This window comes from Acidovorax sp. SRB_14 (assembly GCF_012932145.1).
Lineage (GTDB): Bacteria > Pseudomonadota > Gammaproteobacteria > Burkholderiales > Burkholderiaceae_C > Simplicispira.
In genome coordinates this window covers 1-48,914 of sequence record NZ_MWOK01000022.1, presented here as the reverse complement: position 1 = coordinate 48,914, position 48,914 = coordinate 1, and the positions used below count along the sequence as shown (strand labels likewise).

Below are 48,914 nucleotides of genomic sequence, written 5' to 3'. Positions count from 1 at the left end.
CTTTCTTTCGGCGACGCGAAAGAAAGTTACTGCGCCGCCGGGCGCACATCCCGGCCAGCAGCCCCCAGCAAAAAGCGCAGCGATAGAGTCAAAGCGAACTTAAACAAGATAGCAACCAGCGCTTACCCAGCAAGCACTTGAGGCCAAAAAGCCAAAAACCGTCTAATGCCGCCGCACCGGTCTTCACACCACCGCAGACACCGGCTCCAGCCCAAAGCGCGCACCCAGCGCCTGCTCCAGCCCGAACTCGGCCAGGATGGCACGCAGGCGCTCGGCCGCGCTGCGCTTTTTCTGGCCGGTGTAGCGCGCAATAATCAGCTCGTTCTTCATGCTGTGCTCCCAGCCCACCAGCTCGGTCACCGTCACCTGGTAGCCGCTGGCCTCCAGGTGCAGGCAGCGCAGCACATTGGTGATCTGGCTGCCCAGCTCGCGCGTGTGCAGTGGGTGGCGCCAGAGCTCGGCCAGCGGCGTGCGCGCCAGCTGCAGCGCCTTGCCTTGGCGCAGGCAAGCGGCCACCTCGGCCTGGCAGCAGGGCACGATGACCATGGCGCGCGCCTGCTTTTGCAAGCCGAAGGCGATGGCGTCGTCGGTCGCGGTGTCGCAGGCGTGCAGCGCGGTCACGATGTCGATGCGCTCGGGCAGCTCGGCGGCGCCGGTCGATGCGGCCACCGACAGGTTCAGGAACGACATGCGTCCAAACCCCAGCCGCTGCGCCAACGCGCGCGATTTGTCGACCAGCTCGGCGCGCGTCTCGATGCCGTAGATATGGCCGCGCCCCAGCGCCTTGAAGTACAGGTCGTAGAGGATGAAGCCCAGGTAGGACTTGCCCGCGCCATGGTCGGCCAGCGTGGGCGCGTGGCCATCCTGTGACAGCTCCTGCAGCAGCGGCTCGATGAACTGGAACAGGTGGTAGACCTGCTTGAGCTTGCGCCGCGAATCCTGGTTCAGGCGGCCCTCGCGCGTGAGGATGTGCAGCTCCCGGAGCAGCTCCAGCGACTGGCCGGGGCGCAGTTCGGACAGGTCCGGCGCCGCTCCTTTGGCGGCGGCCTTGTGGGCGGGCTTCATGCGCCGTCCTTCGCCGGCGCATGCGCCACCGGGCAGCGCGCGCCCACGTCCAGGGCCTGCCAACCCTCCATACCGAGCTTTTCCAGCACTTCGATGTTGCGCTCGAAAATGGCTTCCGCCTCGGGGAAGGCCTCGACCGCGCGGTCGATGCTGTCTTCGCGCAGCAGGTGCAGCGTGGGGTACGGCGCGCGGTTGGTGCAGTTGGTCACGTCGTCCGGCTCGGTGCCGGCGAACTGGAACTGCGGATGGAACGAGGCGACCTGCAGGATGCCGCCCAGGTCCATGGCGTCGATCAGTTCATCGACGACTTCGAGGAAGTCGTTGAAGTCGAGAAAATCACCGAGGCAGGCGGGCGCCATTAGCAGCGTGGTGTCGCGCTGGTCGGGCGCAATCTCGGCCAAGGCCTCCAGTTCGCGCTGCAAATCTTGCAGCAGCCCGCGCCCGTCGGTGGCGGCGCTCACCACGTAATGGATCTGCTCCTTGGTGTGCACGCCCTTGGCGAACGGGCACAGGTTGAGCGCGATCACCGCACGCTCCAGCCAGCGCACCGTGTCTTGCACCACGGTGTCGGAATCAAAGGATGCGGCCGGCAACGGGGCGGCGGAAGGCGTGGACATGCAATGGGTCTGAAGAGGAAAAGGGCCCGATTTTACCGGCCGCGCTCCCCAGGCCCGCCTTGCAGCGCGATGCCCTCAGCCCAGCAGGCGCTGTCCGGTCAGGCGCTCGTGCTCGCGCGCGGCATAGCGGTCGGTCATGCCGGCGATGAAGTCGGCCACGGTGCGCGCGCAGCCGTCGGGCCCCGCCGCCGCCGCACGCGCGGCAAAGCGGGGCTTCATCTGCTTCGGCTGCGCCAGATAGAGCGCAAACAGCTCGCGCACGACCTGGCGCGCCTTGTCCGTCATCGCCACCACCTGCGGGTGGCGGTACAGGTTCTGGAACAGAAAGCGCTTGAGCTCCTGCGACTGCCCCCGCATGCCGGCGCTGAAGCCCACCAGGGCCGGCGCGGCGCGCACGGCGTCGACATCGCCCGGCCGGGCCTGCGCCAGCGCGGCCTGGGTGGCATCGATCACGTCGTAGACCTGGGCGCTCAGCATGCGCCGGATGGATTCGTAGAGCAGGCGCCTCTGGCCCGCCGCAGCCCCCAGGTCCGGGTACTGCGCCTCGGCCTCGGCGCGGTAGCGGTCGAACAGCGGCACCTCGCGCAGCTGCGCGAGCGTGATCAGGCCCGAGCGCACGCCGTCGTCGATGTCGTGGGCGTTGTAGGCGATCTCGTCGGCCAGGTTGCACAGCTGCGCTTCGAGGCTGGGCTGCTGGCGCCGCAAGAAGCGCTGCCCCACGCCGCCGGGCTCGGCCGCCTCCAGCTGCTCGGCGTGCCGGCGCGAGCAGTGCTTGAGGATGCCCTCGCGCGTCTCGAACGTGAGGTTCAGGCCATCGAACTGCGGGTAGCGCTCTTCCAGCGCATCGACCACGCGCAGGCTTTGCAGGTTGTGCTCGAAGCCGCCCTGCCCGGCCATGCAGGCGTTCAAGGCGTCCTGCCCGGCATGGCCAAACGGCGTGTGGCCGAGGTCGTGTGCCAGCGCAATGGCCTCGACCAGGTCTTCGTTGATGCGCAGCGAGCGCGCCACCGAGCGCCCCAGCTGCGCCACTTCCAGCGAATGCGTGAGCCGCGTGCGGAACATGTCGCCCTCGTGGTTCAAGAACACCTGGGTCTTGTAGACCAGGCGCCGGAAGGCCGACGAGTGCACGATGCGGTCGCGGTCGCGCTGGTAATCGGTGCGCGTGGGCGCAGCGGGCTCGGGGTGGCGGCGCCCGCGCGTCAGCGCCGGGTCGCAGGCATAACGCGCCAAAGCAGGGTTTTCGATCAAATCGGCCTCTAGCGCTTTACCAGCAAGCGCTGGCAGCTATCAATTTATAAATGGTCAAGCGGCGCAGCAGGCGTCGATCACCGCGCGCACCAGCGCGTCGGGCGCGGCGCGCACGGCAGCGCGCCCCGGCCCGTCGATCAGCACAAAGCGGATTTCGCCGGCTTCGGACTTCTTGTCCACGCGCATCAGCTCCAGGTAGCGGCCGGCGTTATCGGCAGCATCGAGCACCGCCCCGCGCAGCGGCAGGCCGGCACGCTGCACCAGCGCCTTCAGGCGCGCGGCAAAGGCCTCGTCCACCAGGCCGAGGTGGTGCGAGAGCTCGGCCGCCATCACCATGCCCGCACCCACGCCCTCGCCGTGCAGCCAAGCGCCATAGCCCATGCCGGCCTCGATGGCATGGCCGAAGGTGTGGCCAAAGTTCAGGATGGCGCGCAGCCCGGCCTCGCGCTCGTCCTGCCCCACCACCTGCGCCTTGATCTCGCAGCTGCGCCGCACCGCATGCGCCAGCGCCGTGCGCTCGCGCGCCAGCAGGGCGTCCATATTGTCTTCGAGCCAGCCCATGAAGTCCATGTCGGCAATCGGCCCGTACTTGATGATTTCGGCCAGGCCCGCGCTCAGCTCGCGCGCCGGCAGGGTGTCGAGCGTGGCCAGGTCGCAGACCACCAGCAGGGGCTGGTAAAACGCGCCAATCATGTTTTTTCCCAGCGGGTGGTTGATGGCCGTCTTACCACCCACCGACGAGTCGACCTGCGCCAGCAGCGTGGTCGGCACCTGCACAAAGGGCACGCCGCGCATGTAGCTCGCGGCGGCAAAGCCCGTCATGTCGCCGACCACGCCGCCGCCCAGCGCAAACAGCACGGTCTTGCGGTCGCAGCCATGCTGCAGCAGGGCGTCGAAGATCAGGTTCAGGGTCTGCCAGGTTTTGTGCTCCTCGCCGTCGGGCAGCACCACCAGGTGCACCTGCGCGTACTTCGGCGCCAGCGCCGCGCGCAACGCATCGGCGTAGAGCGGCGCCACCGTCGTGTTGGTGACGATAAGGGCGGCGGCGGCCTGGGGCAGCGCAGCATAGGTCGCAGGCGCGCCCAGCAGGCCAGCGCCCACCACGATGGGGTAGCTGCGCTCGCCCAGGTCAATGGCAATGGTTTGCACATCCGCAGCGGACGGTGCAACCGCCGACAAGGCCGGCGAAGAAATCGGCACGGATGCGGCGCCAGCGCGCTGCAGTTCGGAATGCGGGGAAGTGAGGGCAGTGGACATGGTGAGCCAAGTTTAGGGCAGGTGCGGCGCGGGCCCGGCTGCGCGCTCTGCGCGCCAGAGCTTGTCAAACATCTTTTGCGACGAAAGCGGTCGGCCGTCCCAGCGGACCCAGATCACTGGCGGGGTGCTGCGCCGCCTGGCACCGGCCCGCCCACCCGCCGCGGAACCGCATCCGCAAGCTCCAGCTGCATCACGACCATGTTCACCAGCGTCGCCACCGAGGGGCGGCCGGTTTCAATCACGAAATGCGCGGTTTCGCGGTACAGCGGGTCGCGCTGCGCGTACAGGTCGCGCAGCCGCTGGAGCGGATCGTCCACCTGCAGCAGCGGACGCGCCGTGTCATGACGCAGGCGCCGGTAAATGTCCTCGGGCAAGGCATGCAGATAAACCACCTGCCCGCGCTCGCGCAAATGCGCGCGGGTGGCTGCGCGCAACACCGCGCCGCCACCCGTCGACAAAACCGCCGGCATGGTGCCGGCGGTCAGTTCATCGATCGTGGCCTCTTCGATGTCGCGAAAGGCTTCTTCACCCTCGCGCTCAAAAAACTCCCGGATCGGGCACCCGATGCGGTGCTCGATCACGTGGTCGGAGTCGATGCACGCCACCCCCAACCGCCGGGCGAGGTGCCGCCCGATGGTGGATTTGCCGGAACCGGGGAGGCCGATGAGGACAATCACAGGTCAAACGGGTGTGCAAGCCGGGTATGTCAACGTCTTGCGCAACGTCTGCACCATTTTGTCGGCAGTGAAAACGACGTCGACGCTAGTGCTACCAGGGCTAGCAGCGTCTTTCAGATCGAATTGAACCTGAATCGTTGTACGACCCGTCGCACGGTCAGCGGTTGGGCTGCCACTGATCACAGACGCCGTCACTATGCTGCTGCTGGGCTTCACTTCGACCATTGTTCCCGCAGGAGCAGGGAAACCGCTGGGTCCACCCGCAGTGCTCGCGGTGCCAACCAAGAGATCGACAGTAGCTTTGCACTTGGCATCCCCAGCAGGCACCGTGATACTTGATACGGGGGTATTAGTGCTGTAAAGATCCAGCTGCGAGACACTCGTCGATGTAAACACAATAGAGTCGCTGATCAGTTCACCGCTGCCAACTTGAGTAGAAAATGTCACGATCACGGGGTGCCCATTCTGCGGTCTGGGATTTTGCACTTGATATTCCACCGTGCAAATTCCATTCACTGTCGTACAGCCACCGCGCCCCGACGTACCGACTCGTCCAAAATCAGTTACTGCAATGACAGGAACACCGTCAGAAACAGGATTGCCACTGGCATCCACGATGGCGACACGAATATTGGAGCTATCACCGGAAATATCGTTATTCAAATTATACTTTGAAGCTGAAAGATCGAAACCACGCTGCATTGCAACCCCTGTGGTCACAGTCAGCTGGTCAGACTGCGTCGTAACAGGCCGACCATTAACACCGGCCTTGATAATTACCGCAGTAGGAGTTGATTTTGAAGAAACTGAAGTTGCGACAATTCCATCATTATTGCTTTTGGCACTGACGATATTCAATGCAACCGAATTACTCGGGACGACAGAAAAATCAACAACCACATCTTTGACAGGATTACCATTTTTGTCGACTGCTCTGAAACGCAAAATAGCCGATTCGGAACGACCGTTACCGCCCGATCCAGCAATCACAATGGATTTATCAGATGGATCAACGCTGACGAAATTCAGCGATGTAGCCGCCACCTGCGGATCGACACCAGCGACCGGCACACTCGTGATAGCAAGATTTTGGCTAGCTGTCACTGTCGCGACTGTCCCGTCACTTTTCTGAACATCAGCATTGGCATTGACTGTCGTAGCACCAAAAGAATTGATAGACAGGGCCTCAATATCAACTTCGGCCTCACCTAAAGAGTTCGTAAGGGCAGTTTTGGATTCCGGGCTAAAGCTCAAAAGCCCGCCCCCACTTTCAGAAAATAAAATGATCGTGTTTGCTAGAGGGGCACCTGATGCATCCTTAAGTGTCACTTTCGCACGCGCAGTTTTTTCTGATGCACTGATCGTATAGACCTGGGCACTATTTCCAGAACTCCCCGCATAGATTTGCAACTGCATCTTTGCAGACGGAGCGGTGCCGCCTCCGCCTGCCCCCGGATTTCCCACCAATCCCGGACTACCACCGCCACCGCCACACGCCATCAGGGCCGATGCCGCTGTCAATATCAGAGCTTTGAAAATTGCACGCATTCTCTGTCCTATTTATTTAATTCAACGCACTGGCCCACGATCTGTAATGACCTTGGGCGTGATAAAAACCAGCATCTCTCTCTTCGAAGATTCCTTCGTATTGTTCTTGAAGAGATGCCCCAGCACAGGGACATCGCCCAGAAACGGAATCTTGTTTTCCTGATTTGTTTCTTCCATTTCGAAAATCCCGCCAATCACTACCGTTCCACCGTTTTCAATCAGGATTTGCGTCTTGATGTGCTTTGTATCGATCGCGACACCTTGCGTCGTGGTTTCGCCTCGGCTGTCCTTGTTGATGTCCAAGTCGAGAATGATGCTGCCTTCCGGCGTGATCTGTGGCGTCACCTCGAGCTTGAGAACGGCTTTTTTAAACGCAATGGTCGTAGCCCCGTTGGGGGCGGTGACCGAATAGGGATACTCCGTTCCCTGCTCGATCAAGGCCTTGGTCTGGTCGGCAGTGATAACCCGTGGGCTCGATACGATCTTGCCCTTGCCGTCGGCTTCCATGGCCGACAGTTCCAGCGTCAGGAACCGGTTGGCTGCCGAGTTGAAGATGGACAGCGCAAAACTGCCCACCCCCTGCACCCCGGACAGCCGCGCAGGCAGGTTCACGAAACTGCCCAAGGTGTCCACCTGCCCGCCCGCTCCACTGGTGGCCACGGCGTTGCTATAGCTGGTGCCAAAACCAATGCGGTTGCCACCCCCGATGCCGTAGCCGCCATCGCCACCGCGGTTGGCACGCAAATCGGTTCCGCCCAGGCGCACGCCCAGCGACCGCCCGAAGGTGTCGCGCGCTTCCACGATGCGGGCTTCGATCAGCACCTGGCGCACCGCCACGTCCAGCGAGGCCAGCAGCTTGCGCACCTCTTCGAGCTTGGCTGGCGTGTCCGTCACGAACAGCTGGTTGGTGCGCGGCTCGGCAATGGCGCTGCCTCTTTCTGACAGGAAGCGCGTGGTGGCGCCACCGGTGCTTCCCTGGCTGGAGTTGGTGAGTTGGGCCACCATGTCGACGGCCTTGGCGTAGTTCATCTGGTAGGCCTGCGTGCGCAGCGGCTCCAGTTTCTCGATTGCCTGCGCGGCTTCAAAATCCTTGCGCGTGCGTGCGTCGATTTCGTCCTTGGGCGCAATCCAGAGCACGGTGCCCGCCTTGCGCATCCCCAGGCCCTTGGCATCCATGATGATCTGCAGTGCCTGGTCCCAGGGAACGTCCTTCAAGCGCAGGGTCAGCGATCCGGTCACCGTGTCCGACGTGACGATGTTGAAGTTGGTGAAGTCGGCGATCACCTGCAGCAAGGACCGCACCTCGATGTTCTGGAAGTTCAGCGAGAGCTTCTCACCGCTGTAGCCCGGGCCCTGCGTGAGCTTGGTCAGGTCCACCTTTTTCTGGCGCACTTCCACGACAAACTGGTTGTCGCTTTGGTAGGCGCTGTGCTCCCACTCACCCACGGGCTCGATCAGCATGCGCACCCGGTCGCCCTGCTGGCTGGTGGTGATGAGCTGGATGGGCGTGCCAAAGTCGGTGACATCGAGGCGCCGGCGCAGCCCTTCGGACAGGGAGGAGCGCAGAAAATCCACGGTAATGCCCTTGCCCTGCTGGCGCAGGTCCACGCCGACCTGGTTGCTGGCCAGGCCAACCACTACACGCCCCGACCCGTCAGGCCCGCGCCGGAAATCCACGTCCTTGATGGGCAGGATATCGCTGCTGCCGGGTTCGGCGAACACGGTGTTCTGGGCCGGCTGGCCGGACGCTGCGGCGGCGACAGGCTCCAGGGAGATGAGCAGCACCTTGCCCTGGATTTCTGCCCGGTAGGCCGTGGCTTGCTTCAGGTTGAGCACCACCCGCGAGCGGTCACCCGCCTGCACCACGTTGACAGACCTCAGGTTCCCCTGGTTCACCTCCACCAGCGAGCGCCCCATGGCATTCGACGTGCCCGGGAAGTCCAGGGCGATGCGGGCCGGCGACTGCGTGGCAAAGCCCGATGGAACCACCGACAGGGGGGTGCTCAACTCAATGCGCACGACTTCCGCACCGCCTTGCAGGGCGCCCGTCACAGCCTCGATGGCACTCTGTGCCAAAACCATGCCCGAGCCCAAAGCAGCAAGGGCCACCACAGCGGCCCGCCCCAGCGCCTTCATGATTGCGACGTTGTTTGGTTTCATTTTTTCGCCCCCTCTTGCAGCTCTAGCGATGCCGTGCGCTCAATCCAGTCGCCAGTGGCGTCCTGGACGATTTCGCGCATTTGAATGGCGGTTTCGGTAATTTTTGTGATGCGCCCATAGTTCTGCCCGAGGTAAGACCCCGCCTGAACCTGGTACAGCAGGTTGTCCACCTTCAACAGCGCGGTGGGCTTGCCAGACTTCTCCAGACTGCCCACCATGGACATGGTGTCGAGCGGAAACGCCTCCAGTGGCTCTTTGCGCCGTGCCATTTCAGGTGCGATCAGGGCGGCGTTGGACGCGACCTGTGCCGAGTCGCGTCGCAGCGCCTGGGTCAGCTTGAGCGGATTGAACGGCTCCATGCTGCCTTCGGCCGTGTATGCCTGGGGTTGGAACTGTTTGGGTTCGGTGATCGGCGTGACGCGGGGCTTTGTCTGCGCACGCTCGTCGGCCATCCACTGGCGCAACTCGTCTTCTCCCGAGGGCCCGCAGCCGGCGAGCGGCAAAAAACTCAGCGCGATCAGCACTGCTGTGGTGCGGTTCATTTTTTGCCCTCCGTCGCCTTGCGCTGCGCCTGCACCTCTTCAGGGTCCAGGTAGCGGAATGTGCGCGCCGTGGCATCCAGGGTCAGATTGCTGCTGTCCTTGGTCGCGGGAGCGATGGACAGGTTGTTCAAGGTGACGATGCGGGAAAGGTGGGCGATATCAGACGCAAATGCGCCCATATCGTGGTACTTGCCCGTGACCCGCACCGCGATGGGCAGCTCGGCATAGTAGTCGCGCACCACGATCTGTCCCGGGCGGAACAGGTCGAACTGCAGGCTGCGGCCCAGGCCGGCCTGGTTGATGTCGGACAACAGGGCGGCCATTTCGGCCTTGCTCGGCAGTTGTTTCTCTAGCTGAATGACGTATTGCTGGATCTGCTCACGCTGCTTCTTGAGGGCATCCAGACTCACGGCTTTCACCAGCTTCTTTTGGTAGTCCTGCCGGAGCGTGACCTCTCGGGAGCGTTCGGCTTGCAGTTCTTCTTCGTAGTCGGTCAGCTTGGCAAACCACAAAACCACCGCAACGCCGATGGCGATGCCCGCGCACAGCAAATAACGCGGCAATGCAGGCCAGAGTGACGGGTCTTTGGGATCCAGATGGCTGAATTGGCGTTGCAAGTTGCGCTGCAGCTCGGCCAAATCGACGTTGGGGCTTTTTTTCTTCGCCATAGGTCACTTCCCCCCCGCAGGGGTGCCTGCCTTCGTGCCGCTCGCGGCATCCATGGCTTTTTGCACCTCGCTGGAACGCATCAGCTGGAATCGCAGATTGAACGTGGAAACGCGGCGCTGATCGCGCGCGGAAAGCGCCAGATTGCTCGCCACAATTTCGACGAGTTCGGGCTTGGACAGCCACGGGGTGTTGCTGGAGAGGTTGCGCAGCATTTCCGACACACGCTCATTGGACTGCGCCACGCCTTGCATCGTCACCGACTGGTCCGTCTGTTTGAGGCTGGTGACGTACACGCCGTCGGGCAACTGCTGGACCAGTTCGTTGAGCAGGTGCACGGGAAGATTGCGGTCCGACTGCAGGTCCTCCACCGCCTTTTGCCGCGCGCGCAACGATGCGATTTCTTCTTCGATCGTTGCGATTTCCTTGATTTGGTTTTCCAGCACCTTGATTTCGGTCTGCAAGAAATTATTTTTGTCTTGCTGGTCGGCAATCATGGTCTGAAACCACCAGTAGATGGCCGCAGCCAGGGCCAGCCCCAGCAGAAACGACAGGAACATGGTGACCTGAAACGCCTCGCGCCGGCGCTTGCGGGCCGCCTCCCGGTGGGGAAGCAGGTTGATCAAAATCACTGCAGGAACCTCCGCATCGCCAGGCCGCAGGAGGTCAGGTAAGAAGGGGCCTCGCGCACCATTTTTTTCATGCGCACGGAGCTTCCCACCTCCATGCCCTCGAAAGGATTGACCACATTGCAGGCAAAGCCGGTGTGCTGCACCACGGCCTCATTCAAGCCCGACAGCGGTGCCGAGCCGCCCGCGAGCAGAATGTGGTCGACCCGGTTATAGGGCGTGCTGGTGAAGAAAAATTGCAATGCCCGCCCCACCTCCTGGGCCATGCTGTCCACGAAGGGACGCAACACGGCCGAGGCATAGTCTTCCGGAAGATCGCCGCTGCGCTTCTTGCTTTCTGCCTCTTCGACCGAGAACCCATACTGCCGAACGATGAGTTGCGTGAGCTGTGCGCCGCCAAAGGCCTGGTCCCTGTCGTACAGCACCTCGTCGTTGCGGATGATCTGCATGCTGGTTGCCAATGCCCCCACTTCGAAAAGCGCCACCATGGCATCCACGCCCGCATTGGGAAGCGCCTCGATCAAGCGGCTGGCTGCCAGGCGCGAAGCGTGGGACTCGATGTCCACGATCGCGGCCTTGAGGCCGGCGGCCTCAGCCAACCCCTGGCGGTCCTGCACCTTCTCGCGGCGCGAGGCGGCGATCAGCACGTCGATATCCCCAGGCGCGTTCTTGCTGGGCCCGATGACGCAAAAATCCAGGCTCACCTCGTCGAGGGAAAAGGGAATGTATTGGTTGGCCTCGGACTCCACCTGGACTTCAAGCTCTTGGTCCGTCATGCCGGCAGGCAGGGTGATCTTTTTGGTAATGACCGCAGACGGAGGCAACGCCAATGCCACATTTCGGGTGCGGGTGCCACTTTTTTTGACGACGCGGCGCAGGGCTTCAGCAACTTCATCGAACTTTTCGATGTTACCGTCTGTAATCCATCCTCGTTCCAACGGCTCGATGGCACAGCGCTCCAAGACCAGGCCTCCTGCCTTGTCTTGGCCTAGCTCCACCAGCTTGACGCTGGAGGAACTGATGTCGATACCCAGCAACGGCGCGGATTGGCGACTGAACAGAGATCCTGCAGAGATCAAGATAGCCCCCTCTTATTGTCACAACGACACAACAAAACTTAACATTTCTCATGAATGCTATCAGTAAGCTTGGCCTGCGACCAAGACTTTCGCCGGCCCTGCAACGGCTGACCGTTGTCAAAAGCAGACGTTCCAGAGCCTTTCGTTGAAAGCCTGATTTCCCTCCTGCCCGCTTCGTACTCTGGAGCGCTGCAGCACGATCCCTTTTCCCATCCAGAAAATGCAGTGGCGATTTTTATAATGGCCACTTATTTCAATTCGGAGCGATATGCCGCCCCCAGCCCCGTCCAAACCGTCCAGCCCGGGTTCTTCCCGTGCCGCCTCTCCCCGCCCTGCTTGGTTGCGGTGGCTCCTGCGCCTTCTGCTGTGGGGCATAGGTCTGGCTGTTGCAGGGGCTGTCGCCGTGGTGTTGGTGATCGCTGTGGCCCTGTCCATGGCCTACCCGAACCTGCCCGATGTCTCGGAATTGGCAGACTACCGGCCCAAGCTGCCGATGCGTGTGTATTCGGCAGAAGGGGCTTTGCTGGGCGAGTTTGGAGAGGAGCGGCGCACCCTCACCCCCATCCAGGAGATCCCCCAAGTGATGAAGGATGCGGTTTTGGCGATCGAGGACACGCGCTTCTTCCAGCACGGCGGAGTGGATTACAAGGGCATGGTGCGCGCCGTGTTAGCCAATCTGGGGCGCGTGAAAAGCCAGGGGGCATCCACCATCACCATGCAGGTCGCGCGCAATGTTTACCTTTCGTCAGAAAAAACATTTACGCGAAAAATTTACGAAATATTACTCACATTCAAGCTGGAGCACCTGCTGTCCAAAAATCAGATTCTGGAAATTTATATGAATCAGATTTACCTGGGCAACCGTGCCTACGGCTTTGCCGCGGCTTCCGAAGCCTACTTTGGCAAGCCCCTGAAGGCCGTCTCGGTGGCGGAAGCGGCCATGTTGGCGGGATTGCCCAAAGCGCCTTCGGCCTACAACCCGATCAGCAACCCCAAGCGCGCCCGCATCCGCCAGCTCTACATCATCGACCGCATGGAGGAAAACCACTTCATCACACCCCAGCAGGCGCAAGAGGCGCGCAAAGAGGAGCTCACGGTTCGCAATGGAAGCAACAACACGCGCGTGCATGCCGAATACGTGGCGGAAATGGCGCGCCAGCTGATCTTTGCGCAGTACGGAAGCGAGGCCTACACCCGTGGCCTCAATGTGTACACCACCCTGAACGCTGCCGATCAGGACGCGGCCTACCAGTCACTGCGGCGCGGCATCATGGATTACGAGCGCCGCCAGCACTACCGCGGACCGGAAAAATTCGTCAGCCTGCCCACCGCTGCGCAGGAACTGGAAGAAGCCATCGACGACGCGCTGGCCGACCACCCCGACAACGGCGACCTCATGTCTGCCATGGTGCTGGAGGCCAGCCCCCGCAAGATCATCGCCGTGCGCCAGAACGGCGACAGCGTGGAGATCACCGGCGAAGGGCTCAAGCCCGCCCAGTCGGGGCTCAGCGACAAGGCACCGCCCAACATCAAGCTGCGCCGCGGCGCCATCATCCGCGTCGCCAAAACAGCAAAGAACACGTGGGAAATCACGCAACTGCCCGAAGTCGAAGGCGCCCTGGTGGCCATCGACCCACGCAGCGGCGCGATCAAGGCTTTGGTGGGCGGTTTCGACTTTGACAAGAACAAGTTCAACCATGCCACCCAGGCGTGGCGCCAGCCAGGCTCAAGCTTCAAGCCCTTCATTTACTCCGCAGCCCTGGAAAAAGGCTTCACGCCCGCCACCGTGGTCAACGACGCACCGCTGTTCTTTGGCGCTGGCGTGACCGGCGGACAACCCTGGGAGCCCAAGAACTACGACGGCAGGTACGACGGCCCCATGACCATGCGCACGGGTCTGGCCAAATCCAAGAACATGGTTTCCATCCGCATCCTGCAGGCCGTCGGGCCCAAGAATGCGCAGGAATGGGTATCGCGCTTCGGCTTCGATGCCGACAAGCACCCGCCTTATCTGACCATGGCGTTGGGTGCGGGTTCGGTCACCCCGATGCAGATGGCGGTGGGCTTCTCGGTATTCGCCAACGGCGGCTACCGTGTGAACCCCTGGCTGATCGCACGCGTCACGGACCACAAGGGCCGCGTGCTTTCTGAAACCCAGCCTCCGGCCTTGGCCCAAAGCCAGCGCGCCATCGAGCCACGCAATGCATTCATCATGGACAGCCTGCTGCAGGAAGTCACACGCTCGGGCACTGCGGCGCGGGCCCAGGCCACGCTCAAACGCCCCGACCTGTACGGCAAGACGGGCACCACCAACGACTCGGTGGACGCCTGGTTTGCCGGCTTCCAGCCCACCATCGCGGCCGTGACCTGGATTGGCTACGACACGCCGCGCAACCTGGGCAGCCGGGAAACCGGCGGTGGCCTGAGCCTGCCGGTGTGGATCAGCTTCATGGACCGCGCGCTCAAGGGCGTGCCGGTGATGGAGTCCACGGTTCCGCCCGGTGTGGTCAATGTGGGCGGGGAATGGTTCTATGAGGAATTCAGCCGCAACGCCGGAGTTCCCAGCCTGGGGCTTGAAGACCATAGCGCGTCTGCGGGAACCGCAAGCCTTCCCTCGCAGGAAGCGCCTGCGCCCGAGGAGCGCAAGCGCATCCTCGACCTGTTCCGCAACTGACTGGCCGCGGGCTCAGGCGCAGAAGCGCAGCGCCAGCCCCGACTGTTCTGACGCATCGCGGCTCAGGCTGTTGAAAAACTCGCCCGCCCCCTTGGTGTCCTGCCACCGCTGGCCGTCGAAGCGATAGTGGTAGCCCCCGGACTTGGCCGCCATCCAGATTTCATGCAAGGGCTTCTGCTGGTTGATGATGATCTGGGTGCGGTTGGGGAAGGTGAGCGTGATCATGCCGCCCATGCGCTGGCTGTCCACGTCGGCGTCTGTCTCGTCGTTGATGCGGTCGCAGCATTGCTCAACGGCCAGCAGAAGCTGCTCGGCGCGGTCCAGGAATTCAAGGTCGGTCATTACAATTTAGGCATGTTGAAAGCGTTCCAAATTCTAGCGAGGAGCTTTGCCCTTGCCTCCAGCGTGGCACTCCTGGGCGCCTGCGGACAGCGGGGCCCGCTGTTTCTGCCGACCGAGCCCGCGGCCAGCCAGCGCGCAACGCTGCCCGAAACCCTGAAGCCCAACTCCTTGCGCACGCCCGCCCTCGCCGTCCCTCTTCCTTCCGCTCCCGCTCCTGCCACTCCATGACCCACCCTGCACTGCCCGGCCACCCCCACATCGCCTACCGGGGCGACGCCCTGTTCATCGAAGACGTTCGCGTCGACGACCTGGCCCAGGCCCACGGCACGCCCCTGTTTGTCTATTCCCAAGCCTCCATGCAGGCCGCGCTGGCGGCCTACCAGCGCGGCTTTGCCGGGCGCAAGCTGCAGGTCTGCTACGCTATGAAGGCCAATTCGTCGCTGGCGGTCCTGCAGTTCTTCGCGCGGCAGGGCTGCGGCTTTGACATCGTCTCGGGCGGCGAGCTCGAGCGTGTGGTCGCTGCCGGCGGCGACGTGCGCAAGGTGATCTTTTCCGGCGTGGGCAAGACGCGCGCCGAAATGCTGCAGGCGCTGCAGGCCGGCATCCTGTGCTTCAATGTCGAGAGCGAGGCCGAGCTCGAAGTGCTCAGCGAGGTGGCCACCGCATCGGGCCACACAGCGCCCGTCAGCATCCGCGTCAACCCCAACGTCGATCCCAAGACCCACCCCTACATCTCGACGGGCCTGAAAGGCAACAAGTTCGGCGTCGCGCACGAGCGCACGCTGGCGGTCTACCAAAGGGCGGCGGCCCTGCCCGGCCTCCAGGTGGTGGGCATCGACTTCCACATCGGCTCGCAGATCACCGAGGCCACGCCCTACCTTGATGCAACCGACCGCCTGCTCGACCTGGTGCAGGAGATCGAGGCCGCTGGCATTCCCATCCACCACATCGATTTTGGCGGGGGCCTGGGCATCAACTACAACGGCGACACCCCGCCCACCGCCGACGCGCTGTGGATGCAGCTGCTGGCCAAGATCGATGCGCGCGGCTATGGCGACCGCCAGTTCATGATCGAGCCCGGGCGCTCGCTGGTCGGCAACGCCGGCCTGTGCGTGGCCGAAGTGCTCTACCTCAAGCCCGGCGAGGAAAAGAATTTCTGCATCATCGACGCGGCCATGAACGACCTGCCGCGGCCCGCCATGTACCAGGCCTTCCACGGCATTGTCCCGCTGCAGCAAGCCGGGGACGCCGCGGCGCCGGTCTACGACGTGGTCGGCCCGGTGTGCGAGAGCGGCGACTGGATCGGACGCGACCGTGCGCTGGCCGTGCAGCCCGGCGACCGCCTGGCGGTGCTGTCCGCGGGCGCCTACTGCATGTCCATGTCGAGCAACTACAACACCCGCGGCCGCGCCGCCGAGGTGCTGGTGGACGGGCCGCGCGCCCACCTGATCCGCGAGCGCGAGACGGCCCAGGACACCTTCCAGGGCGAGAGGCTGCTGTAAGCGCTTGGGCGCTTTGGGCTTGACCTGCGTCATCTTGATGTGAGTCAAGCCCGACACCACCGGGGCCGGTAGAGTCGCGGGCTTTATTGCACCGCAGCATCGCCATGCCCACCGAACTCTACCGCGACAGGAACCATGCCTGCTACATGTTCACGGACCTCATCGAGGAGGACGGGCAGGCGGTGCAGGCCAACCAGTTTCTGATCGTGGACGACGGCACGGGCGCCATCATCGACCCCGGCGGCAACCTGGCCTACAACGAGTTGTACATGGGCATGTCAAAGCACTTCTCGCCCCAGAAACTGTCGTACCTGATCGCCTCGCACGCCGACCCGGACATCATTGCCTCGCTGGACCGCTGGATGTCAAGCACCCAGGCCATGCTGGTCATTTCGCGCGTCTGGGAGCGCTTTGTCCCGCATTTCACCAAAGTCGGCAAGACCGAGAACCGCGTGATCGGCGTGCCCGACGCCGGCGGGAGGCTGCCGCTGGGGCGCCACGAGCTGTGGCTGCTGCCGGCGCACTTCCTGCATTCGGAAGGCAACTTCCATTTCTACGATCCCGTGAGCCGCATCCTCTTCACGGGCGACCTCGGCGTGTCCATGGTGTCGGGCGCCAAGGCCGCCCGCCCGGTCACCGACCTGCAGGCGCACATCCCGCTGATGGAGGGCTTCCACCGGCGCTACATGGTGTCCAACAAGATCCTGCGCCTGTGGGTGCGGATGGCGCGCCAGCTCGATATTTCCATGCTCGTGCCCCAGCATGGCGCGCCCATCGTGGGCCCTCAGGCCATCGCCGATTTCTTCGAGTGGATCGACCACCTGATGTGCGGCATCGACCTGTTGGACGACCGCGCCTACCAGCTGCCCACCGCGGCCATCGAGCCCGTCGCGCACACGCTGTGCCCCGCGCTGCGTGCCGCCACGGGTTGAAGGCCGGTCGCAACGATTTTTTGCATCAAACAGGGCTCTAGCCCTTGTCCAGAAAGCGTTGTAAGCTGCATTTTCAATAGCATCAAGCCTGGCGGGCGCCTGCCGCTGGCCCGGCCGCAGCGCGGCCGGCGCGCCGCTTCTGGCGCCAGTGGTGCGCCACCCGCCAGCCCAGCAGCAACGCCAGCACGCCGCCGTACACCGCCACTTCGCTGAAATCGTTCTTGCCCGCACGCATCCAGAAGAAATGCAGGATCGCCAGGCCCGCCACGGCGTACACCAGGCGGTGCAGCGCGCGCCAGCGTGGTGCACCGAGCCAGCGGATCGCGCGGTTGAACGAGGTGGCCGCCAGCAGCGACAGCAGCAGCAGCGCCGTCGAGCCCACAAGGATGAATGGGCGCTTGGCGATGTCGCGCGCGATGTCGCCCCAGTCCAGCCCCATGTCGAACCAGGCATAGCTGAGCAGGTGCAGCGTGGCGTAGAAAAACACGAACAGGCCGAGCATGCGGCGAAAACGCGCCAGCGACGGGGTTGCGGTGAGCACCCGCAGCGGCGTCACGGCCAGCACGATGCACAAGAAGCGCAGCGTCCAGTCGCCCAGCGAACGGATCAACGCCTCGGCCGGATTCGCGCCCAGCTGGTCGCTGGCGGCCGCATAGAACAGCCACGCAAAAGGCAGCAGCGATGCCGCAAACACCATGGGCTTGGCGGCGGGGCGCAGCAGCAGTTTTTTGATGTCCATCGATCGTCACCCGGCAAAAAACGGGGCAGAGAACGCGCGTGCCCCAAAGGCAGAGTGCGCAGCGCCTGCGGCGCTGTGCCGCGCCAAGGCTTCAGTAGAACTTCTTGAGGTCCATGCCCGCGTACAGCTGGCCGACCTGCGCTTCGTAGCCGTTGAACAGCAGCGTCTTGCGCCGCTTGGCGAACAGGCCGTCCTCCCCGATGCGGCGCTCGGTGGCCTGGCTCCAGCGCGGGTGGTCCACGTTCGGGTTCGCGTTCGAATAAAATCCGTATTCGTTGCGCGCGGCCTTGTTCCAGGCGGTGCCGGGCTCTTGGTCGGTGAAGCGGATCTTGACGATGCTCTTGGCGCTCTTGAAGCCGTACTTCCAGGGCACGACGATGCGCACTGGCGCGCCGTTCTGGTTGGGCAAGACCTCGCCGTACATGCCGAAGGCCAGCAGGGTGAGCGGGTGCAGGGCCTCGTCCATGCGCAGGCCCTCGGTGTAGGGCCAGTCAAGCACGCGCGAGCCGATGAACGGCATGGTCGCCTTGTCGGCCAGGGTGACGAATTCGACGTACTTCGCGCTGCCCAGCGGCTCCACCCGCTTGATGAGCTCGGACAGCGAATAGCCCACCCACGGGATCACCATCGACCAGCCCTCGACACAGCGCAGGCGGTAGATGCGCTCTTCCTGGGCGCTGAGCTTGAGCAGGTCTTCGATGCCGTACTTGCCCGGCTTCTTGACGAGGCCCTCGATCTCGACCGTCCAGGGCGCGGTCTTGAGCGTGTGGGCATGGCGCGCGGGATCGGCCTTGTCGGTGCCGAATTCGTAGAAATTGTTGTAGCTGGTGACGTCGTGGTAGCTCGTCAGCTTTTCCATGGTGACGGCGCCTGCCACGGCGGACTTGCCGCTGGTCAGTGCCGCCAGCTTGCCCGGGCGCGCCACTTGGGCCAGCGCCTCGCGCCCGGCCCAGCCCGCCAGCGCCGCGCCCGCAACGCCACCCGCGAGCAGGCGCAGCATGTTGCGCCGGCCTTCGTACACCGCGCGCGGGGTGATCTCGGAAGCCAGGGGGTGGATGAAACCCGCACGACGGGAAATTGGGGACATGGAAGGCTCCGGTGATTTGGTGAGGCTGTGGCAGGTAGAGGCGAGAAACCTGAATTCGTTTCCCGATACCGAACAGTCTTTGTGCAGACGAAGCCTTTCCTGTCGTCTTTAATCCCCTGTGCGTGCCGCCCTCACAGGGTGCCGTAGCTGTGCAAGCCGCTGAGGAACATGTTCACGCCCAGGAAGGCAAAGGTGGTGACCACCAGCCCCACCAGCGCCCACCAGGCCGACACCGTGCCGCGCAGACCCTTCATGAGCCGCATGTGCAGCCAGGCCGCGTAGTTGAGCCAGACGATCAGCGCCCAGGTTTCCTTCGGATCCCAGCTCCAGTAGCCGCCCCAGGCCTCGGCCGCCCACAGAGCTCCCAGCACGGTAGCGATGGTGAAGAAGGCAAAGCCGACGGCGATGGCCTTGTACATGACGTCGTCGAGCAGCGCCAGCGGGGGCAGCTTGCTGGCAATGCGCTGGCGCCCGAACAGGATGGAGCCCACGATCAAGGCCGACACGCCGAAATACACCATCCAATAGCTGCCGCCCGCGCCGTCACCGGCCGTGGGACGGAACACCACGGGCTCGAAGCACAGCACCACGCCCAGCAGCCACAGCGGCGCCAGCTTGTACCAGCGCGTCTCGCCCGCCGACTGCTTGATCAGGTAGGCGAAAGCCACCATGGCCGACAGCGCAAAGGTGCCATAGCCGATGAAGTTGGCCGGCACATGCAGCTTCATCCACCAGCTCTTGAGCGCCGGCACCAAGGGCTGGATCTCGTGCGCCTCGCGCACGACGGTGTACCAGAGCAGGAAGCCCACGGCGGCGCTGACCACCAGCATGACGAAGGCGCCCAGCGCGCGCGTGCGGTACTGCGCTTCGTAGTAGAGATAGAACGTGGCCGTCATCCAGCAGAACATGACGAACACTTCATAGAGGTTGCTGACCGGGATGTGGCCGACGTCGGCGCCCACCAGGTAGCTTTCGTACCAGCGCACCAGTGTGCCGATCAGCGCCATGCCCACGGCCACCCAGGCCAGGCGCGAGCCGATCAGCGACATGGTGGCGCCCTCGCCGCGCGCGAACATGCTGATCCAATAGAAGGCCGTGCTCATGAAGAACAGCATGCTCATCCACAGGATGGCCGACTGGCTCGACAGGAAGTACTTGAGCCCGAACACCGTGTCGGCACGCGCCAGGCTGCCCGCGCCATCCACCTGGTACAGGCCGATGGCCAGCAGCGCACAGCCGGCGGCCACCACCATCAGGGTGCGCAGAGGGCGCCAGAACCAGCCCAGCCAGATGGTGGAGGGTATGGCACCCAGCAAGATGCCTTTTTCATACACGTCCATGTAGGCCGCATAACGCTGCAGCGCAAACAGCCCGCCGCCGATCACCAGCGCGGCAAACAGCCAGTCCAGCCAGTTGCGCTGCGAGAAATAGCCCTCGTTCAGTTTGAGCGTGGTCGTGGTGGTGCTTGCGGCCGTGTTCATGCATGGGCTCCTGCGGGGCGCACCCCGATGAGTTTTTCGGTGATCTGGGCGAATTCCTGGTCGCCGTCCATGGTCTTGCGGTTGGTCGACAGCGCCATGGTGGCATGGGTGTGGTCGCCCTGCGGCACCAGCCAGACCCAGATGCGCCGCTCGCGGATGTACAGCATGGCAAAAACGCCCAGGATCAGCAACGCGCAGCCCAGATAGACAATGTTCTTGCCAGGGGCACGCGCCACCTGGAAGACGCTGGCCTGGACCTGCTTGAAGTCGGTGAGTGCGAACACCAGCGGTGCCGGGTAGATCTGCGCGTCGCTGAGCGCCAGCACGGACTGCGTCATGAAAGACTGGGTCTGGGTGCTGGACTCGAGCGGCGGCAAGCCGGCGCGCTCGCGCGTGAGCTGCGCCAGCTCGAACAGCGTGCCGTTGAGGATGCGCACCAGAACCTCGCCGGCACGGCTGCGCTCGGCTTCGGGCACGTTGGCTTCCATGAAGTCGGAGAGGGCCGGCAGCCCGCCATGGGGCTTGCCGTCGGCACCGACCGTGCCGGCAAACAGCGTCAGGGCGCGCGCGGCCGACTCGGTCAGCTGCTCGGTCAGCTCGCGGCGCGAAGGATCGACCGACTGCGCCACATAGCGACGCACGGCCATCTGGCGCACAGCCGGATCGGCCAGCGCGGCGCGCAGCTGCATGAAGCCGTCGATGCGTCCCTGGTCATCGGCCGGCACGCGCAGGTAGCGGAAGGGGTCGGCCGGGTTCTCGCGCACACCCAGCAGGAACACCTGCGGCCCGCCGTCGCCCAGGGACACGGGCAGCATGTAGTTGTGGAATTCGCGCGCCTGGCCCGCCGCATCGCGCAGCTTGTAGCCGATGCTCGGGCCCACGTTGCGCAGTTCCTTGGTGGTCACGGTCTTGTTGGCCGCGCCCAGGCGCGCGTCGATGGACTGGCGCAAATCGACCTTGCGCACATCGGTGCCCGAGCCCGCGCCTTCGCCGGCAAAGTTTTCGACGTTGATGGTGCGCAGCGAGGTGAACTCGAGCGTCAGCGCCTCGCCCCCCGCGCCCTTGACCGGTTGCGCGTTGCCGCCGATGACGCCCTGCACGTCAAACGGCTGCATCCCGGCTGCCATGGGCAGAGCGCGCAAGGAAACGGACGAGCCGCCGTCGTCGAAGCTCGACTGGTAGATTTCAACGCCCTTGTAGCTGGCCGGGTGGTTGACCTCGATGCGCGCCGGCGTGGCCTCGCCCGTGGCCTTGTCGTGGATCACGACCTCGCTGGCGAACAGCTTGGGCATGCCGGTGGAGTAGTGCTCGACGATGAACTTCTTGAGCTCGACGGTGAACGGCAGGTCCTGCAGCAAGATGCCGTCGGACTGGCTCAAGATGGCGGTGCCCGCCTGCGTGCCCTCGGACACCAGCAGGTTGCCGCGGAAGGTCGGGTTGCGCGGGCTCAGGCGGTGCTGCGGCGCCACCTCGGAAATCAGCCCGCCGCCGGTATAGGGCACCTTGCCGTTGAACCACATTTGCGCGCGCACGATCAGGTCGCCATCGAGCAGGCCACCCACGCACACCAGCACGATGGCGCTGTGCGCGGCGATGTAGCCGATCTTGTTGGCCGCTCCGGCCTTGGCCGCCACCATCCAGCCCGAGCCGGGACCGGCGGGCGTGTCGCGCTGCTGCAGCTTGACCTTCCAGCCGCCGCCCACCAGCATCTCGCCGATGCGCCGCGCCTCGCTGGCGCTGTCGCCGCCCAGGTCGGCCTGGGCCTTGTGGTGGAACGCGCCCAGGCTCTTTTCGCGGATGTTTTCCTTGTAGGTGCCCAGGTCGGCCAGGATCTTGGGCGTGTTGCGTGCAATGCACAGCGAGGTGCTGGTGACCAGGAAGGCCAGGATCAGCAGGAACCACCAGGCGCTGTAGACCGCATTGAGCTTGAGCGCGGCGAACACGTCGGCCCAGAACGGACCGAACTGGTTGACGTAGTTGACGGCCGGCTCGTGCTGCTTGAGCACCGTGCCGATCACCGAGGCGATGCAGATCACCGTGAGCAGCGCAATGGCAAAGCGCATGGACGACAGCAGCTCGACGCTGGCGCGCAGCGCCTGCGAACCCGCTGAGGGGCGAACGCCCAGGGTGTTGTCAGACATGGAAGAAAGGTGGTCCGAGGCCGAAATAAAAAAGGCGGGCCATCTGGAGGATGGGCCCGCCCTTCTTGGGGTTTGTTATTGGCGGTTGGTTCCGTGCCTGAACCCGGGGGCTGGTCAGGCGCGGTGCAGGGTTCTCAACGCAGGCCGGCGATGTAGTCCGACACGGCCTTGATTTCGCGGTCGTTGAGCTTGGCGGCCACGTCCGTCATCTGCGCGCTGTTCTTGCGCACGCCGTCGCGGAACTGCACCAGCTGGGCCGCCGTGTAGTCGGCGTGCTGGCCGCTCAGGCGCGGGTATTGGGCGGGAATGCCGGCGCCGTTGGGGCTGTGGCAGCTGGCGCAGGCGGCAATGTTGCGGTCGGCAATGCCGCCGCGGTAGATGCGCTCGCCCAGGGCGACCAGTTCCTTGTCCTTGGCGAAGCCGGGCTTGCCGGGCTTGGAGGCCACCCACCAAGCGATGTTCTTCATGTCGTCGTCGGTCAGCATGGAGGCGAAGCCCTGCATCACGGGGTTGGCGCGCTTGCCGGACTTGAACTCCTGCAGTTGCTTGACGAGGTACTCGGGGTGCTGCTGGGCCAGCTTGGGGTTGGCGGCAATGGACGAGTTGCCATCGGCCGCATGGCAGGCGACGCACACGGCGGTGTAACTGGCCTCCCCCTTGGCAAGGTCGGGCTTGGCCGCAGCGGCGCCCGCAGAGAATGCCGGGAAAGCGGGAGCCGCCAGCGCGGCAGCCATGAGCAAGGAGGCGAGCAACTTCATATCGGGGACTTCTTAGGTAGGGCGCAAAACCCCGCGATTCTACAATGAGGCTCCATAGCCTCCCTCCAGCCCATGACTGCCCCTTCTTCCGCGCCCTCCCCCACCGGCGCCGCCGCCGCCCCCGACGCCCGCTCCGCCATGGGCTGGATGCACACCGCGCGCTTTCTGACCACGGCCGCCCAACTGCACCAGCTGCCCGAGGTCGACGTGCCCGAGATCGCCTTCGTCGGCCGCTCCAACGCGGGCAAGTCCTCGTGCATCAACACGCTCACGCAGCAAAAGCAGCTGGCCTTTGCCTCGAAGAAGCCCGGCCGCACGCAGCACATCAACCTGTTTTCCCTGGGCCGCCAGGGCATCACCGACGCCGTACTGGCCGACCTGCCCGGCTATGGCTACGCGGCCGTCTCGCGCTCGGACAAGCTGCGCTGGCAGCAGGTGATGGTGAACTACCTGGTCAGCCGCGAAAGCCTCACCGGCATCGTGCTGCTGTGCGACCCGCGCCTGGGCCTGACCGGGCTGGACGAGGCGCTGCTCGAAGTGATCCGCCCGCGCGTCGAGGACGGCCTGAAGTTCCTCGTGCTGCTGACCAAGGCCGACAAGCTCACGCGCGCCGAGCAGACCAAGGCCCTGTCGATTGCGCGACTGCAGACCGGCGGCGGCGAGGTGAGGATGTTCTCTGCGCTCAAGAAACAGGGCGTGGACGACGCCGCGCTGCTGCTGTGGCACTGGGCGCACCCGGGCGCCGACGGCGCCGCGGCGCCGGCCGCGGGCACTGCTGCGGATGCCGCCGACGGCGAGCCGCCCGCGCTCGACTGAGTGCGCCGGCCGGACATGGGCGCGTCTATTTTTGGATAAAAATCGGCTCTAACGCATGCCTGTCATGCGCTAACAGCTCGCTTTTCAGGAGCAAACATGCCGCACACCGCCGACATCGCCCTGCCGCACGGCACGCACCTGCACTGCCACGTCGCAGGCGAGCGCGGCCGCCCGGTGCTCATGTTCCTGCACGGCTTTCCCGAAGGCGCCTTCATCTGGGACGCGCTGCTGGCGCATTTCGCGCAGCCCGCGCACGGCGGCTACCGCTGCGTGGCGCCGAACCTGCGCGGCTTTGGCGCGTCGAGCTGCCCGGCCGAACCCGAAGCCTACCGCGCCAAGCACCTGGTGCAGGACATCACGGCGCTGATCGCCACCGAGTGCGCGGACGGCGCGCCGCTGGCCTGCCTGGTGGCGCACGATTGGGGCGGCGCCGTGGCCTGGAACCTGGCCAACCAGCGCCCCGAGCTGCTGCACCGCCTGGCGATCGTCAATGCGCCCCACCCCGGCGCCTTTCTGCGCGAACTGGAGCACAACCCGGCGCAGCAGGCCGCCAGCCAGTACATGCACTTCCTGTGCCGCCCCGATGCCGAGGCGCTGCTCGCGGAAGACGATTTCCGCCGCCTGTTCGCCTTCTTCCACGCCCCCGATGTCCCAGCGCCCGCCTGGCTGACGGACAGCGTGCGCGCCCAGTACCGCGCGCTGTGGCAGCAGGGATTGACCGGCGCCTGCAACTACTACCGCGCCAGCCCGCTGCGCCCGCCGCGCGCGGCCGACCCAGCCGCGCAGGCCCTGGCGCTGCCCGAATCCATGCTGACCGTGCAGGTGCCCACGCTAGTGCTCTGGGGCATGGAGGACCCGGCCCTGCTGCCCGGCCTGCTCAATGGCCTCGACGCGTGGGTGCCGCAGCTGCAGTTGCAGCGCGTGCCGGGCGCCTCGCACTGGCTGCTGCACGAGCAGCCCGCGCGCGCCACGGCCGAGCTGGAGCGCTTTCTGCAATCGAATTGATAGCTGCCGGCGATTTCTGGACAAGCGCTGGAGCCGTTTTTTACCGAAATTCCCGTCAGGAATACAGCGACGGCTCGCCCTCGGGCCGCGTCTTGAAGCGCTTGTGCACCCAGTAGTACTGGCCCGGCATCGTGTCGATCCAGCCCTGCAGGCGCTGGTTCATGAGCGCCGCGTCGGCCTCGGCGTCGCCGCTCGGGTAGTCCTGCCAGGCCGGCAGCAGCTCGGCGCTGTAGCCCGTGGGCGTGAGGCGGCCGATCAGCGGCACGACCTTGGCGCGCCCCAGCCGCGCAAAGCGCGACATCGAGGTGATGGTGGCCGCCGGCACGCCATAGAACGGCACGAACACCGAGTCGTTGCGGCCGAAGTCCATGTCAGGCAGCAGGTACAGCACGCCGCCCTGGCGCAGGCCGCTCACGATGGGCTTGACGCCGTCGCTGCGGTTGAGCATGCGGCCGTTGCCAAAGCGCTGGCGCCCGGCGCGCACCACGGCGTCGACCACCGGGTTGGGCAGCGGCGTGAAGATCGAGGTGAACGGCCGGTCCGAGGCCAGCGCCACGGCCACGCCGGCCGCATCGAGGCCATAGAAATGGGGCGCGAAGATGATGGTGGGCGCGTCGCCCTCGATCTCGTGCAGCGCGCCATGCAGGTGCAGGCGCTGCTCGACCACGCGGCGCGGCGCAAACCACAGCCAGCTGCGGTCCAGCCAGGTCTGGCAGTAGGCGACGAAGGACTCGCGCGCCCAGGCGCGGCGCTGGGCCGGCGAGGCACCGGGAAAGCACAGCGCCAGATTGCGCAGCGCCACCTTGCGCCGCTGCGGCACCAGCACATAGAACAATTGCCCCAGAACCCAGCCCAGGCCGCGCAGCACCGGCAGCGGCAGGTGGGCGAGCCCGCGCAGCGCCCACACGCCCAGGCGGCCCATCATGCGGCGCCCTCGGCACGCGGGGCAGCGCCCTTGCCGGCCGGCGTGTCGGCGCGCGGCTGCTTGTAGCGCGCATAGCCCCACAGGTACTGCTGGGGCGACTGCCGGATCAGGTGCTCCATGGCGCGGTTGATCTGCGCCACGGCCTCGTCGAGCGAGGCCGACAGGGGCTCGGGCAAGGCCTCCACGAACAGCGTGTAGCCCGCGCCGCGCGGCAGGCGCTCGCAGCGCACCAGCAGGACAGTGGCGCCGGTCTGCTGCGCCAGGCGCGCGGCCAGCGTCATGGTGTAGGCCGGGCGGCCAAACACCGGCGACCACAGGCCCAGGCCCTCGGGCGGCACCTGGTCGGGCAGCAGACCGACCGACTCGCCACGGCGCAGCGCCTTGATCATCTGGCGCACGCCCGACAGCGTCGTCGGCACCGAGTCCATGCCCGGGCGCGTGCGCGCCGTCTCCATCACCTTGGCCAGCCAGGGCTGGCGCGCCGGGCGGTACAGCACCGTGATCGGCCCGCGCTGCCGGCCCCAACGCTGCGCCACGGCCTGCGCCGACATCTCGAAGCACCCCAGGTGCGGCGTGAGGAACACAATGCCGCGCCCGCGCTCCCAGGCCTGCTCGACCACCTCGGCGCCCACGATGGCGCAGGGCATGGGCGCGCCCATCCACAGGCGCGGCAGCTCGGCCACCATGCGCCCGGCGTGGCCGACGGCGCCGCGCACCTGCGCAAAGCCGTAGCCCGCGACGGCGGCGTTGGCCACGAACCGGCGCCGGTACGTGGGCGAGAGCGCAAGCACCAGCCAGCCCAGGGCCGCGCCCACGGGGTGGAGCAGCCACAACGGCAATGCGGAAAAAAGGCGAAAAAGGAAAGGCATTAAAATAGGGGGGTCGCTGAGTTAAATGAGCAACTTGCAGGGCGACGTAAAACAAAGCTGCTAAAGCGTTCGCCGAAGGCTCCAGTGGCCGGGGGCAACGCCCCACATGCCAAGACACAGGAGTTTATTCAAATGGCGAACGACTTTCTTTTCACCTCTGAGTCCGTCTCCGAAGGCCACCCCGACAAGGTGTCTGACCAGATCTCGGACGCCATTCTCGACGCGATCCTGGCCCAGGACCCGCACGCCCGCGTGGCGGCCGAGACGCTGTGCAACACCGGCCTCGTGGTGCTCGCCGGCGAGATCACGGCCAAGCCCGGCGTCAACGTGGACTACATCCAGGTGGCGCGCGACACCATCAAGCGCATCGGCTACGACAACACCGAGTACGGCATCGACTACAAAGGCTGCGCCGTGCTCGTGGCCTACGACAAGCAAAGCAGCGACATCGCCCAGGGCGTGGACCACGCGTCGGACGACCACCTGAACACCGGCGCCGGCGACCAGGGCCTGATGTTCGGCTACGCCTGCGACGAGACGCCCGAGCTGCTGCCCGCGCCGATCTACTACGCGCACCGCCTGGTCGAGCGCCAGGCGCAGCTGCGCAAGGACGGGCGCCTGCCCTTCCTGCGCCCCGACGCCAAGAGCCAGGTCACGCTGCGCTACGTCGACGGCAGGCCGCACAGCATCGACACCGTGGTGCTCTCGACCCAGCACGCGCCCGAGATGAGCCTGGGCGACAAGATGACGCCCGCGTTCTACGAGGCCATCCGCGAAGAGGTCATCCGCCCCGTGCTGCCGGCCGAATGGCTCACGCCCGAGACCAAGTACCTGATCAACCCCACCGGCCGCTTCGTCGTCGGCGGCCCGCAGGGCGACTGCGGCCTCACGGGCCGCAAGATCATCGTCGACACCTACGGCGGCGCCTGCCCGCACGGCGGCGGCGCCTTCAGCGGCAAGGACCCGACCAAGGTCGACCGCTCGGCCGCCTACGCCGCGCGCTACGTGGCCAAGAACATCGTGGCCGCGGGCCTGGCGCGCCAGTGCCAGATCCAGGTGGCCTACGCGATCGGCGTGGCCCGGCCGATGAACGTGACCGTCTACACCGAAGGCACGGGCGTCATCCCCGACGACCAGCTAGCCAAGCTGGTGCAGGAGCATTTCGACCTGCGCCCCAAGGGCATCATCCAGATGCTCGACCTGCTGCGCCCGATCTACGAGAAAACCGCCGCCTACGGCCACTTCGGCCGCGACGAACCCGAGTTCACCTGGGAGCGCACGGACAAAGCGGCAGCGCTGCGCGCAGCGGCGGGCCTGTAAGCCGAGAGACCGCCGCGGATTCGGTGGCCTTGCCGCCGAATCCGCGGCATCAGCCCTCTCCTACAGCCAGCCGTCCGCCCTGCCGACGGCACATTGCCGGCGGCACGGCTACCTTGGACACCCCAGCCACCGCAGGCCTCGCCTGCCTATGTCCAAGGAGCTCCCCATGCTGAAGTACGCCATTGTTTTTGCCGTGATCTCGCTGATCGCCGGCGCGCTCGGTTTCACCGGCGTGGCCGCCGGCTCGGCGGGCATTGCCAAGATCTTGTTCATCCTGTTCCTGGCGCTGGCGGTGCTGTTCGTGGTGCTGGCGGTGCTCGGCATTGGCGCGGCGCGCAAGACCTTGAAATAGGCGCCCACTGCCCCAGTGCAGCGCCCGGGCAGCGCGCCCGGGCCTCCCCTCCTCGCGGGTTCAGGCAGGCCGCGCCTACACTGCCTGCCTGAACCCTGAGGAAGCCCATGACCCGCATCCAGCTCCTGGCCATCGATCCACAGAACGATTTCTGCGATCTGCCCGCCGACTGGCACCCCACCGACCCCGCCACCGGCACGCGCATGGCGCCCGCCCTGCCCGTGACCGGCGCGCACGCCGACATGCTGCGCCTGGCCCGCTTCATCGCCGCACAGGGCGCGGCCATCGATGCCATCACCCTCACGCTGGACTCGCACCAGCGCCACGACATCGCCCACCCCGGCTTCTGGCAGAGCCACGGCGGCGCCGCCGTGGCGCCGTTCACCCCGATCACCGCCGCCGAGGTGCGCGCCGGCGCCTATGCGCCGCGCGATGCGGCCGCGCTGCCGCGCACGCTGGTCTACCTCGACGCGCTGGAGCGCCAGGGCCGCTACACGCTGATGGTCTGGCCCGTGCACTGCGAGATCGGCAGCTGGGGCCACGGCGTGCACGCCAGCGTGCTGGCCGCCTGCGGCCACTGGCAGCTGCAGCGCCAGCGCGCCGTCCACCACGTTTTCAAGGGCATGAACCCCTGGACCGAGCACTACAGCGCGCTGCAGGCCGAGGTGCCCGACCCGGCCGACCCCAGCACGCAGCTCAACACCCGCCTGCTCGCCGCGCTGGACACGGCCGAGCTGCTGTTGGTCGCCGGCGAGGCCAGCAGCCACTGCGTGCGTGCGACCACCGAGCACCTGGTGGCGCACCTGCCCGGCGGGCGGCCCGAACGCATCGTGCTGCTGACCGACTGCATGGGCCCGGTGGCGGGCTTCGAGGCGCAGCACGCCGCCTTCCTGGACGCCATGCGCGCCCAGGGCGTGCGCCTCGCACATTCGAACGAAATCACCCTCTAACGCTGATCCACACAGCGTCGATAGCTATTGAATAAATAGCACACAAGACATGCCTGCCATCCTCACCAGCCTGCTCGACACCGACCTGTACAAGTTCACCATGTGGCAGGCCATGCTGCACCGCCACCCGCAAACGCAGGCCGAGTACGAATTCGTCTGCCGCAACACGCCGCAGTACCCGCTGGCCGAGCTGCTCGACGAAGTGAACACCGAACTCGACCACCTGTGCCGCCTGCGCTTTGCGCCCGATGAGCTCGACTACCTGGCGGGGCTGCGCTTCATCCGCTCGGACTTCGTCGACTTCCTGCGCATCTTCCAGTTCCAGCGCGCCTTCATCCGCGCCACCGCCGAGGGCGATCAGCTGCGCATCGTGGTGCGCGGGCCGCAGGTGCATGTGATGGGCTTCGAGATCCATGTGCTGTCCATCGTCAACGAGCTGTACTTCCGCCGCTTCGACCCCGCCGCCGCGCTGGCCGAAGGGCGCGTGCGCCTGCAGCACAAGATCCACCAGCTGCAGGAGCTGGCCAGCGAAGTGGCGCTCGCGCACCCGTTCGAGCTGTTCGACTTCGGCGTGCGCCGGCGCTATTCGGGCGCCTGGCAACGCGAGGTCGTGCAGGCGTTCGCGCGCGAGACCGGGCAGTGGTTCAAGGGCACTTCGAACGTGCTGCTGGCGCGCGACCTGGGCCTGGTGCCGATCGGCACCATGGCGCACGAATACCTGCAGACCTACCAGGCGCTGGGCGTGCGCCTGCGCGACTTCCAGAAGGCCGCGCTCGAAGACTGGGTGCAGGAATACCGCGGCGATCTCGGCATCGCCCTGACCGACACCGTGGGCATGGACGCCTTCCTGGCCGATTTCGACCTCTACTTTGCCAAGCTGTTCGACGGCCTGCGCCACGACTCGGGCGACCCCATCGCCTGGGGCGAAAAAGCCCTGGCGCACTACGACAAGCTGCGCATCGACGCGCACACCAAGCGCCTGGTGTTCTCCGACAGCCTCGACGTGCCGCGCGCGCTGCAGCTCTACCACCACTTCGGCAACCGCACGCAATTGGGCTTTGGCATCGGCACGCAGCTGGCCAACGACATGGGCCTGCCCCCGCTGCACATCGTGATGAAGCTCACGCACGCCAATGGCCAGCCCGTGGCCAAGCTCTCCGACAGCCCCGGCAAGCTGCTGTGCGACGACCCGACCTTCCTGGCCTACCTGCGCCAAGTGTTCAACGTCCCGGCCTGAGCAGCGTCGGGGCGGCAGCGCGGCACGCGGACACGCGCAGCGGCGCGGGGGCAGCGCGCTTCGAAAACAGGAGCGCGGCGCGCAAAGGCGCTGTGCATTTCGGATATAAAACCCCTTCCAGGCCAGAACAACCCAGCGCCAGACGCTCTCCTTTTTGATACCCGGACCGTGCGGCCCCGGGGCGCACCCCAGACACATGTACGACACCGCCATTTACATCGGCCGCTTCGAGCCCGTCCACAGCGGCCACCTGGCCCTGCTGCAGCGCGCGCTGGCCAGCGCGCGCCAGGCCATCGTGGTCGTCGGATCGGCCTGGCAGGTGCGCTCGCCCAAGAACCCGTTCACCTGGCAAGAGCGCGCCGAGATGCTGCGCAACGCCCTGCCCGAGGCCGACCGCGCGCGCCTGCAGGTGCTGCCGGTGCGCGACTATTACAACGAAGCGCTGTGGGTCCGGGCCGTGCAGCGCGGCGTGGCCGCGCTCGTGCCGGCCGGCGCGCGCATCGGCCTGGTCGGCCACTTCAAGGACGCCACCAGCAGCTACCTCAGCGCATTTCCGGGCTGGGAACTGATCCCCGTCGAGCGCCAGGGCAGCATCGACGCCACCACCATCCGCGACGCCTACTTCGGCGCCACGCCCGCCACCGCGGCCGACGCGCTGGCGCCGCTCGCGCAGCAGATCCCCGCCAGCACCCTCGCCGTGCTCACCGCGTTCGCGCAGCAGCCTGACTACCCTGTGCTGCAAGAGGAGTGGCGCATGCTGCGCGCCTACCACCAGGCCTGGGCGCAGGCGCCCTTCCCGCCGGTGTTCGCCACCGTCGACGCGGTCGTGCGCTGCCAGAACCATGTGCTGCTCATCCGCCGCGCCCATGCGCCCGGCAAGGGACAACTGGCCGTGCCCGGCGGCTTCATCGAACAGCGCGAAACCGTCTGGCAGTCCTGCCTGCGCGAACTGGCCGAAGAAACCCACTGCCAGCTGCCCGACGCCACCATGCGCGCTGCGTTGAAGGAGGTCGCCGTCTTCGACCACCCCGACCGCAGCCAGCGCGGGCGCACCATCACGCACGCGCACTATTTCGACCTCGGCGGTGCGCCGTTTCCGGCCGTCCAGGCGGACGACGATGCGATGCAGGTGCAGTGGGTGGCGATCGACCAACTGGCGGCGCTGGAAGAGGCGTTCTTCGAAGACCACTTCCACATGCTCGACCACTTCTTTAGCCTCACCACCCAGGCCTGAGACGGCGCAGCGCGACCCGACCGACCAGCAGGCCCTTGAAATCGGCGCAAATGCCCTTATCATTAGCACTCAACGCCAGAGAGTGCTAACAACGCTGTCTGGCCGAAGTTTGGCGGCGCCTGAGAGGTCAGGCGCTTTTTGATGTAGCAAAACCTTTTTGAACCCAGGAGATCGCAATGAAACTTCGCCCCCTTGCTGACCGCGTGATTGTCAAGCGCATCGAAAGCGAAACCAAGACCGCATCCGGCATCTTCATCCCCGACAACGCCGCTGAAAAGCCCGACCAAGGCGAAGTGCTGGCCGTCGGCCCTGGCAAGAAGAACGACAAGGGCGAACTGGGCGCGATGAGCGTCAAGGTCGGCGACCGCGTGTTGTTTGGCAAGTACAGCGGCCAGACCGTCAAGGTCGATGGCGACGAGCTGCTGGTCATGAAGGAAGACGACCTGTTCGCAGTCGTCGAAAAGTAATCCGCAAGCTATCGAATCAATAGCTACTGGCGCTTGTTTGACGGGCGCTGGACCGTATTTCACTTAAATTCAGGAGCTCCAACATGGCAGCAAAAGACGTAGTTTTCGGCGGCGAAGCCCGCGCACGCATGGTCGAAGGTGTGAACATCCTGGCCAACGCAGTCAAAGTGACCCTGGGCCCGAAAGGCCGCAACGTGGTGCTCGAGCGCTCGTTCGGCGCCCCCACGGTGACCAAGGACGGCGTGTCCGTCGCCAAGGAAATCGAACTCAAGGACAAGCTGCAGAACATGGGCGCGCAGATGGTCAAGGAAGTCGCTTCCAAGACCTCTGACAACGCTGGCGACGGCACCACCACCGCCACCGTGCTGGCCCAGGCCATCGTGCGCGAAGGCATGAAGTACGTGGCCGCCGGCATGAACCCCATGGACCTCAAGCGAGGCATCGACAAGGCCGTGACGGCCCTGGTCGCCGAGCTGAAGAAGGCCTCCAAGGCCACCACCACCTCCAAGGAAATCGCCCAGGTCGGTTCGATCTCCGCCAACTCTGACTCCAGCATCGGCGAAATCATCGCCAATGCCATGGACAAGGTCGGCAAGGAAGGCGTGATCACCGTGGAAGACGGCAAGAGCCTGGACAACGAACTCGACGTCGTCGAAGGCATGCAGTTCGACCGCGGCTACCTGTCGCCCTACTTCATCAACAACCCCGAAAAGCAAGCCGCGATTCTGGAAAACCCCTTCGTGCTGCTGTTCGACAAGAAGATCAGCAACATCCGCGACCTGCTGCCCACGCTGGAGCAGGTCGCCAAGGCCGGCCGTCCGCTGCTGATCATTGCCGAAGACGTCGAAGGCGAAGCCCTGGCGACGCTGGTCGTGAACACGATCCGCGGCATCCTGAAGGTCGTGGCCGTCAAGGCCCCGGGCTTTGGCGACCGCCGCAAGGCCATGCTGGAAGACATCGCCATCCTCACGGGTGGCAAGGTCATCGCTGAAGAAGTGGGCCTGACGCTCGAGAAGGTCACGCTGGCCGACCTGGGCCAGGCCAAGCGCGTCGAAGTGGGCAAGGAAAACACCATCATCATCGACGGCGAAGGCCAGGCTGCCGACATCGAAGCGCGCGTCAAGCAAGTGCGCGTGCAGATCGAAGAAGCGACCAGCGACTACGACCGCGAAAAGCTGCAAGAGCGCGTGGCCAAGCTGGCCGGCGGTGTGGCCGTGATCAAGGTCGGCGCTGCCACCGAAGTCGAGATGAAGGAAAAGAAGGCACGTGTCGAAGACGCCCTGCACGCCACCCGCGCTGCCGTGGAAGAAGGCATCGTGGCAGGCGGTGGCGTGGCCCTGCTGCGCGCCCGCCAAGCGGCTGGCGAGATCAAGGGCGACAACGCCGACCAGGAAGCCGGCATCAAGCTGGTGCTCAAGGCCATCGAAGCGCCCCTGCGCGAAATCGTCGCCAACGCCGGTGGCGAGCCCTCGGTGGTGGTCAACGCCATCCTGGCTGGCAAGGGCAACTACGGCTTCAACGCTGCCAACGACACCTACGGCGACATGATCGAGATGGGCATTCTGGACCCGACCAAGGTCACGCGCACCGCACTGCAGAACGCCGCTTCGGTGTCCTCGCTGATGCTGACGACCGAGTGCATGGTCGCCGAATCGCCCAAGGATGAGTCAGCCGGCGGCGGCATGCCCGACATGGGTGGCATGGGCGGCATGGGTGGCATGGGCATGTAATCGCCATCGGGCGGGGCTGGCCCCGCCCCGAGGCGCCCGCCTCACCTTTCCAAAAAGCCCGCAGGCCCCACCGCCTGCGGGCTTTTTTCATTGGATTGCTACATGGTTCATAGCGTGCTGCGCTTTATCCATCAGTGCCAGAGCCACTTTGGATGCATAAAACTGGCCTCAGGCAAAGCGCCCGCACCCTGGCGCGCCCGTTAAGCCATTCTTCATGCCCGCCCCGCACCATGGCGGCATGCACACACCTCCCCGCCCCTTCCTCGCCGCCCGGACCGCGCTGCTGGCGCTGGCCTGCACCCTGCCCCTGGCACATGCCGCCGACACCACCGCGGCCTTGCAGATGCAGCGCTGGAGCGATGCCTCCGGCGCCCCGGTCAGTGCCGAACGCGGCCGCGTGTTCTTCACCAGCCGCCATGGCGGCGAATGGTCGTGCGCGTCCTGCCACGGCAACCCGCCCACCGCACCCGCACGCCACGCCTCCACGGGCAAAGCCATTGCTCCGCTGGCGCCCGCGTTCAATCCCGAACGCTTCACCGACAGCGCCAAGGCCGACAAGTGGTTTCGCCGCAACTGCAAGGACGTGCTGAAGCGCGAGTGCACGGCGGCCGAAAAAGCCGACGTGCTGGCCTGGCTGCTGCAATTCAACGCCAAGGACAGGCCATGACCCGCTTCCCCCCTTCCCGCCGCGCGCCCACTGCCCGGCGCGCCACCGTCTTCCTGGCCCTGGCCTGCGCGCTGCCCGCCGCCTTTGCCGACAGCCGCGAGATGCCCACCAAAGCCATGTTGCCGGCCTACCAGCAGGATTGCGCCTCTTGCCACATGGCTTACCCGCCGGGGATGCTGCCCGTCCGTTCGTGGGATCGCATGATGAAGGGCCTGGACCAACACTACGGCACCGACGCCTCGCTCGACCCGGCCCTGGTGCGCAAGATCAACACCTGGCTGCAGGCCCACGCCGGCACATACAAGCGCGTGCGCGAAGAGCCGCCGCAGGACCGCATCACCCGCTCGGCCTGGTTCGAGCGCAAGCACCGCGAGGTAGCGCCCGCCGTGTGGCAGCGCGCCGCCGTCGGCAGCCGCGCCCATTGCATGGCCTGCCACACCCGCGCCGACCAGGGCGACTTTGACGACGACCGCGTTCGCATCCCGAAGTGAGTACCACCATGGCCACCGACACCCTTTCCCCATCGTCTTCCGCTGCTGCTGCCACCCGGCCACCCAGCCGGCGCGTGACCGATGCCAGCACGCGCATGCTGCACTGGCTGATCGCCTTCAGCTTCATGGGCGCCTACCTCACGGCCGATGGCGAGCGCTGGCGTTTGGTGCATGTCACGCTGGGCTACACGCTGGCGGGGCTGGTAGTGGCGCGCCTGTTGTGGGGGTTTCTGGGGCCACGCCAGGTGCGGCTGTCGGTGCTGTGGCGCCGCCTCAAAGGCTGGCCGGCGTGGCTGAAGTCCCTGGCCACCGTGCGCTCGCCCGGTGCGTTGCAAGCGGCCTGGAAGCCGGGGCAGAACCTGCTGATGGTGCTGGCCATCGCGCTGATCCTCGCGCTGGTGCTGCCGCTCACGCTCAGCGGCTACGCCGTGTGGGACGAATGGGGCGGCGAATGGCTGGAGGACGTGCACGAATTCTTCGGCAACGCCCTGCTGGCGGTGGTGCTGGCGCACATCGGCCTGATCGCGCTGCTGAGCGCACTGCGGCGCAAGAACCTGGCGCGGCCCATGCTCACGGGCCGCGTGCCCGGCACCGGCCCCAATCTGCCCGAACGCAACCACGCGGTTCTGGCAGCGCTGGTGCTGGCCTGCGTGCTGGTCTTCTGGGCCTGGCAGTGGCAGGCGGCGCCGCCAGCGCCGGCGCAGGACGCCGCGCACTGGAGCGAGAATCACCGACACGATGGCGACGACGACTGACTGAAAGGCACGCATGCGCATCCTGCTGGCCGAAGACGACGAACTGCTGGGCTCGGGCATCCGCGCCGGGCTGGCGCAGCACGGCTTTGCGGTGGACTGGGTGCGCGACGGCATGGCGGCAGAGCGCGAGCTGGCCACGGGCGCCTACCAGGCCTGCGTGCTCGACCTGGGCCTGCCGCGCCAGGACGGCATGGATGTGCTGCGCCAGGCGCGCGCACGCCGCATTGCCACGCCCGTGCTGGTGCTGACGGCGCGCGACGCCGTGCCGGCGCGCATTGCCGGGCTGGACGCGGGCGCCGACGACTACCTTGTCAAACCCATCGATTTGCACGAACTGGCCGCGCGCCTGCGCGCGCTGGTGCGGCGCGCCCACGGCCAGAGCGAGGGGCGCCTGGCGGCCGGCAACGTCGAGCTCGACCCCGCCGCGCACCGGGTGTGGCAGGGCGGCGCACCGGTCGATCTGTCGAACCGCGAATACGACCTGTTGCACGCACTGCTGCTGAACGCCGGGCGCGTGCTCTCGCGCGAGCAGCTCGAGCAGCGCCTGTACCAGTGGGGCAGCGAGATCAACAGCAACGCCGTCGAGGTGCACATCTACCACCTGCGGCGCAAGGTGGGCACGGCGCTGATCGAGACCGTGCGCGGCATTGGCTACCGCATTGGACCCACGGACCCATGAACGGCCTGCCCGCTACCCGAGCACCGCGCTCGCTGCAAACGCGGCTGCTGCTGGCGGTGCTGGCGCTGGTGCTGCTGGCCTGGGCCAGCGCCGCCGCCCTCACCTGGCACGAGGCCGAGGACGAGGTGGGAGAACTGCTCGACGCCCATCTGGCGCAGACCGCCGCGCTGTTGCGGCTGCAACCGCTGGACGCACTGGACGACGACCAACTCAACGAAGCCTCTGAGCTGGACAAACACCAGCACCATGTGGTGTTCCAGCTCTGGCACGAAGACCAACTGCTGGCGCGCTCGAAAAACGCCCCCGAAGAACCCCTGACCGCGCGGCGCAAGCGGGGTTTTGCCGACAGCGAGGTCGCAGGCCACGCCTGGCGCGTGTTCGTTACCCCAGGCCGGGAAAGCGATGTGCGCATCCTCGTGGGCGAGCAGCAGGCGGTGCGCCAGGACATCGTGCTGGCCAGCGTCAAGGGCATGCTCAAGCCCCTGGCCTGGGCGCTGCCGCTGCTGGCGCTGGGCATCTGGTGGGTGGTGCGCGGCCTGGTGCGACCGCTGCGCCAACTGGGCGGGGCCGTGGCGCAGCGCCAGCCGCAGTCGCTGGCGCCGCTGCCCACGGCCGGCGTGCCCCCCGAAGTGCTGCCGCTGGTGGCGGCGCTCAACGCCCTGTTCGAGCGCATGGCGGAGCTGCTGGCGGCCGAGCGGCAGTTCACTGCCGATGCCGCGCACGAGCTGCGCACCCCCATTGCCGGCATCCGCATGCAGGCCCAAGTGGCCCAGGGCGCCACGCAGGACGCCGAGCGCGCCCAGGCGCTGGCGGCCACGGTGCGCGGCTGCGACCGCGCCACGCGCCTGGTCGAGCAACTGCTGCAGCTGGCCCGGCTGGACGCGGACGCCGAGGCCACCGACGCCCCGCCCACCGACCTCGCCGAGGTGGCGCGCACGCTGGCGGGCGAGCTGGCCAGCACGGCCAAGGCACGCGGGCAGCAGCTGGCGCTGGACCTCGCTGGCCCCACGCCGGTGCCGCTGGCCGAGCCCCTGGCGCGCGTGCTGCTGCGCAACCTGCTCGACAACGCGCTGCGCTACAGCGCCGACGGCGCGCAGGTGCAGCTCCACATCGGCCCGGCCACGCCGGGTGGCGCGGCGCAGCTGTGCGTGCAGGACAGCGGCCCCGGTCTGCCCGACGCCGACATCGCCCGCTTGGGCGAGCGCTTCTTTCGCGTGCTGGGCACCGGCCAGAGCGGCAGCGGCCTGGGCTGGTCGATCGTCCAGCGCATCGCGCGGCTGCACGGCCTGCGCGTGCAGGTGGACCGCAGCCCGGCACTGGGCGGGCTGCGCGTGGCCATCACCTGGCCCTGATCCTGCGGTGCCTACTGCGGCCCCGGCCCGGCGTGCAGGCGCCGCAGCAGGCCGGCCGTGGCGCCGTCCAGCCCGGTGCCGTCACCTGTCGCCAGGCGCGGCTCGATGTTGGCGGCCAGCTGCTTGCCCAGCTCCACGCCCCACTGGTCAAAGCTGTTGATGCCCCAGATGGAGCCGGCCACGAACACACGGTGCTCGTAGAGCGCGATCAGTGCGCCGAGCGACGCCGGATCGAGCTGCTCGAGCAGCAGCACGGTGCTGGGCCGGTTGCCGCTGAAATGGCGGTGGCCGCAGGCGCTCGCGCGCCCGAGCATCAGCGCCTTGGCCTGCGCCAGGGCGTTGGCCACCAGGCGCGGGTGCTGCTCGGGCAGGTCGCGCCCGCCGCGGCGCAGTACGATGAACTCGACCGGAATCACGTCCGGCCCCTGGTGCAGCATCTGGAAGAACGCGTGCTGCCCGTTGGTGCCGGGCTCGCCCCAGACCACGGGCGCGGTGGCATAGGGCAAGGCGCGGCCCTGCCAGTCCACGCCCTTGCCGTTGCTCTCCATCTCCAGCTGCTGCAGGTAGGCCGAGAGGCGCCGCAGGCCGTGGCTGTAGGGCGCGATGCAGCGGCTCGTGAAGCCGTGGAAGTTGCGGTACCAGACGTCGAGCAGACCCAGGCGCACCGGCAGGTTGCGCTCCAGCGGTGCACTGCGGAAATGTTCGTCCATCGCGTGCGCGCCGGCCAGCAGCTGGCGAAACGCCGGTGCGCCCACGGCGATGGCGATTGGCAGGCCGATGGCCGACCACAGCGAATAGCGCCCGCCCACCCAGTCCCAGAAGCCGAAGGTGGTCGCAATGCCGAAGTCGCGTGCGGCTGCGATGTTGGTCGTGAGCGCGGCGAAGTGGCGCGCCAGCGGCACGGGCGCGTCGGCGTCCAGGCTGCCGCCGTGCGCCAGGAACCAGTCGCGCGCGGCATGGGCGTTGACCATGGTCTCGGCGGTGGTGAAGGTCTTCGACGCGATCAGGAACAGCGTGCGTTCGGGCCGGAGCTGGCGCAGCAGGCAGCCCAGCTCCATGCCGTCGACGTTGGAGACAAAGTGCACGCGCTGGCCCTGGCGCCACAGGTCTTCCAGCGCCGTTACCACCATGGCCGGGCCCAGGCCCGAGCCGCCGATGCCGATGCTGACGATGTCGGTGATCTGCGCATCGGCGCGCACGCTTTCCGCATAGGCCAGCATGGCCTGCAGCGTGGCCTGCACCTCGCGGTTCGCGCAAGCTATGAAATCAGTAGCTATTGGCGCTTGATGGGCGGTCGCTGGAGCCGGATTTCGCAACAAATGGTGCAGCACCGCGCGCTCTTCGGTGGTGTTGATCGCCTGGCCGGCCCACATGGCGTCGCGGTGCTGTTCGAGGCCACATTCGCGCGCCAGCGCGAGCAGCAGGCGCTCGGTGGCGGCATCGACGCGGTTGCGCGAGAGGTCGGCAAAGACGTGCGGTGCCTCCTGGCTGAGCGCGCCAAAGCGGCCGGGATCGGCGGCAAAGGCCGCGCGCATGTCGAAGCCGCGGCCCACGCGGTCGAAATGCGCGTGCAGCGCGCCCCAGGCGCGCGTCTGGTCACAGCGGGCGCGCTGGCCGGTCAAGGGGGCGGGGCCGTGCGCTGTCATTCAGGCGGCGAGCATGAGCTGCTCGAGCTTGAGGGCATCGGCGGCAAAGGCGCGGATGCCCTCGGCCAGCTTCTCCGTGGCCATGGCATCGTGGTTGAGCGCGTAGCGAAATCCGGCCTCGTCGTAGTTCACGGCCGGCAGGTCCAGGGCCCGGGCTGCGCCCGTATCGAGCGCGCGCGCCAGCGGCGCCTCGGCGGTGGCCAGCTGCGCCAGCAAATCGGGCGCAATCGTCAGCAGGTCGCAGCCCGCCAGCGCAGTGATCTGGCCGACATTGCGGAAGCTCGCGCCCATCACTTCGGTGGCGATGCCGAAGTGCTTGTAGTGGTTGAAGATGGCGCGCACCGATTGCACGCCAGGGTCGTTGGCACCGGCCATGGCGGCTTCGTCCCATGCGCTGCCGGCCTGTTTTTTATGCCAGTCGTAGATCCGGCCGACAAAGGGCGAGATCAGCTGCACCTTGGCCTGGCCGCAGGCCACGGCCTGCGCGAACGAAAACAGCAGCGTGAGGTTGGTGTGGATGCCCCGGCTCTCGAGCTGGCGCGCCGCCTCGATGCCCTCCCAGGTCGCGGCCACCTTGATGAGCACGCGGTCGATGTGCACGCCCTCGGCCTGGTACAGCCCGATGATGCGCTCGGCGCGCGCCACGGTGGCGTTGGTGTCGAAGCTCAGGCGCGCATCGACCTCGGTGGAGACGCGGCCCGGGATGATGGACAGGATCTCGCAGCCAAAGCGCACCAGCAGGCGGTCCATGACCTCGGCCAGGTCGCGGCCGTGCCACTTCGACACGGTGTCCTGCAGCAGTGGCGCGTAGTCGGGCTTTTGCACGGCCTTGAGGATCAGCGAGGGGTTGGTGGTCGCGTCCTGCGGGCGAAACTGGGCCAACTGGCGAAAGTCGCCGGTGTCGGCCACCACGGTGGTGAACTGTTTGAGTGCGTCGAGCTGGTTCATGGCAACAAATCCTGGAATCCGGGCAAAGCCCCTGGCGACGGGCCGGGGCGGCATAAGAACGTGTCCACGTTCTCGCAGTCTCCAGTGTATTCGGCCGGCCGCCGCACCTGCGCAGCACCGGGCGCCGATGAACCCCGGTTACATTGCGGTGACTCTTTTGTTCACTTCCTGTTCTTGCCTTGCCATGAGCTTCGATCTGGTTTTGTTGGGTGGCACCGGTGACCTGGCCTGGCGCAAGCTGCTGCCGGCGCTGTTCCAGGCGTTTCGCCACGGCTCCTTGCCCGCGGACGGGCGCATCGTCGGCGTGGCGCGCGAAGCGCTCGACGACGCCGCCTACCGCGCCTGGGTGGCGCAGCGCCTGGGCGGCGTCGAGGGCGAAAAGCGCCCCAGCCCGGACGAGTTCGCGCGCTTTTCGGCGCTGCTGCACTACGTGCGCGCCGACCTGTCGAACCCCGCCGACTACGCCGCGCTGGCAGCACGCCTGCGCCAACGCGAAGCGCAGGCGGTGGTGCTGTACCTGGCGACGGCCCCGGCGCTGTTCGCCAGAGTGGCCGAGCAGCTGGGCGCCGCTGGCCTCGCCACGCCGCGCACCCGCATCGTGCTCGAAAAGCCCCTGGGCCACGACCTGGCCAGCAACCGCGCCATCAACGCCACGGTGCTGCGCCACTTTGCCGAGCACCAGGTGTTCCGCATCGACCACTACCTGGGCAAGCCGTCGGTGCAGAACCTGCTCGCGCTGCGCTTTGGCAACGCCTTGTTCGAGCCGCTGTGGCGGCGCGAGACCATTGCCAACATCCAGATCACCATGGCCGAGACACTGGGCGTGGAAAAGCGCGGCAGCTTCTACGACGGCACGGGCGCGCTGCGCGACATGGTGCAAAACCACGCGCTGCAGCTGCTGTGCGCGATCGGCATGGAGCCGCCCGCGAACGCCGGCGCCGACGCCATCCGCGACGAAAAACTCAAGGTGCTGCGCTCGCTGCGCCCCTGGACCCCCGACACCCTGGCACGCGACGTGGTGCGCGGCCAGTACGGCGCCGGCCAGATCAATGGCGAGCGTGTGGCCGGCTACCGCGACGAGAGCGGCGTGGACCCGGCCAGCCGCACCGAAACCTTTGTGGCGCTGCGCACCGAAATCAATAACTGGCGCTGGGCCGGCGTGCCCTTTTACCTGCGCACCGGCAAGCGCCTGGCGGCGCGCGAGGCCTTCATCGTGGTCAACTTCCGGCCCACGCCGCACGCCATCTTCCGCACCCCGGCGGACGGCGCCAACCGCCTGGTGATCCACCTGCAGCCGCGCGACGGCCTGGACCTGCACCTGTTTGCCGCCGCGCAGGCGCCGCGCGGGCCGGCCGCGCAGCACCCGCTGCCGTTGCAGCCGGCGCAGAGCACGTCGGCACCGCTGTCGCCGGTGTCGCTGAACATGGACTTCGACCAGCGCTTTGGCACCGAGCGCGTCGGTGCCTACGAGCGCTTGCTGCTCGACGTGCTGGCCGGGCGGCTGAACCTGTTTGTGCGCAGCGACGAGCAGGAAGCGGCCTGGGCGTGGGTCGAACCCATCCTGCACGCCTGGCAGCACGCCGAGGACGGGCCGCGCCACTACGCCGCCGGCACCTGGGGCCCGAGCGCGGCGAGCGCGCTGGTCGCACGCGACGCGCAGTGCTGGACCGAGGAATGCTAGCGACGTGTCGAAGGTGTCGGCGGCGACCGCGCTGATCCCCGCCCCGTCCGCTGCGCTTTTCACCTGCACTCTCTGCCTTTCACACCATGCTCGACCGCATCGCCGCATCCCTTTCCTCCCTGGCCCCGGCCGAGCAGCGCGTGGGCCGCCTCGTGCTGGCGGACGCGCGCGCATTCGCCCGCCTTCCGGTGCGCGAATTGGCCGCGCGCTCGCAGGTCAGCAAACCCACCGTGGTGCGCTTTTGCCGCAGCATGGGCTATGACGGCCTGGCCGACTTCAAGCTCAAGCTGGCCGGCAGCGTCAGCGAGGGCGTGCCCTTCATCCACCGCAGCGTGGACGCCGACGACAAGACCAGCGACGTGATGGTCAAGGTGGTCGACAACGCGGTGGCCGCCTTCCTGCAGTACCGCAACGCCGCCAGCACCGTCGCCATCGAGCGTGCGGCCAGCGCCATCGCCGCCACCTGGCAGACCGGGCGGCGCATCGAGTTCTATGGCGCGGGCAATTCGGGCATCGTGGCGCAGGACGCGCAGCACAAGTTCTTCCGCCTCGGCGTCACCAGCCTGGCCACCAGCGACGGCCACATGCAGGTCATGAGCGCGACGCTGCTGGGCCCGGGCGACTGCGCAGTGATCATCTCCAACTCGGGCCGCACGCGCGATCTGATGGACGCGGCCGACATCGCGCGCAAGAACGGCGCCACCACCATCGCCATCACCGCCAGCGGCTCGCCGCTGGCGGCCGCGTGCGCCATCCACCTGGCCGCCGACCACCCCGAGGGCTACGACCGCTACAGTCCCATGGTCTCGCGGCTGCTGCACCTGCTCGTCATCGACGTGCTGGCCACCTGCGTGGCGCTGCGCATCGGGCCGCCGCTGCAGCCCATCCTGCAGCAGATGAAGGACAACCTGCGCGCCAAGCGCTATACCTGAGGGCCGGCGCTGCGCGCGCCGAGGATCGCCTCGATCCGCTGGGCCGCCCGCTGCAGCGCGGGAAGACAGTCGCGCACCAGGTCCTTGCGCGTGCGCCGTCCCAGCACCATGCTCAGGCCCAGCGCGGCCACCACCCGGGACTGGCTGTCGCGCAGCGGCACGGAGAGGCCGCCAAAGCCGTCGGCCATTTCGCTGTCGAGCACGCAGTACCCGTCCTTGCCCGCGCGCTGGAGGATGGCCTGGAGCGCGGCGGGATCGGTCGTGGTCGCCGGCGTGAGCGGCAGCAGGCTGGCCCGGCCGAAATAGGCCGACAGGGCGGGCCCGTCGAGCGCGGCGAGCAAGACACGCCCCATCGAGTGCGCATAGGCGGGCAGCTGCCGCCCCACGCCCAGATCGACCCGCAGCAGCTTGCGCGGCTCCTCGCGCGCCAGCAGCACCACGGCGTCCTGGTCCAGCACCCCGAGCGAGCAGGTTTCCTGCAGCTCCTGTGCCAGCGCCTGCATCACCGGCTGCGCCAGCACCGGCAGGCTCATGGAGGCGAAATACGCATGGCCCAGCTCCAGCACGCGGGGCGTGATGGAAAAGCGGCGCGCATCCTGCGCCACATACCCATGGTGCTGCAGCGTCAGCAGCAGGCGGCGCGCGGCGGCGCGCGTGACCCCCAGTTCCTCGGCCACCTGCTGCATCGTCATGGCGGGCACGCCCTGGCCAAACAGGCGCAAGAGCGCCAGCCCGTTCGACAAGGCGTCCAGCAGCTCCGGCTCTTTCTTGGCCGACTCTTCGCAGGCAGCAGTGGCAGGCATTTCCAACCTCGTTCAAGGGCAAGCCGGGGATTGTAGGAGCCGCCTGGCGCTTGCGTCGTCTGCCAATGCGGCTTAGGATTACTCAATTGGCGAACATTTGTTCGCTAAACAGCATTCTCACCTATTGCTCAATCCGTTCACAATGAAAATCATCTGCGCAGACCAGGCCGCGGCCCTCGTCCCTTCCGGCGCCACGGTGGCCTGCGCAGGCTTTGTCGGCGCGGGCCATGCCGAGGCCATCACCTCGGCGCTCGAGCGCCGTTTCCGCGCGAGTGCCCAGCCGCGCGACCTGACGCTGGTCTATTCCGCCGGACAGGGCGACCGCGGCCTGCGCGGCGTCAACCATTTCGGCCAGCCGGGCATGACCCGGGTGGTCTGCGGCGGGCACTGGCGCTCGGCCCCGCGCCTGGCCACCCTGGCACTGCAAGAGCAATGCGAGGGCTACAACCTGCCCCAGGGCGTCATCAGCCACCTGTACCGCGCCATCGCCGGCGGCAAGCCGGGGGTGTTGACGCCCATCGGCCTGCACACCTTTGTGGACCCGCGCACCCACCTGGACGCGCGCTACCACGGCGGCGCCATCAACCAGTCGGCGGCCCACGCCGTCGCCGAAGGGCGATCGCAGTGGGTCGAGGCGCTGGAGTTCCGGGGCGCGGAATACCTCTTCTACCCCGCGTTCCCCATCCACTGCGCGCTGATACGCGCGACGGCGGCCGATGCGCGCGGCAACCTGAGCACGCACGGCGAGGCCTTCCACCACGAACTGCTGGCCATCGCCCAGGCCGCGCGCAACAGCGGTGGCATCGTCATCGCGCAGGTGAAGAACTTGGTCGAGTGCCACGAACTCCTGCACGCCATCCATGTCCCGGGCATCCTGGTGGACTACGTGGTGGTCTGCGACGACCCGGCGCACCACCAGATGACGTTCTCGGAGAACTTCAATGCCGCCTACACCCAGCCCTGGCGCGGAAAGCGGGTCCAGGCGGCCCCGCAGGCACCCGGCGCGGCCGCGCCGCTGGACGCCCGCACCATCGTCCAGCGGCGCGCCGTGCTGGAACTGCAGCGGCTGCAGCCGCGCGTGGTGAACCTGGGCGTCGGCATGCCCGCGGCCGTGGGCGCGCTGGCGCAGCAGGCCGGGCTGTCGGGCTTCACGCTCACCGTCGAGGCCGGGCCCGTGGGTGGCACGCCGGCCGATGGCCTGAGCTTCGGCGCGTCCGCCCACCCCGAGGCGGTCATCGACCAGCCGGCGCAGTTCGACTTCTACGAGGGCGGCGGCATCGACCTGTCGATCCTCGGGCTGGCCGAGCTCGATCCCCAGGGCAACGTGAACGTCAGCAAGTTCGGCGAAGCGGGCGAGGCATCGATCGCGGGCGTGGGCGGCTTCATCAACATCACCCAAAGCGCCAAGGCCCTGGTCTTCATGGGCACCCTCACCACCGGCGGCCTGCAGGTCGCGGTCGAGGACGGGGCCCTGCGCATCGTGCAGGAAGGGCGGGTGCGCAAGCTCGTCGACCAGGTGTCGCACCTGAGTTTCAACGGCCCCTACACCGCCAGCCGCGGCACGCCCGTCCTCTACATCACCGAGCGCGCGGTGTTCGAGATGCGGCCCAACGCCCAGGGCGAGCAGCGCCTGACCGTCGTCGAGCTGGCGCCCGGCATCGACCTGCAGCGCGATGTGCTGGCGCAGTGCGCCGGCCCGCTGGACGTGGCGCCCGACCTGCGCAGCATGGACCCCAGCATTTTCCGGACCGGGCCTTGGTGCCCGACCCATCCACCGGTGGCGGCCGATTGAGCCACACCGCTAGCAACCCCGAGAGGAGACCATGAAAAGCACCCCTACCCACCGCAGCACCGCCGCCCGCCGCCACGTCTTGAGCGGCCTGGCCGCGGCCCTGGCACTGCCCTTGTTCGCCGGCCAGGCCATGGCCCAGAGCTACCCGAACCAGCCCATCAAGCTGATCGTCTCCTTCCCTCCGGGCGGGCCGACCGACACGGCGGCGCGCATCATCGGACAGAAGATGAGCGAGGGCCTGCAGCAGCCTGTGATCGTCGAGAACCGGGCCGGCGCCTCGGGCATGCTCGGCACCGAGGTCGCGGCGAAGAGCCCCGCCGACGGCTACACGCTCGTCATGCTGGCATCGCCCACCCTGCTGGCCAACCACCTCTACGAGCAGAAAAAGTACGACCTGTTCAAGGACTTCACGCCGATCGGCACGGCCTACGACCTGCCCATCGTCATGGTGGTCAACCCGCAGGTGATGCCCGATGTGACGGGCCTGCAGCAGCTCGTGGCCAAGGCCAAGGCCCAGCCCGGCAAGCTCAACTACACCAGCGCGGGCAACGCCAGCTTCGGCCACCTGTCGACGGAACTGCTCAAGAACCAGGGGCAATTCGACATCCAGCACATCTCGTACCGCGGCAGTGCGCCGGCCATCACCGACCTGCTCGGCGGCCAGGTGCCGATGATGTTCTCGGACATGATTGCCGCCCTGCCCCACATCAAGGCCGGCAAGCTGCGCGCCATTGCCGTGGGCTCTTCGAGCCGCGTGGTCTTCACGCCCGAGGTCAAGACCGTGGCCGAGCAGGGCTTCCCTGGCTTTGAAGCGGTCGCCTGGGGCGGACTGCTCGCCCCGCGCTCCACCCCTGCCGATATCGTGGCGCGCCTGGGCCTGGAGTTGCAGAAGGCGCTGGCCGACAAGACCGTGCAGGAAAAGCTCCAGCAGGCCGGCACCACGGCCGCCTACGCTCCTCCTGCCGGCATGACGAGCCGCATGCAAAAGGATTTCGAGAAGTGGGGCAAGGTCATCCGCGACAACGGCATCCGCAGCAACTGAAGCTGAACGCAGAAGGCCGCAGCCATCGGCTGCGGCCTTCCAAGGTCGTGCAGCTGCGCCTGCAGCTGCACCGCGCTCAGTCCAGCTTCACGCCGGCGTCGCGGATCACCTTCCCCCATTTGGTGGTTTCCGACGCCAGGAAAGCATCGCACGCCTCGGGCGTGGTGCCTTCAGCGAACGTGCCCATGGCTTCGAGCTTGGCGCGCGTCTCGTCGCTGTGGATGATCTGGTTGACCGCTTCCGACACGCGCTTGACGATCTCGCGCGGTGTGCCGGCTGGCGCGATCATGCTGGCCCAGGTGCTGCCCAGCATGCCGGGCATGCCCTGCTCCACGAAGGTGGGCACATCGGGCAGGATCGGCAGGCGCTTCTCGCTGGCCACGCCTATGAGGCGGATGCGGCCCGCCTTGGCGGGCTGGATCAGGTTCGGCGGCGGGTCCAGGAATAGCGGCACCTGCCCGCCCATCAGGTCGGTCAGCGCGGGCGTGGAGCCCCGGTACGGGATGTGCACCATGTAGGTCTTGGTCAGCGTCTTGAACAGCTCGCTGGTCAGGTGCGCGGCCGAGCCGCTGCCCGAGGACGCGAAACTCACCTTGCCAGGGTGGGCCTTGGCGTAGGCCACCAATTCCTGGGTGTTCTTGAACGGCGCGTTGGGGGCCACCGCAGCCACCAGCGGCGACACCCCGAGCAGCGAGACGCCCACTAGGTCCTTGCGCGGGTCGTAGGGCAGCTTGGGGTAGAGGGTGGTGTTGGCGGTGAAGGCCGGGATCACGACGCCGAAGGTGTGCCCGTCGGGCGCCGCCTTGGCGACCGCATCGACGCCGATGATGCTGTTGGCACCGGGCTTGTTGTCGATCACCACCGGCTGGCCCAGCTGCTTTTGCAGGCCCACCTGCAGCAGGCGCGCCATCTGGTCGGTGAAGCCGCCCGCCGTGTAGGGCACGACGATCTTGATCGGTTTGCTCGGCCAAGCCGCCTGTGCCAGCGCTGGCAGGGCCGCGCTGGCCAGTCCGGCGGTGGCGGCCTGCATGAGGGTGCGGCGGGAAAGGGGAAGGGCCATGGGTTTTGTCTCCGGTTATTTTTGAATAAAAAATGGCTCTGGCGCTTACCAGCTATGCGTTTACAGCTCTCATATCGGTAGCGCCAGAGACGCTCAAAGGGCCTTGACCAATTCCGGCACGGCCGCAAACAGGTCGGCCTCGAGCCCGTAGTCGGCGACCGAGAAGATCGGCGCCTCGGGGTCCTTGTTGATCGCCACGATCACCTTCGAGTCCTTCATGCCCGCCAGGTGCTGGATCGCCCCCGAGATGCCCACAGCCACGTACAGCTCGGGCGCGACGATCTTGCCCGTCTGCCCGACCTGCCAGTCGTTGGGCGCGTAGCCCGCGTCCACCGCGGCGCGGCTTGCGCCCATCGCGGCTCCCAGCTTGTCGGCCAGCGGCGTGATCACTTCGTCGAACTTTTCCTTGCTGCCGAGCGCCCGCCCGCCCGAGACGATGATCTTGGCGGCCGTCAGTTCGGGCCGGTCGCTGTGCGCGATCTCGCTGCCGACAAAGCGGCTTTGGCCCGCATCCGGCGTGGCGGCCGTGGGCTCGACGGCAGCGCTGCCGCCGGCAGCCTGCGCCGCGTCAAAGCCCGTCGTGCGCACGGTGAGCACCTTGACGGCGTCCAGGCTCTGCACGGTGGCGATCGCGTTGCCCGCGTAGATCGGGCGCTCGAACGTGTCGGCCGAGATCACGCGGGTGATGTCGCTGATCTGCGCGACGTCGAGCCGGGCGGCCACGCGCGGCGCGACGTTCTTGCCGCCGGCCGTGGCGGCAAACAGGATGTGGCTGTAGTTGCCAGCCCCATCGCCCTGGAGCGCGAGCACCTGCGCGGCGACGTTCTCGGCGAGGCCGTGTTCGAGCCCGGGGGCGTCGGCGTGGAGGACCTTGGCGACGCCGGCTATTTGGGCGGCGGCCTGCGCGGCCGCTGCCGCGTTGTGGCCGGCGACGAGCACGTGCACGTCGCCGCCGCAGGCGGCAGCAGCGGTGACGGTGTGGAGCGTGGCGCCCTTGAGGGACGCGTTGTCGTGTTC

At 66.7% G+C, this 48,914-nt stretch carries 46 protein-coding genes; 22 read left to right on the top strand and 24 right to left on the bottom strand.

What is annotated here, in order from left to right:
• Positions 1 to 183: 183 nt before the first annotated feature.
• From B2J86_RS14805 to B2J86_RS14755, 11 genes are all read right to left on the bottom strand, one after another.
• Positions 184 to 1,065 carry an SAM-dependent methyltransferase gene (locus tag B2J86_RS14805; RefSeq protein ID WP_173025999.1) on the bottom strand — a complete coding sequence of 294 codons (882 nt, stop codon included), beginning with the start codon at positions 1,063 to 1,065 and terminating at the stop codon, positions 184 to 186.
• Complete coding sequence (locus B2J86_RS14800) at positions 1,062 to 1,682, bottom strand: DUF1415 domain-containing protein (RefSeq protein WP_169169299.1); 621 nt, start codon at positions 1,680 to 1,682, stop codon at positions 1,062 to 1,064. Before B2J86_RS14800 ends, B2J86_RS14805 begins: the two co-directional genes overlap by 4 nt.
• Before the next feature lie 75 nt (positions 1,683 to 1,757).
• Entirely contained in the window at positions 1,758 to 2,927 is a 1,170-nt protein-coding gene (locus B2J86_RS14795; protein ID WP_173026002.1) for a deoxyguanosinetriphosphate triphosphohydrolase, read from the bottom strand.
• Between the two features lie 57 nt (positions 2,928 to 2,984).
• On the bottom strand, positions 2,985 to 4,187 hold the full coding sequence (aroB, locus tag B2J86_RS14790) for a 3-dehydroquinate synthase (RefSeq protein WP_173025998.1): 1,203 nt from the start codon (positions 4,185 to 4,187) through the stop codon (positions 2,985 to 2,987).
• A gap of 113 nt (positions 4,188 to 4,300) precedes the next feature.
• Positions 4,301 to 4,864, bottom strand: coding sequence for a shikimate kinase (locus B2J86_RS14785; RefSeq protein ID WP_371736583.1), 564 nt, complete (start codon positions 4,862 to 4,864; stop codon positions 4,301 to 4,303).
• 3 nt (positions 4,865 to 4,867) lie between these two features.
• Complete coding sequence (locus B2J86_RS14780; protein ID WP_173025997.1) at positions 4,868 to 6,412, bottom strand: hypothetical protein; 1,545 nt, start codon at positions 6,410 to 6,412, stop codon at positions 4,868 to 4,870.
• Between the two features lie 21 nt (positions 6,413 to 6,433).
• The gene (pilQ, locus tag B2J86_RS14775) at positions 6,434 to 8,572 is read right to left on the bottom strand and encodes a type IV pilus secretin PilQ (protein ID WP_173025996.1); all 2,139 of its coding nucleotides are present in this window, start codon (positions 8,570 to 8,572) and stop codon (positions 6,434 to 6,436) included.
• Positions 8,569 to 9,114 (bottom strand): pilus assembly protein PilP, encoded by a 546-nt coding sequence (locus B2J86_RS14770; RefSeq protein WP_169169295.1) that lies wholly within the window; start codon positions 9,112 to 9,114, stop codon positions 8,569 to 8,571. Before B2J86_RS14770 ends, pilQ begins: the two co-directional genes overlap by 4 nt.
• Entirely contained in the window at positions 9,111 to 9,782 is a 672-nt protein-coding gene (locus B2J86_RS14765) for a type 4a pilus biogenesis protein PilO (RefSeq protein ID WP_169169294.1), read from the bottom strand. The genes B2J86_RS14770 and B2J86_RS14765 overlap by 4 nt, the downstream gene beginning before the upstream one ends.
• Positions 9,783 to 9,785: 3 nt before the next feature.
• A complete protein-coding gene (locus B2J86_RS14760) occupies positions 9,786 to 10,412 on the bottom strand; it encodes a PilN domain-containing protein (protein ID WP_169169293.1) in 627 nt (208 codons plus the stop codon).
• Positions 10,409 to 11,488 (bottom strand): pilus assembly protein PilM, encoded by a 1,080-nt coding sequence (locus B2J86_RS14755; protein ID WP_173025995.1) that lies wholly within the window; start codon positions 11,486 to 11,488, stop codon positions 10,409 to 10,411. Before B2J86_RS14755 ends, B2J86_RS14760 begins: the two co-directional genes overlap by 4 nt.
• 268 nt (positions 11,489 to 11,756) lie before the next feature.
• On the opposite strand from B2J86_RS14755, the gene B2J86_RS14750 reads away from it, so the two are divergent.
• Positions 11,757 to 14,162 (top strand): penicillin-binding protein 1A, encoded by a 2,406-nt coding sequence (locus B2J86_RS14750; protein ID WP_173025994.1) that lies wholly within the window; start codon positions 11,757 to 11,759, stop codon positions 14,160 to 14,162.
• A 12-nt stretch (positions 14,163 to 14,174) separates the two neighbouring features.
• Here B2J86_RS14750 and cyaY read toward each other — a convergent pair whose 3' ends face one another.
• A complete protein-coding gene (gene cyaY / locus B2J86_RS14745; protein ID WP_169169290.1) occupies positions 14,175 to 14,504 on the bottom strand; it encodes an iron donor protein CyaY in 330 nt (109 codons plus the stop codon).
• Between the two features lie 12 nt (positions 14,505 to 14,516).
• On the opposite strand from cyaY, the gene B2J86_RS14740 reads away from it, so the two are divergent.
• The 3 genes from B2J86_RS14740 (at position 14,517) to B2J86_RS14730 (ending at position 16,938) form a co-directional block, all read left to right on the top strand.
• Positions 14,517 to 14,732 carry a lipoprotein gene (locus tag B2J86_RS14740; RefSeq protein WP_169169289.1) on the top strand — a complete coding sequence of 72 codons (216 nt, stop codon included), beginning with the start codon at positions 14,517 to 14,519 and terminating at the stop codon, positions 14,730 to 14,732.
• Positions 14,729 to 16,006: a diaminopimelate decarboxylase gene (gene lysA / locus B2J86_RS14735; protein WP_173025993.1), complete on the top strand. Its 1,278-nt coding sequence runs from the start codon at positions 14,729 to 14,731 to the stop codon at positions 16,004 to 16,006. Before B2J86_RS14740 ends, lysA begins: the two co-directional genes overlap by 4 nt.
• Positions 16,007 to 16,110: 104 nt before the next feature.
• Positions 16,111 to 16,938, top strand: a complete 828-nt coding sequence (locus B2J86_RS14730) for an MBL fold metallo-hydrolase (protein ID WP_173025992.1) — start codon at positions 16,111 to 16,113, stop codon at positions 16,936 to 16,938.
• A gap of 82 nt (positions 16,939 to 17,020) precedes the next feature.
• On the opposite strand, the gene B2J86_RS14725 is transcribed toward B2J86_RS14730, so the two are convergent.
• The 5 genes from B2J86_RS14725 to B2J86_RS14705 form a co-directional block, all read right to left on the bottom strand.
• Entirely contained in the window at positions 17,021 to 17,671 is a 651-nt protein-coding gene (locus tag B2J86_RS14725; protein WP_173026000.1) for a protein-methionine-sulfoxide reductase heme-binding subunit MsrQ, read from the bottom strand.
• 97 nt (positions 17,672 to 17,768) lie between these two features.
• Complete coding sequence (msrP, locus tag B2J86_RS14720) at positions 17,769 to 18,764, bottom strand: protein-methionine-sulfoxide reductase catalytic subunit MsrP (RefSeq protein ID WP_173025991.1); 996 nt, start codon at positions 18,762 to 18,764, stop codon at positions 17,769 to 17,771.
• Between the two features lie 131 nt (positions 18,765 to 18,895).
• Entirely contained in the window at positions 18,896 to 20,245 is a 1,350-nt protein-coding gene (gene ccsB / locus B2J86_RS14715; protein WP_169633427.1) for a c-type cytochrome biogenesis protein CcsB, read from the bottom strand.
• A complete protein-coding gene (locus B2J86_RS14710; protein WP_173025990.1) occupies positions 20,242 to 22,386 on the bottom strand; it encodes a cytochrome c biogenesis protein ResB in 2,145 nt (714 codons plus the stop codon). Before B2J86_RS14710 ends, ccsB begins: the two co-directional genes overlap by 4 nt.
• 134 nt (positions 22,387 to 22,520) lie before the next feature.
• Entirely contained in the window at positions 22,521 to 23,144 is a 624-nt protein-coding gene (locus B2J86_RS14705) for a cytochrome c (RefSeq protein ID WP_169169283.1), read from the bottom strand.
• A gap of 72 nt (positions 23,145 to 23,216) precedes the next feature.
• Here B2J86_RS14705 and yihA point away from each other — a divergent pair, with 72 nt between their 5' ends.
• Positions 23,217 to 23,960: a ribosome biogenesis GTP-binding protein YihA/YsxC gene (gene yihA, locus B2J86_RS14700; RefSeq protein ID WP_169169282.1), complete on the top strand. Its 744-nt coding sequence runs from the start codon at positions 23,217 to 23,219 to the stop codon at positions 23,958 to 23,960.
• A 96-nt stretch (positions 23,961 to 24,056) separates the two neighbouring features.
• Entirely contained in the window at positions 24,057 to 24,965 is a 909-nt protein-coding gene (locus tag B2J86_RS14695) for an alpha/beta fold hydrolase (RefSeq protein ID WP_169169281.1), read from the top strand.
• A 55-nt stretch (positions 24,966 to 25,020) separates the two neighbouring features.
• Here the strand turns inward: B2J86_RS14695 and B2J86_RS14690 are convergent, their stop codons facing one another.
• Positions 25,021 to 25,890 (bottom strand): lysophospholipid acyltransferase family protein, encoded by an 870-nt coding sequence (locus B2J86_RS14690; protein ID WP_169633484.1) that lies wholly within the window; start codon positions 25,888 to 25,890, stop codon positions 25,021 to 25,023.
• Positions 25,887 to 26,759: a lysophospholipid acyltransferase family protein gene (locus tag B2J86_RS14685; protein WP_173025989.1), complete on the bottom strand. Its 873-nt coding sequence runs from the start codon at positions 26,757 to 26,759 to the stop codon at positions 25,887 to 25,889. Before B2J86_RS14685 ends, B2J86_RS14690 begins: the two co-directional genes overlap by 4 nt.
• A gap of 132 nt (positions 26,760 to 26,891) precedes the next feature.
• On the opposite strand from B2J86_RS14685, the gene metK reads away from it, so the two are divergent.
• From metK to B2J86_RS14625, 12 genes are all read left to right on the top strand, one after another.
• The gene (gene metK / locus B2J86_RS14680) at positions 26,892 to 28,079 is read left to right on the top strand and encodes a methionine adenosyltransferase (protein ID WP_173025988.1); all 1,188 of its coding nucleotides are present in this window, start codon (positions 26,892 to 26,894) and stop codon (positions 28,077 to 28,079) included.
• Between the two features lie 166 nt (positions 28,080 to 28,245).
• Positions 28,246 to 28,431, top strand: coding sequence for a DUF1328 domain-containing protein (locus B2J86_RS14675; RefSeq protein WP_169169277.1), 186 nt, complete (start codon positions 28,246 to 28,248; stop codon positions 28,429 to 28,431).
• A 107-nt stretch (positions 28,432 to 28,538) separates the two neighbouring features.
• Positions 28,539 to 29,381 (top strand): cysteine hydrolase, encoded by an 843-nt coding sequence (locus tag B2J86_RS14670; RefSeq protein ID WP_173025987.1) that lies wholly within the window; start codon positions 28,539 to 28,541, stop codon positions 29,379 to 29,381.
• 49 nt (positions 29,382 to 29,430) lie between these two features.
• Positions 29,431 to 30,618 (top strand): nicotinate phosphoribosyltransferase, encoded by a 1,188-nt coding sequence (gene pncB, locus B2J86_RS14665; RefSeq protein WP_169633422.1) that lies wholly within the window; start codon positions 29,431 to 29,433, stop codon positions 30,616 to 30,618.
• A gap of 196 nt (positions 30,619 to 30,814) precedes the next feature.
• On the top strand, positions 30,815 to 31,852 hold the full coding sequence (locus B2J86_RS14660; RefSeq protein WP_169169274.1) for a bifunctional nicotinamide-nucleotide adenylyltransferase/Nudix hydroxylase: 1,038 nt from the start codon (positions 30,815 to 30,817) through the stop codon (positions 31,850 to 31,852).
• 176 nt (positions 31,853 to 32,028) lie between these two features.
• Positions 32,029 to 32,319, top strand: coding sequence for a co-chaperone GroES (locus tag B2J86_RS14655; RefSeq protein ID WP_169633421.1), 291 nt, complete (start codon positions 32,029 to 32,031; stop codon positions 32,317 to 32,319).
• An 83-nt stretch (positions 32,320 to 32,402) separates the two neighbouring features.
• Positions 32,403 to 34,049, top strand: a complete 1,647-nt coding sequence (gene groL / locus B2J86_RS14650) for a chaperonin GroEL (protein WP_169169272.1) — start codon at positions 32,403 to 32,405, stop codon at positions 34,047 to 34,049.
• Positions 34,050 to 34,263: 214 nt separating this feature from the next.
• Complete coding sequence (locus B2J86_RS14645; protein ID WP_169169271.1) at positions 34,264 to 34,716, top strand: DUF1924 domain-containing protein; 453 nt, start codon at positions 34,264 to 34,266, stop codon at positions 34,714 to 34,716.
• Positions 34,713 to 35,207: a diheme cytochrome c gene (locus B2J86_RS14640; protein WP_173025986.1), complete on the top strand. Its 495-nt coding sequence runs from the start codon at positions 34,713 to 34,715 to the stop codon at positions 35,205 to 35,207. The genes B2J86_RS14645 and B2J86_RS14640 overlap by 4 nt, the downstream gene beginning before the upstream one ends.
• Positions 35,208 to 35,215: 8 nt before the next feature.
• Positions 35,216 to 35,962: a cytochrome b/b6 domain-containing protein gene (locus B2J86_RS14635; protein WP_169169270.1), complete on the top strand. Its 747-nt coding sequence runs from the start codon at positions 35,216 to 35,218 to the stop codon at positions 35,960 to 35,962.
• Between the two features lie 13 nt (positions 35,963 to 35,975).
• Positions 35,976 to 36,641: a response regulator gene (locus B2J86_RS14630; protein ID WP_169633420.1), complete on the top strand. Its 666-nt coding sequence runs from the start codon at positions 35,976 to 35,978 to the stop codon at positions 36,639 to 36,641.
• Positions 36,638 to 37,993: an ATP-binding protein gene (locus B2J86_RS14625; RefSeq protein ID WP_173025985.1), complete on the top strand. Its 1,356-nt coding sequence runs from the start codon at positions 36,638 to 36,640 to the stop codon at positions 37,991 to 37,993. The genes B2J86_RS14630 and B2J86_RS14625 overlap by 4 nt, the downstream gene beginning before the upstream one ends.
• Positions 37,994 to 38,004: 11 nt before the next feature.
• Here B2J86_RS14625 and pgi read toward each other — a convergent pair whose 3' ends face one another.
• Together pgi and tal are read right to left on the bottom strand one after the other, a co-directional pair.
• On the bottom strand, positions 38,005 to 39,639 hold the full coding sequence (pgi, locus tag B2J86_RS14620) for a glucose-6-phosphate isomerase (protein WP_169633419.1): 1,635 nt from the start codon (positions 39,637 to 39,639) through the stop codon (positions 38,005 to 38,007).
• On the bottom strand, positions 39,640 to 40,587 hold the full coding sequence (gene tal, locus B2J86_RS14615) for a transaldolase (RefSeq protein ID WP_169633418.1): 948 nt from the start codon (positions 40,585 to 40,587) through the stop codon (positions 39,640 to 39,642).
• Positions 40,588 to 40,771: 184 nt separating this feature from the next.
• Between tal and zwf the strand changes: the two genes are divergently transcribed.
• Positions 40,772 to 42,268, top strand: coding sequence for a glucose-6-phosphate dehydrogenase (gene zwf, locus B2J86_RS14610; protein WP_169633417.1), 1,497 nt, complete (start codon positions 40,772 to 40,774; stop codon positions 42,266 to 42,268).
• Positions 42,269 to 42,354: 86 nt separating this feature from the next.
• A complete protein-coding gene (locus B2J86_RS14605; protein ID WP_173025984.1) occupies positions 42,355 to 43,200 on the top strand; it encodes a MurR/RpiR family transcriptional regulator in 846 nt (281 codons plus the stop codon).
• On the opposite strand, the gene B2J86_RS14600 is transcribed toward B2J86_RS14605, so the two are convergent.
• Positions 43,191 to 44,003, bottom strand: coding sequence for an IclR family transcriptional regulator C-terminal domain-containing protein (locus tag B2J86_RS14600; RefSeq protein WP_169169263.1), 813 nt, complete (start codon positions 44,001 to 44,003; stop codon positions 43,191 to 43,193). The genes B2J86_RS14605 and B2J86_RS14600 overlap by 10 nt on opposite strands.
• A 142-nt stretch (positions 44,004 to 44,145) precedes the next feature.
• Here B2J86_RS14600 and B2J86_RS14595 point away from each other — a divergent pair, with 142 nt between their 5' ends.
• The gene (locus B2J86_RS14595; RefSeq protein WP_173025983.1) at positions 44,146 to 45,795 is read left to right on the top strand and encodes an acyl CoA:acetate/3-ketoacid CoA transferase; all 1,650 of its coding nucleotides are present in this window, start codon (positions 44,146 to 44,148) and stop codon (positions 45,793 to 45,795) included.
• A 31-nt stretch (positions 45,796 to 45,826) separates the two neighbouring features.
• The gene (locus tag B2J86_RS14590) at positions 45,827 to 46,837 is read left to right on the top strand and encodes a tripartite tricarboxylate transporter substrate binding protein (protein ID WP_169169261.1); all 1,011 of its coding nucleotides are present in this window, start codon (positions 45,827 to 45,829) and stop codon (positions 46,835 to 46,837) included.
• 76 nt (positions 46,838 to 46,913) lie between these two features.
• Here the strand turns inward: B2J86_RS14590 and B2J86_RS14585 are convergent, their stop codons facing one another.
• On the bottom strand, positions 46,914 to 47,897 hold the full coding sequence (locus B2J86_RS14585; RefSeq protein ID WP_169169260.1) for a tripartite tricarboxylate transporter substrate binding protein: 984 nt from the start codon (positions 47,895 to 47,897) through the stop codon (positions 46,914 to 46,916).
• A 93-nt stretch (positions 47,898 to 47,990) separates the two neighbouring features.
• Positions 47,991 to 48,914, bottom strand: a 924-nt coding sequence (locus B2J86_RS14580; RefSeq protein WP_173025245.1) for an electron transfer flavoprotein subunit alpha/FixB family protein, incomplete at its 5' end; no start/stop codon positions are given.

What these genes read in the sequence shown, in the direction of transcription:
- B2J86_RS14805 (WP_173025999.1), bottom strand. Translation starts at nt 1,065, where the DNA reads ATGAAGCCCGCCCACAAGGCCGCCGCCAAAGGAGCGGCGCCGGACCTG.
- B2J86_RS14800 (WP_169169299.1), bottom strand. Translation starts at nt 1,682, where the DNA reads ATGTCCACGCCTTCCGCCGCCCCGTTGCCGGCCGCATCCTTTGATTCC.
- aroB (WP_173025998.1), bottom strand. Translation starts at nt 4,187, where the DNA reads ATGTCCACTGCCCTCACTTCCCCGCATTCCGAACTGCAGCGCGCTGGC.
- B2J86_RS14780 (WP_173025997.1), bottom strand. Translation starts at nt 6,412, where the DNA reads ATGCGTGCAATTTTCAAAGCTCTGATATTGACAGCGGCATCGGCCCTG.
- pilQ (WP_173025996.1), bottom strand. Translation starts at nt 8,572, where the DNA reads ATGAAACCAAACAACGTCGCAATCATGAAGGCGCTGGGGCGGGCCGCT.
- B2J86_RS14770 (WP_169169295.1), bottom strand. Translation starts at nt 9,114, where the DNA reads ATGAACCGCACCACAGCAGTGCTGATCGCGCTGAGTTTTTTGCCGCTC.
- B2J86_RS14765 (WP_169169294.1), bottom strand. Translation starts at nt 9,782, where the DNA reads ATGGCGAAGAAAAAAAGCCCCAACGTCGATTTGGCCGAGCTGCAGCGC.
- B2J86_RS14750 (WP_173025994.1), top strand. Translation starts at nt 11,757, where the DNA reads ATGCCGCCCCCAGCCCCGTCCAAACCGTCCAGCCCGGGTTCTTCCCGT.
- cyaY (WP_169169290.1), bottom strand. Translation starts at nt 14,504, where the DNA reads ATGACCGACCTTGAATTCCTGGACCGCGCCGAGCAGCTTCTGCTGGCC.
- B2J86_RS14740 (WP_169169289.1), top strand. Translation starts at nt 14,517, where the DNA reads ATGTTGAAAGCGTTCCAAATTCTAGCGAGGAGCTTTGCCCTTGCCTCC.
- lysA (WP_173025993.1), top strand. Translation starts at nt 14,729, where the DNA reads ATGACCCACCCTGCACTGCCCGGCCACCCCCACATCGCCTACCGGGGC.
- B2J86_RS14730 (WP_173025992.1), top strand. Translation starts at nt 16,111, where the DNA reads ATGCCCACCGAACTCTACCGCGACAGGAACCATGCCTGCTACATGTTC.
- msrP (WP_173025991.1), bottom strand. Translation starts at nt 18,764, where the DNA reads ATGTCCCCAATTTCCCGTCGTGCGGGTTTCATCCACCCCCTGGCTTCC.
- ccsB (WP_169633427.1), bottom strand. Translation starts at nt 20,245, where the DNA reads ATGAACACGGCCGCAAGCACCACCACGACCACGCTCAAACTGAACGAG.
- B2J86_RS14710 (WP_173025990.1), bottom strand. Translation starts at nt 22,386, where the DNA reads ATGTCTGACAACACCCTGGGCGTTCGCCCCTCAGCGGGTTCGCAGGCG.
- B2J86_RS14705 (WP_169169283.1), bottom strand. Translation starts at nt 23,144, where the DNA reads ATGAAGTTGCTCGCCTCCTTGCTCATGGCTGCCGCGCTGGCGGCTCCC.
- yihA (WP_169169282.1), top strand. Translation starts at nt 23,217, where the DNA reads ATGACTGCCCCTTCTTCCGCGCCCTCCCCCACCGGCGCCGCCGCCGCC.
- B2J86_RS14695 (WP_169169281.1), top strand. Translation starts at nt 24,057, where the DNA reads ATGCCGCACACCGCCGACATCGCCCTGCCGCACGGCACGCACCTGCAC.
- B2J86_RS14690 (WP_169633484.1), bottom strand. Translation starts at nt 25,890, where the DNA reads ATGATGGGCCGCCTGGGCGTGTGGGCGCTGCGCGGGCTCGCCCACCTG.
- B2J86_RS14685 (WP_173025989.1), bottom strand. Translation starts at nt 26,759, where the DNA reads ATGCCTTTCCTTTTTCGCCTTTTTTCCGCATTGCCGTTGTGGCTGCTC.
- metK (WP_173025988.1), top strand. Translation starts at nt 26,892, where the DNA reads ATGGCGAACGACTTTCTTTTCACCTCTGAGTCCGTCTCCGAAGGCCAC.
- B2J86_RS14675 (WP_169169277.1), top strand. Translation starts at nt 28,246, where the DNA reads ATGCTGAAGTACGCCATTGTTTTTGCCGTGATCTCGCTGATCGCCGGC.
- B2J86_RS14670 (WP_173025987.1), top strand. Translation starts at nt 28,539, where the DNA reads ATGACCCGCATCCAGCTCCTGGCCATCGATCCACAGAACGATTTCTGC.
- pncB (WP_169633422.1), top strand. Translation starts at nt 29,431, where the DNA reads ATGCCTGCCATCCTCACCAGCCTGCTCGACACCGACCTGTACAAGTTC.
- B2J86_RS14660 (WP_169169274.1), top strand. Translation starts at nt 30,815, where the DNA reads ATGTACGACACCGCCATTTACATCGGCCGCTTCGAGCCCGTCCACAGC.
- B2J86_RS14655 (WP_169633421.1), top strand. Translation starts at nt 32,029, where the DNA reads ATGAAACTTCGCCCCCTTGCTGACCGCGTGATTGTCAAGCGCATCGAA.
- groL (WP_169169272.1), top strand. Translation starts at nt 32,403, where the DNA reads ATGGCAGCAAAAGACGTAGTTTTCGGCGGCGAAGCCCGCGCACGCATG.
- B2J86_RS14645 (WP_169169271.1), top strand. Translation starts at nt 34,264, where the DNA reads ATGCCCGCCCCGCACCATGGCGGCATGCACACACCTCCCCGCCCCTTC.
- B2J86_RS14640 (WP_173025986.1), top strand. Translation starts at nt 34,713, where the DNA reads ATGACCCGCTTCCCCCCTTCCCGCCGCGCGCCCACTGCCCGGCGCGCC.
- B2J86_RS14635 (WP_169169270.1), top strand. Translation starts at nt 35,216, where the DNA reads ATGGCCACCGACACCCTTTCCCCATCGTCTTCCGCTGCTGCTGCCACC.
- B2J86_RS14630 (WP_169633420.1), top strand. Translation starts at nt 35,976, where the DNA reads ATGCGCATCCTGCTGGCCGAAGACGACGAACTGCTGGGCTCGGGCATC.
- B2J86_RS14625 (WP_173025985.1), top strand. Translation starts at nt 36,638, where the DNA reads ATGAACGGCCTGCCCGCTACCCGAGCACCGCGCTCGCTGCAAACGCGG.
- pgi (WP_169633419.1), bottom strand. Translation starts at nt 39,639, where the DNA reads ATGACAGCGCACGGCCCCGCCCCCTTGACCGGCCAGCGCGCCCGCTGT.
- tal (WP_169633418.1), bottom strand. Translation starts at nt 40,587, where the DNA reads ATGAACCAGCTCGACGCACTCAAACAGTTCACCACCGTGGTGGCCGAC.
- zwf (WP_169633417.1), top strand. Translation starts at nt 40,772, where the DNA reads ATGAGCTTCGATCTGGTTTTGTTGGGTGGCACCGGTGACCTGGCCTGG.
- B2J86_RS14605 (WP_173025984.1), top strand. Translation starts at nt 42,355, where the DNA reads ATGCTCGACCGCATCGCCGCATCCCTTTCCTCCCTGGCCCCGGCCGAG.
- B2J86_RS14600 (WP_169169263.1), bottom strand. Translation starts at nt 44,003, where the DNA reads ATGCCTGCCACTGCTGCCTGCGAAGAGTCGGCCAAGAAAGAGCCGGAG.
- B2J86_RS14595 (WP_173025983.1), top strand. Translation starts at nt 44,146, where the DNA reads ATGAAAATCATCTGCGCAGACCAGGCCGCGGCCCTCGTCCCTTCCGGC.
- B2J86_RS14590 (WP_169169261.1), top strand. Translation starts at nt 45,827, where the DNA reads ATGAAAAGCACCCCTACCCACCGCAGCACCGCCGCCCGCCGCCACGTC.
- B2J86_RS14585 (WP_169169260.1), bottom strand. Translation starts at nt 47,897, where the DNA reads ATGGCCCTTCCCCTTTCCCGCCGCACCCTCATGCAGGCCGCCACCGCC.